The following is a 57,671-nucleotide window of genomic DNA, read 5'->3' as shown; positions in this document are numbered from 1 at the left end:
AATTTAGAAGCCTTAAAAGCCAATCCAGCAGCATTTAGCAAGTATTTAAACGATGCGTTGGCTGCACAGGATATGGTAACCGTCAAAGAATTATTGCCGCATTATAAAGCACTAGAAACCAATGACCCGATGCTTATTAATTTTGCTGATGCACTCGTATATCGTAGTGAAGCTAAAAACAAGCAAGCCATCGCCATCTATCGTAATATGCTAGCGGCAGACCCAGACTTCCACCCAGTACGCCTGAATATGGCATTGGCTCTGCAAGCAGACAAACAGTATGCCGCCGCGAAAGACCAATTCTTAAAGCTACAATCAGTCGACTTACCGGCACCTGTTATGGCTAGGGTTCAAGGCTCATTGGCTCAGATAAACAGTCTCGAAAACTGGCGTTTTGATGCCTCTGCCAGCTACGTCAAAGATGATAACATCAATGATGCGCCATCAAAGACTATCCAATCTCAATTAGGCAACTCAGTTGAGCAGAAGTCAGCCAATGGTATTCAAGTATCAGCCAGTGCAAACAAACGCTTTAATTTACCCGATAATTTTTATGCCACGGTGGGTGGTAATGCCTCACTAAAAGGCTATTGGGATGAGACTGACTATAACGACTATTTATTCACGGCTTCTGCTGGTGTCGGTTATGATGATGCCAAAAATGATATTTCCCTCACGCCATTTGTGACTAAACGATACTATGATGAAGAGCCATATAGTCTACGTAAAGGCGTCACTGTTAGTGGTTCTCGCTGGGTAAAACCTAAGCTGAAGCTATCAGCGACTGGCATTTTATCTAAAGAAACGTTTGAAGATGACGACAATAAAAATCGCGAGACTGATGGACAGTTTTTGGGTCTAAATGCATTCTATATTAAAGATGCCAAAGAATACTTTTATGGTGGTCTTGGTAATTATCAAAACGACGTACCCAAATCTAGCATTATCAGCTATGACCGCAACTCTGTAAACGTTGGTTGGGGTCGTGAGTGGAAGCGAGGTATTTCTACCCTAACGACAGTAGGCTACGCTGTAAAAGAGTATGATGATCCAGCGGATGCTTACCCAGCAGGTAGTGGTGCTTTAAATGGTTACTACAATGCTGTCGGTGGTAAAGTTGGCTCGACAAGAGAAGACAAGACCACCTCATTAGGCTTACAAGTCTGGAAGCGTGACTTGACTCTATATGGTCTGACACCGCGACTGGTATTTGATTATGACCAAACCTCAAGTAACTTTGATTATTATGATGATCGCGATGAGAAGTCGGCAACCATATTGTTAACCAAGACCTTTTAATACCTTATAGCTAGGGCGTGTATTTAGCTAGGGCATGTATTCATCTCCATTGCTATTCTTAAGGTGAGAACACACCCTAATATAATTGCTCATAATAAAAAACCTCGCCAATCATGGCGAGGTTTTTTTTGATAGTGATAAGATTATTTACTTATTTATTAAGGTTCAGTTCCATTTCTTCAAACTTAGCAGTTACTGAAGGTTTTGGACCGCCAGTCATAATACTAACCGCGAAGATAGCAATGGTACTTAAGATGAAGCCTGGAACGATAGCATATAACCAGCTATTTAATGCCATACCATTCATCTCGAAAGGACCATAGATCCACAGGATAACAGTTAAGGCACCAATTACCATACCAGCGACCGCACCGTTACGGTTCATACCGCGCCAGATTAGGCTGAAGATAACCAAGGGTCCGAATGCTGCACCAAATCCTGCCCAAGCGTTAGAAACTAAGCTCAATACTGAGCTATCGGGATCAGAGGCGAGCAAGATAGATACGATGGCTACCGCTACAACCGAGATACGACCCACTAGTACTTGGCGTGCTTCAGGAGCATCTTTATCGAAGAATAGCTTGTAGACATCTTTAGTCAGCGAGCTTGATACCACCAATAGCTGCGATGAAATGGTACTCATAATCGCAGCTAAAATAGCGGCTAATAAGAACCCTGAAACCAGCGGTGTGAATAAAAACTGTGTAAAGACTAAGAATATGGTCTCAGGATCATCCAAGGTCATTGCGGTTTTCTGTACATAAGCACGACCAGCAAAACCTGTCATTAAAGAACCAATTAAGCTGACAACCATCCAGCTCATACCGATATTACGGGCCATTGGTACGTCTTTGACCGAACGTATCGCCATAAAACGAACGATGATATGTGGTTGACCAAAGTAGCCAAGCCCCCATGCCATTAATGAGATAATACCAATAATAGTCATGCCACTGGTGACATCTAATAAACTTGGATCAATGTTTCGAACGGCTTCAGTCGTTGCTGATATACCGCCAAGATCTGTAAAGGCAACAACTGGTACGATCACCATTGCAAATAACATGATGACGCCCTGTACAAAGTCAGTCATCGATACCGCTAAGAAACCACCGAATAGGGTATAGGCAACGACGACACCAGCAGTTACCCACAGACCCGTGCTATATGATAAGTTGAGTGAGCTTTCGAAGAGTTTACCACCACCTACTAGACTTGCGGCGGTATAAACGGTGAAAAATAAGATGATAACGATTGCTGATATGACACGCAGCATGTGCGATTTATCTTCAAAGCGGTTGGCGAAATAGTCCGGCAAGGTAATCGCATTGTCAGCGACTTCGGTATAAACGCGAAGGCGCGGTGCCACAATGATATAGTTCAATAAGGCACCTAGTGTCAAACCAAGTGCGATCCACATACTTACGACACCATCGGCATACATATAGCCTGGTAGGCCAAGGAGCAACCAACCTGACATGTCCGACGCCCCTGCTGATAATGCAGTGACTGCGGGACCTAAATTACGTCCTCCTAACATGTAGCCTTCAGTATCATTGGCTTGCTTAAAATAAGCGTAAATGCCAATCCCAATCATCACTAAGAAGTAGGCGCCCAACGATATCAGCACGCCACTAGAAATCCCATTCATATAAACTGTCCTTAACCAACGTTGTTGGCTGTAATTATTTTTAACTATATAAAATTAAGTCATCACAAGATGATGTTTATAAACAATATTTAAAGACAAAAAAAGCCATTAAGTAGGACATAATGGCTTTTGACTTTTAGTCAGTATTTTCTGTTAGTTTTATATGATTGATACTGTTTTAAAAGTAATATTCATAAAATAGTGATTAGAGGACAACAAGCGTGGCTCAATCGCAATCTTGTCTATCGCCCTTATCTGCTAGTTTTTTACAAATGCTACTCACTTATATAATCAATCATTTAAAACCATTAAACCTACTGTTTACCATCATATATTACTCGAAGTCTTCAAAATATGACTATCAGTGTTATTCTGGTAAATTTATGTTATAGAAAACAAAGCCAAACGCATTATAACGTATGGCTGTTAAAAATGCGAACAACTGAGCTTGGCTTTGTAACGTAAGGTTTTATACAAAGCCAATAAAGGTTTCAAACAATCATTTGCTACTTACTAAAAGCCGTTTAATCAATTGGGGCAAGCAAGTCTAATAAGGCAGTCACGCTACTAGAGCGAGTCAGCTTTGGATTGATAACCACACCGAGGTAACGCTGTAGCTCAATATTATCTGCCATATTGATACGCTCTAAATCTTGACTGACTAGGGTTTGAGGCAATACTGACCATCCTAGGCCAACAGAAACCAACATCCGAATGGACTCAAGTGGGTTGGTACTCATGGTGGCGTAAGGTTTTAGATTATGCTTAGCAAACTCAGCTAAGGTAATTTGGCTGGTAAAAGTATTGGCAGAGGGCAAAATAGCAGGATAGCGGGCCAATTGCTCTAAAGTGACATTGGCTTTGGTCGCTAAAGGCGATAATGTGCCGGTCATAAAGTAGAGTGGGTCTGACCAAAGCGTGTGATACGTCAAACGCTTATCGTAGACAGGTGGCAACGTTAGGAATGCTAATGATAAGTCACCATCTAACACCGCCTTGTGCGCCGTTTCAGAGTCGACAAAATGAACTTCTAACTGCACCGCAGGATAGGCTTGAATAAAGTGCTTGAGCACAGGAGCCAAATGATGCAAGCCAATATGGTGGCTGGTACCAATGACCAATTTACCCGACACGATGTGCTGAGAGTGTTGTAAATTGATTTTGAAGTTCTCATAATCATCGAGCCAGCGCTTGGCGTGCGGCAGCATTTCACTAGCGGCTTGAGTCGGCACAATACCGCGACCGACCGTATCAAACAACGTAATGTTAAATTCATCTTCTAAATTTTTGATGCGCTTACTGACGGCAGGCTGAGTAATAAAGAGCTTTTCTGCTGCGCCTGAGATGCTGCCTGTGTGCATAACAGTGACGAATGTCGTCAAATTCGTGGTATTCAAACCGATGTCCTTAGCTGCGTAGCGAGCTATAAATAAAAGTTGGCTGACCTAGTCACAATGTATTAGAAATAAAAGTTTGCGACTACGTAAAAATCATCAATTATTATTATAGGATTAGCCTGCTATAATCACAAGGTATCAAGACGTATTTATTCTATTAACTTGGTAATTAGCCGTCTAACGCCTGTATTGATGGCCAGTTTTATCAATTTACCTGAAAACTCATCAATTGGTGTTGATATAGATGTTCAACAGACCCTAAGTTTATTATGAAAGGCGTCAGTAACATAACGCCACTTTATGAATAAAATGCGTGTCTTTAGATAAAAATATTCAATAATAACCTTGCTTGCTGTTGTGTGAGCGGGTAAATAGATTCAGTGATTAGCAACTAATAAAGGATAGCAACATGGCCGGTCAAACGTTATATGACAAACTTTGGAATGCTCATGAAGTCACCAAGCGTGATGATGGTTCGAGCCTGATTTATATCGACCGCCATCTACTGCATGAAGTAACGAGTCCACAAGCCTTTGAAGGTCTGGATTTGGCCAATAGAGCGCCATGGCGTCTGTCGGCTAACATCGCTAGCCCCGATCACAATGTGCCAACGGTGACCAAGGAGCGTTTAGAAGGCGTCGCGGGTATCAAGGATAAAGTGTCGCGTTTACAAGTACTCACCTTAGATGACAATTGTACTAAGTTTGATATTGCTGAATTTACCATCAATGATGCCCGTCAAGGTATCTTGCATGTGGTTGGCCCTGAGCAAGGTTTGGTTTTACCTGGTATGACCGTGGTTTGTGGTGATTCGCATACTGCAACCCACGGTGCACTTGGTTGTTTGGCGCATGGTATCGGCACATCAGAAGTCGAGCATGTGTTGGCAACGCAGTGTTTGATTCAAAAGAAATCAAAAAATATGCAAATCCGTGTCACGGGTAAGCTTGGCGCTGGCGTGACCTCAAAAGATGTGGTACTTGCTATTATTGCCAAAATTGGTACCGCTGGCGGGACAGGGCATGCCATCGAATTTGCAGGGCAAGTCTTTGAAGACATGAGTATGGAAGGTCGCATGACTGTCTGTAACATGGCAATCGAAGCGGGTGCTCGCGTTGGTATGGTCGCGGTCGATGGCACGACCATTGATTACGTCAAAGGCCGTCCTTATGCACCAACCACTGAGCAGTGGGAGCAAGCGGAAGCTTACTGGCGTACCTTGTATTCAGATGATGACGCAGTATTTGATACGGTGGTTGAGCTGGATGGTAGTCAAATAGCACCACAAGTCTCTTGGGGCACCTCTCCTGAAATGGTTGTTGATATCACACAGTCAGTACCGACGCCTGATCAAGCCGCTGATGAAGCGCAAGAAGAAGGCTGGTTACGTGCTTATACCTATATGGGTTTAGATGCTGGCCAAAAAATCACTGACATCCAGCTTGATCGTATCTTTATTGGTTCGTGTACCAATTCGCGTATCGAAGATTTGCGCGATGCCGCCGCCGTGATTAAAGGTCGTAAAGTCGCGGACAATATTAAAGAAGCCATCGTCGTGGCGGGTTCTGGTCAAGTTAAACTACAAGCCGAAGCAGAAGGCTTGGATGCTCTGTTTACTGAGGCTGGTTTTGAATGGCGCGAGCCGGGTTGCTCGATGTGCCTTGCCATGAATGCCGATAAACTTGAGCCACAAGAGCATTGCGCTTCAACCTCTAACCGTAACTTCGAAGGTCGTCAGGGCAATGGTGGTCGTACGCATTTGGTCAGTCCAGCAATGGCCGCCGCCGCCGCATTGGCAGGTCACTTTGTCGATGTGCGTACGTTTTAATTCTACATTTCTATAGAGCATAAAAATGAAAAGGCTGTTTGTTTTATTTTGCTTATTGAGTAGCGCTCAGTTAGCGATGGCTCTTGAATACTGTAATGCAAAATTCGCCTACTGTATCGATGTGCCTAACCAATTAAAATGGCTACCCGAGGCAGATAATGGAGATGGACGCCATTTTAAGTTGTCCAATTCCAATGCCGATATTTTAATCTTTGGCAGTTATACACCAAATGTCTTCTTTTATACAGATAGCGATTATCTGAAAGAGAAGCAACATCGATATAAGACAGATACCACAGTTACTTACGAGCTTTTAAAAGATAACACCTATACAGTAAGCGGCTACAGAGAAAACGGTCAAGTTTTCTATCATGTTATTAAGGTTGATGACGGTAAGGAAGCGGTCCTACACCTGAACTATTCCAAAAATGAAACGGGTAGGATGACTAAGATAGTCAAGCAAATGGCACGCTCTTTTGAGCTGTATTAAGCAGCCAGAAAATTTTACGTTAGTAATCGATATTTTAAGGAAAAACCATGCAAGCTTATAACACCCAAACAGGTATCGTTTGCCCACTCGATCGCGCAAACGTCGATACCGACCAAATCATTGCAAAGCAGTTTTTAAAGTCTATTAAACGTACTGGCTTTGGTGTCAATCTATTTGATGATTGGCGCTATCTAGACGAAGGCTATCCGGGTCAAGACAATAGCACGCGAGTGATTAACCCAGACTTTGTATTGAATAAGCCACGTTACCAAGGCGCGACTATCTTACTGGCACGCCGCAACTTTGGTTGTGGTTCTAGTCGTGAGCATGCACCGTGGGCATTGTCAGAATACGGCTTTCGTACGGTGATCGCGCCAAGCTTTGCCGATATTTTTTATAACAACTGTTTTAAAAATGGCATGCTACCAATTGTCTTGGACGAGGCAATTGTAGATACCCTAATGAAAGATACGCTTGCTAACGAAGGCTATGAGCTAACCGCCGATCTTGAGCGCCAAGTGGTCGTTACTTCAACTGGGGAAGAGTATCCTTTCGAAGTTGATGAATTTCGCAAACATTGCTTGCTAAATGGGTTGGATGATATCGGCTTAACGCTACAGCAAAGTGATGCTATCAAAGACTACGAGCATCAAATGATGCAAAAAACGCCTTGGATATTCAATCAAGTACGTGCGTAGAGAGTAACTCATAGACCAGTGGCTATAAAAAACCGATGAACAATAGTAACGCAGCGTTGAGTTATCGTGATGAACTGGCTAGAATGAAGGGTAATTTATCTTCCATATTAAATAGTAGCCGTCATTATGAATAAACAACGTTATGCTGTCTGGACAAGTATGGCTGTCGCTGTAAGCTTATTGTTAACAGGCTGTCAGTCATTGACGGGTTATAAACAAATAGACAAGGCAGATAGTGCCAAGGTACGAGTGGGAAATATTCAACCTATCACGGGTGAGGTGAATATTTCTTGCATAGGCACCTACCACTGCGAAATTGTGCAGATAGATAAAACCTTAGTGATTGCACCGGATACCCACGAGCCGGTGAGTCCTGACATGCTGGTTATTATGCCTATAAATAAAACCGATCAGCGGGCACGAGCACAGATGAACATCGACATGACGCTACTTGCTAATGAAAGTGCTGTTAAAATCGTTCCGTTGTCTGCTTCTGGTATGCCAGGACTGACCAATTACTACGCGCGGGTGAAACCTGCAAAACGCGAAGTACAGGTGAATTTCTATCCAGAAAATAACGTCGGCTATGTTGAACGTTTTGCGATTATTCATGATTTCGTCGAGCCAGGCACCTATCAGTTACATGCTTATCAAAAAAAATCTAGCGACAACTCAGGGAGCTTGTTAGACACGGCATCGCCTGAGCCTTTATGCATTGAGTTGTCGCAAGACAGTAATTTGCAGCGGCGCTTTTGTAAACAGCTGGGCGCTGAGCATCAAGGGGAATTTGTAGAGACCAGTATTATTGAGAAAAAGACCACTCCATTAAAAGCCGTGGCTTGATACCTAGACTCTCAATTGGATGCTTCTACAAAACCTAGCTTAATTAAAGACAACAACCTCTTCTGTGATGGCTATCATTATTGATGGTAGCTTATTATCGATAGTGGTGGTCTTATAGAAGACGGTAATACAGCGCTATCAGTACCTATTATAAAAACTTACTTACCCAAAAGGATCATTATGGCAACGATTTTAACATTAGCGGGCGATGGTATTGGCCCTGAGATCATGACTCAAGCTGTTGATGTGCTCGAAGCGATTAATAAGAAATTTTCGTTAGGTTTGACCCTTGAATCTGGGTTAATCGGTGGGGTGGCAGTCGATGCAACGGGTGAGCCTTTACCAGATGAGACACTAGCACGTGCGCGTGCTGCTGATGCCGTATTACTAGGTGCAGTTGGTGGACCTAAATGGGATGGTATCGAGCGTAGCAAACGCCCTGAGCGTGGTCTGCTTAAAATTCGTAGTGAGCTGGGTTTGTTTGCCAATCTACGTGTGGCAAAGCTGTATCCGCAGCTTGTCAATGCCTCTAGTATCAAGCCTGAGATTATCTCAGGTCTCGATTTACTGATTGTCCGTGAATTGACAGGCGGTATTTATTTTGGTGAGCCACGTGGTATCCGCACGTTGGAAAACGGCGAGCAACAAGGCTATAACACCATGGTGTATAGCACCAGTGAGATTCAGCGTATCGGTAAGGTCGCCTTTGAATTGGCGCAAACACGCGCACAGGCAGCAGGTACGCCAGCCAAAGTTTGCTCGGTAGATAAAGCCAATGTCCTAGAAGTCACTGAGCTGTGGAAGCAGACAATGATTGAGATGCAGCAAGCGGACTATAGCGATGTGGCGTTATCACACATGTATGCTGACAATGCTTGTATGCAGCTGATCAAAAATCCCAAACAGTTTGATGTCATGGTGACGGGCAACATGTTCGGCGATATCTTGTCTGATGAAGCCGCTATGTTGACAGGCTCTATCGGGATGCTACCGTCTGCCAGTCTTGATGCCGCTGGTAAAGGTATGTATGAGCCATGTCATGGTTCAGCCCCTGATATTGCTGGTCAAGACAAAGCCAATCCATTAGCTACGATTCTTTCAGTCGCGATGATGCTACGCTATACCTTTAAGCAAGAACAAGCTGCCCAAGCGATTGAGCAGGCCGTCAGTGATGTTCTTGATGATGGTTTGCGCACCCTTGATATTCTAGATGCCAGTGAAGCCGCCTTAAAACAAATAGGCTGCAAAGAAATGGGGCAAGCGGTGTTGGCTAAATTGGTATAAAAAACCACGCTAATAGCTGCTAAGGTTTCTACCATATTTTAGCTGTCTTATTTCGAGATCAACTCCCATAAATTGCTTAGCAGTTTATGGGTTTTTTATGCGCCAAGGATTTAACCACTTTTAGCCCATTTAGATCGCTATCGGTTGAATTGAGGACACGCCCTAATAATGTTAGTAAAATGGACGTCTTATTAACACAGACACCGCAGGATAAGGCGCTTAGTAACATAAAGATATTATATGCTCACAAGAGAATATGGCAATATGAGTAGCTTATCAGTAAGCAATAATAACTTTTATTCATGCAAAGACTGCTCATAAAGAATTAAAACGATAGAGATCAATAGTAGATTAGAGCAATAAAACTTGATAAAGAAATTTTGATAAGGCAAATAATAATTTTAGGAGCACCACATGTATCAATTGACAAAAATAAGCACTGCGTTATTGGCGATCGGTTTATCAACCACTATTTTCATAGGTCAAAGCGTGGCAGCAACCACTGAAAATATGACAGCGACCGATGAAAGCACGCAATCAAGTAGCAGTAATAATGTTGTTAACACTAGCGATAGCACTAACAGCACTATTGCTAATGAATCTGCTACTAATAAGTCTGCTACCAATACACCTGCCATGGAAGCGACTGATAGTACAGTGAAAGATAAGTCCACTGACATGAGTCCAGTGACCAATAGCGTTAGTCAAAAGCTGACAGGCAAGAGTAAAACTACCGTATCACTGAATAAATTTTTACCCACGATTAAATATAGCACAGAAAATTTACCAGAGATTGCTCAAAAAGTGAATAGCGCCAATTGGCAGGCGGGGATGAATATTAATCGCAATACTGGCACCAAGCTACAAGCATTATTAAATTGGCAGCACAGTGGCGTGGGTCCTGTTGACGGCTATTGGGGCAAAAATACCCGCAAAGCCATGCAAGCATTTCAAAAAGCCAATGGCTTGACGGTCACAGAAACGCTGAATACAGAAACGTGGCAAGCATTAACTAAAAACGACAAGCTGATGGCGCAACCAGTATTGGTGAGCTATCAGCTGACTGAGGCGGATATTAATATTAAAACCACCACTATCCCAGCAGCGGCAAAAGAAAAAGCCAAGCTCGAGGGGATGTATTACGAAAGTGTGACCGAAGGGCTGGCAGAAAAATTTCATATTAGTGAAAAGTATCTAAAATCGCTCAATCCCACTGCCAGTTTTAGCGCAGGCGAAACCATCACCGTCTACAATCCTGGCAAACCTAATACCAAGCCTGTCAGCCGTGTGGTCGCTGATAGAGTGACCGAAACCCTCTATGCTTATGATGCGCAAGACAATTTGGTTGCCAGCTATCCAACTACTGTAGGTAGCACGGCAACACCATCGCCAACAGGCACGCATACCGTAGAAGTAAAAGTGCATGAGCCCAATTATACTTATACTGCTGATGACGGCAGTAAGGCGATTATTCCACCTGGCCCTAATAATCCTGTGGGAATGGTATGGATTGGGCTAAGCAAGCCCTCGTATGGTATTCATGGTTCGCCCGATCCTGCTCGTATCAGTCGCCAAGCCTCGGCAGGTTGCGTACGTTTGACCAACTGGGATGCGTTAGCGCTGCTAGGCGTCATTCAAAATGGGGCGACAGTAGAGTTTAAATAACGGTTCAGTATTAGGGCGTGTCCTCAATTTAAGCGATTGTATCTAAATGGGCTAAAAATGGCTAAATTTTGCCAAACATCGTCAAATAGCTGATTAATATCCCGATATTATTTGCACTATTTTCCTCGTTTGACGGCAATTTATCTCATTTTTATGACCATTTTTAAAATGAGGACACGCCCTAGAAAATCTTAAAAGCCATACAAAAAAATACCGCTGTTAAATAGCGGTATTTTTTATGGCAAAACCAGCGACTAGAATATGATAGGCAATAATGAGTAGGTTAGCAATGTCATTATTATTATCAGTTAAACCACTCAAGAATTTATATTAGCCAAAACCGTTTATTAATGAAACGTCTTGATACAAATGCTGTTATAACCATTCTAGTTGATAATCGTATTAGTTTTTGCCGCGATAAGTAATGCGACCTTTGGACAAATCATAAGGCGTCATTTCGACCTTAACTTTATCACCAGTCAAGATACGAATGTAATGCTTACGCATCTTACCTGAGATGTGCGCAATGATCTCGTGTCCGTTTTCTAAACGAACTTTAAACAATGTATTTGGAAGGGTATCAATAACTTCGCCTTCAAATTCAATAATCTCGTCTTTTGCCATAATTTGTATCAATCAATTAAAAATAAGCCGACATTATACGTAAGTTTGCTGATTAAAGCAATACAGCTATAGGTTTTTACTTGACAGCTTGTAACCGTTATGTATACCAGCTTATATCAATCTAGTCAGGTAAATTCAACCAAATGGGCGTCAGAGGGGCATCCGGTAATAACTGCTGGAAGCGTTCAGGATAGTAGGCGTTAATAAAATATAAACCATCTCCAGAGGCGGTAGGCGGTGCAATCGTACGGTCTTTTTTGGCTAAAATACGTAAAAAATCTGCCGGTTCTAGGTGGTGCTTGCCGATGGCATATAAGGTGCCCATCAAGTTACGCACCATGTGGTGCAAAAATCCATCTGCTTGGATGTCAAAAACGATAAACTGGCCATGAGCAAATAACCTAGCATGACTGACGGTTCGTACTGGCTGATTAGACTGACAAGCGGCCGCGCGGTAGCTACTGAAATCATGAATACCAACGATTTCGGCAGCAGCCAATTGCATCGCTGCCAAATCAAGTGGCTCATAGATGTGCGTTACTTGATGATTCAAAATAGCGGGGCGCTGTGCTTGATTAAGAGTGATATAACGATAGCGGCGAGCAATGGCACCAAAGCGTGCATGGAAGTCCGCTGGCATCGGTTGAATCCAGCGCAGGGCGATGTCATCGGGCAGCAGGCTATTGACGCCGCGCAACCAATTGTTTGAAGGTCGATAAGCGCGGGTAGTAAAATGGGCAATCATATTGCTGGCATGCACGCTGGCATCGGTGCGACCAGCAGCGATTACTTCTACCGGTTCGTTGGCGACCTTACCGATGGCAGTCTCTAGCGCTTGTTGGACGCCGAGCACTTCTCGTTGCCGCTGCCAGCCATGATAATGAGTACCCAAAAACTCAACCGCAATCGCTAAGGTATAAATGGGTGAATCTTCAGACGCTATATGCTTAATCTCAGTCATGGTGTGTTCAGAATGTATACAGTTGAGTAGGAGGTAGTGGTCAGTTAGCGTTTTTTAATGGTCGTACCAGCTTGAGTGACGTTATTTAACCAGCGCTGTCGACGTCTGGCAGGACTGTCATAACGCAGTAATAGCCACAATAAGCGAGCGTAAATAGCGGGAATCGTTAAGCGCCCACCTGCTATCACATGATAGTCATACTGCCAACTACCAGCAGCATAACTGTCACTCACTCCGCCAAAAGGCGATTGGCTGGCACATATCACCATATGTCCATGCTCATAAGCAAGCTGTAGAGCTGCTGCTAATGCGTCTGAATAAGGAACATTGCCTGCACCAAACCCCAATAGCATAATGCCAGATGGCGGCTGCGACAATAACGCTTGTAGCTGATTGCTCATCACCTCAGTGTCATTAGGTAAACAATATAAAGCATGGATGCGTACTTGCTCAGCGCGACTTTGAATAGCATCAATTATATCGTACTGGTCATCCAGCCAATGCTGCCGTCGTGTATCTGGTAACGTTCTGATATAGCTATTGGCCGGATAAGCCGCTCGAGAATGTCCGGTAAATGCCATCAGATCGTGACTGTGTATCTTTTGCACCGTTTGTGCTGGCCATGACTCGCCACTAAAGCAGATCTTAACACCAGATTCACCAGCTGCTGCCAGTTTTAAGGCGTCCGTCAGATTGTCCCACGCGTCACTGTTCGCATCGACGCTATAGTTATGCAAAACCTCACTGTCTAGTAACGGACGCATGCTACCGGTTACGACAATACAAATATCGCTGCCCGCAAAAGCTTCCGCTAAAAACGCCCCTAAGTAACTTAAAGTGTCAGTACCAGTGATTAATACAAAGCGTCTGTCACCTTGTGCATAAGCGTTTAATAGGAGCGTGTAGAAATGTATAAAGTCGCTGGGCGTGAGCTGGCTGCTGTCTTTAATTAGGGTATTGTCGAGCCATGAAATTTGAGGTAGATTGCCCGAACTATCTTGCTCAACTAGCAGCTGTTGCAATGTGGGTAAAAATATTTCTGCTGACAAAGGCGCTAAGGGTCGTCCGTAGCTACCAAAAGTGCCACCAGCATAAATGAGTTGAATGGGGTCGGATAAGTTTTTTGTCATAGCAGGTGATGGCATAATATTGGCACAGTCAAGGGAGGCAAAAAAAGAGACGAGAGAGCTTGGTAATGATAGGTAGTATGATGATAGATAGTATAAGGGCTAAATGCAAAAAAAATCAGCAAGTATTTATTCTAAATGATTAGAGAATACTTGCTGATACGAGATGAGGTTATTGACTATGCAGTGCGGTCAAGTAGCATTTGAGCTTGTTGCTGCTGCTCGCTATTACCTTGAGTCATGACTTCGTTTAGCAAACGTTTGGCACTGTCATATTCACCCAACTGTAAATATTGACCAGCCAAGTCTAAAGTGACTTGATTGCTATCTAGTGTTTTGACAAAATCAAAGTCTGCGGCAAAACGTAAAGAGAAATCTTCTTTTGTTTCGACTTCATTGTAAGTAACAATCTCACTGTCCACTGTACTTACATCATACTCAGCATCGACTGGAGTCGTCGCCGTTGGTGCATCTGCTAGCGAGTTAAAATCAAAATCATCGTTTGCTAATGTGTCTTCATCAAACGTCAATGGCGTAGCTGGTGCCATGCTTGATGCTTCAATATGAGTGTTTTCTAAAGCATTATTATCAAGTGGCTGATCTTCAAGGCTACTGTCTTCAAAGCTACTGTCTTCAAAGTCATTGCTTTCGAAATTATTGTTTTCAAAGCTGTCGTTTTCAAGGTCGTTGTTTGCAAGATCATTGTCTTTAAAGTTGTTCTCTTCAAGGATAAAATCACCCAGATCATTATCTTCTGCAAGAGCAGGCTGTTCACTTTCTAAGACATTGTCTATAGCAACTGATTCATCGATATCGTCTAAAGACAATACAAAGTCGTCTTCACTATTCTGAGTCACATCTGTCGTAGTTTCGCCAGTCGCCTTGGCAGCATCTGTATCCACACCAGCCTCTAAGTCTGAAAAATCTAAGACAAAGTCTTCATCTTCTAACATGATGTCTTGAGGCGCACTGTCAGTAGTGGAGCTGACAGAAGGTTCAGTAATATTATCCGTCTGCTCAGGCAAATCAAGGCCAAAATCAAAGTCGCTGATATCGTTGTCTTGAATGATAGGCGTAGTATCGCTAGCATCTAGAGTCAGATTTTCCTCTTCGACGATGTCGACCTGACTGACAGGCATAACGCTAGTAGCGGTTGGCTCGTCGCCATCATTTTCTAGGTCATTAAGCGTCAGATCAAACGTGTCATCGACATTTTCAATGGTAGGATTGACATCATTAAAGTCATCAGACAGTCCTGATTTTTCGGTAGGTTCATCGATTAGAGGTGTAGCGCTATCTTCAGCAGTAACCGTATCTTGAACAGTCGGTGTATTGACGGCTTGGCTGGCAGGTAAGTCAAAATCCAAACTTTCAAAGTCAGTATTTTGAGTATCTTCTGCCGCTACCGCATACTGTGCTGCTTGGTTTTGCTCTTCAGTGAGTAATGATTTTAGTTCATCGGCTTGTGCGATGCTTTTTGGGTCACTGTGACTTTTAATGTCATCATAGACGCGATGAAAGTCATCCGTTTGATTGGTAGTTGCGTATATACCTAAGAGCTTCAGCAATAGCTGACTGTCATTGGGTTTTTCTATGAGACCACGACTGAGTGTTTCAATGGCTTTGTCATAGCGCTGTTGATTTATAAAGCGCTGCGCAACCGATAGGTTATCAAATTTGCCTTCGTTATCAGCACTTTGCTGCGTAGGACTGCGCTGCTTGGCTCCAGATGTAGTCGCTGGGTTGCTGGCTGCCAAATTCTTGTCGGCCTGCCCAGCCGTAGGTGCTGATGGCTTCTGCGCCTTGTTCTTGCGCATTACCAAGACGGCTATGATTAAAATAAGTACCAGTCCGGCGATGATATATAGCATATTGTCCATAGTTACTCCCACGCCTACGATCACTGTTGCAGCACACTGCGCTGATCAGTCAGGCAATTATTGATTGCGTAATTTTTTGAGACGAGCTTGAAGCTCCGCCAGTTTTTGGTTTTGTAATTGCAATTTACTAGTATAACTGTCAAGCATATTGTTGGTTTTTGACAGGCGCTGTGCTTGTGACGCAGCTTCTTGCCTAGAGGCTTTGAGCGTTGCTAAGGTCTCTGTACTGAGACCATTGCCCGTGGCCGTTGCTGCTTTAGCATTATTGCCGTCGGCGTTGCCATTTTTATCAGTATTAGAACTAGGTGCGAGCACAGAAAAACGCGCTTTTGATAATATCTGGGTTTTAGTGGCGGCTGGCTTCTTAGGGCTTTCAGAGTTTTGAGCTGCTTGAGTTGTCTCAGATGCTGTCTCAGTTGTCGTTTTAGCCGCTGGTTTTGGGGGCGCTGCTTTCTTGACGGTAGGGGTGTTTGCGCTCAGTCTATACTGTCTTTGAGCATTAATAGCCGCTTCCAAGTTTTGCTGTGATGGCACGACTTCATAATTGGGTAAGCTCAGTTTAGCATCCGCTTTTAGTTGATCTGCATCTTTATTGATAAAAGCATTCGGGTTTTGTGCCTGAATTTGTTTCATGACCGTTTGAACGTCTAGGTTGTTTTTTTGGGCAATTTGCTGAGCAATAACCCATAAGCTATCGTTGCGCTGTACTTGATAGTCAACGGACGTGCTAATAGCGCGATTAGTTGCTGTGTTAATTGTAGCGGCAGTATTGCTATTCACTGTAGGCGACACTGCGGCAACAGCGCTAGAGGGGATGTTGCTTGGTGCAGCAGTAGTAGCGCTATTAGAATCTGACTTTGCCATTGATGCAGTGCTGGCAGCATTGTTATTCGGCATTGGCGATGCAGGAGCGTTGGCCATGATGCCAGTACTGGTCTTATTGCTAGGCTGTATCTGTCTTGTGATTTGTATATTTAAAATATCGAACTGTTTGTCAGTGATTCCAGCAATTGTCTTATTATTATTTACCGTTGTACTGTCAGCCATGCTTTTATTGGTCATCACTTTGTTTTCGACAGGGTTGCTAGTTGCCTTGTCAACAGGACTGATATCTACAGCGCTAGCAGCCGTTGTCATGACGTTGTTGCTATCATTCAAACGCCCATTATCCAAGCGACTTGGGGCATAAATAGGACGATTGCTCTGCGGTGCAGAGGTAGCTATTACTGGCAAGTTTGAGGTAACTGTCGTCGCTCTAGGTGTTGATATCAATGGCGGCGGCGCACCTTTTCTAACCGTCAACGGTTTGGCGTTGGTAGCTGAAATGACAGGCAAATTGGGTTTCTTTGCACCGGTCACGATATTTTTAGAAGGTTTGTTAAATGGCTTAATAGGTATGCTGTCATCAAGAGGCATGAGCAATGTCTTAGGAATGACATTGCGTTGACCTCCGTCATTAATGGCTAAGACCACATCGGCAAAAGGCTTAGAAACGGGCTGCGTGGTGTTGATCAAAACTTGCCCGCTGCTGGCTGACGTGGGTCTAAAACTCACCGTCATTGAATCCGTTGGCGTAAGCCCCATTTGTTGATAAATAATAGGGTTCGCTAAGCTGGCTGAAAAGTCAGCGGCTTTAATGTCAGTCACTATTATACTGGCGGCTAAGGGTTCGTGCTGCGCAGAGGTTACGACAGTCTTACCGATCGTTGCTGCCTGCGCGCTAGACGATATAGCAATAGAGCCTATTGAATAAAGTAACGCCATCGACACCGCACAATTTACAGTAGTCAAGCGATGAGATAAATGACGAGACATGTGCAGCCCTTAGAGTGTGAGTTACTTGTGCTGTTATAACAAAATACGCTTTAGTTTACCAGTTTATTTCATAGACGTTACTTTTTAGTAGCTACTAAAAAGTAACGTTGACTAATAATGCCTAATAATGTTGCAACTTTAAAGGTATTACCTGATTTTTTTGTCAAGGAGCATCGCATCGCCATAACTAAAAAAGCGATATTCAGCTTGGATAGCATGTTGATACGCCTGTTCGATAGCGGCCTTGCCCGCAAATGCTGATACGAGCATCAATAGGGTAGACTTGGGTAAGTGAAAGTTAGTCAATAAACGATCTATGACTCCAAATTTAAATCCAGGATAGATAAAGATATCGGTGTCGCCTGACCAGCTAGCAAGTGCTTTGCCGTCAGCCGCTGTTTTTTGATACGCTGTTTCTAGTACGCGCGTCACCGTTGTGCCAATAGCGATGACTTGCTTGCCATTCGCATGGGTTTGATTGATAAGGTCGGCGGTCGGTTGCGGTAGATGCGCGTATTCGCTGTGCATGGTGTGGTTGAGCAAGTTATCTGTCTTTACAGGGGCAAAAGTACCAGCGCCAACGTGTAGTGTGACAAATGCTGTATTGATCCCTTTTGCTGCAAGCTTGCTTAATACACTCTCATCAAAATGCAGACTGGCTGTGGGTGCGGCAACGCTGGCAAGCTTGGCTGGATCATGAAAGACCGTTTGGTAACGGGTATTGTCCGTGGCATCGGCATGACGCTCAAAGTAGGGCGGAATGGGCAACTCACCATAAAGCTCTAAATGAGGCAAAATAGGCGCGTCAAATGCTAGGATAAATAAATTGTCTTGGCGACCAATCATTACGCAGCCCATATGACCATCCGCAAGCGCCAGTCGCTGACCAAGCTTGGGGGCTTTACTGGCTTTGACATGACAAAATGCTACATGCTCTTTAATAACTGGCTGCTCATCTGTCGTCACTAAGTGAAGAGTCGCTATATCCAAATCCGAGATATTAACCAAACGTTCAATCAATACTTCAACCTTGCCGCCAGTATCTTTTTGACCAAACAAGCGCGCTTTCATGACTTTGGTATCGTTAAATACGATCAAATCGCCTGCATTTAATAGATCAGGTAATTCAGCAAATAAACGATCTTCGGCTTGACTGATCTTATCACCATGATGGTCGGCAGGCAGATATAATAATTTTGAAGCGGAGCGTTCTGACAACGGGTAACGAGCAATCAGAGTATCTGGTAGCTCATAATCGTAATCGTCTACGCTTAAATAGTCTAATATATCAGCGTTTGTATCAGTATGAATGGCGGTATTACTATCGGCAGCTACAGGGCGAGAGTCGGTCATAATCAGTCTTTGAATAGATAGGAATTTTGGCGTAATTGTAGCAGAAATGAGCATATGAAGGGATAGTTTGCGAAAGGATAAACTGGTATAAAAGCTATTTTAATTATTCAAATAGCCTAAGCATTTACTGTAAACAGTAGATAGCAGCTTACTGCTTTAACACTAGAAATTCATTAGGTTATTCAAAAAGGTTTAACTGTGGCAGTAATTGCGTGGCAGGGGTTAATGAAGAATAAGTAACCCCAACCAACCTAATAGGAAGGTCACGTGGAATGTCTAAAAATAGCTTATCAAGCCAATAATGAGCAGAGTTAGCATTGGAGAATGCCGTCGACAAGGTGTGCGAGCGTGTAATTTGAGTAAAATCAGCGTATTTTATTTTTATGGTAATGGTATAAGCAATCAGCTGTTTTTTTTGCATTTGTCCAAACGCATCGTCATTTTGCTCGTAGATTTGGGCTCTTAGTGCGTCATTATCACTTAAATTGTCTCGGAATGTGGTCTCAGAACCCACAGATTTATGCGTGCGCTCAGATTTGACAGGGCGCTCATCACGACCATGAGCAATATCGTGATAAAACTGGCCGCGTTTGCCAAACTCCTGCACCAATACGGCGGCTGGTATGCGTCGAAGATCAGCACCATTGCTCACGCCCATCGCATGGAGGCGCGTAGCAGTTGCCTTACCAATACCGTGAAAACGCTCAATAGGTAGCGTACTGATAAACGCATCAGCATCGGCTGGGGTGATAATCGCTGTGCCATTCGGTTTGTTGATATCAGAAGCAATTTTTGCCAGCATCTTATTAAACGACACCCCAGCAGAGGCAGTTAATCCGGTCTGTTCTAAGATTTGCGCCCGTAGCCAATTAGCCATCAAAGTCGCAGAACCTTGCTGGACTTGCAAGCCAGTGACATCGAGATAAGCTTCATCTAGAGATAAGGGTTCAACATGCGGGGTCAAGCGGTGCATGATACTGCGGATATCACTGCTGACAGCACGGTAGACATCAAAGCGTGGTCGCACAAACACCACGTCTGGACAGCGTTTGCGTGCCTCATAACAGGACATTGCAGACCGCACACCAAATTTACGCACTTCATAGCTCGCCGCTGCCACCACACCGCGACCATTTGGGTCGCCGCCCACTACCAAGGGCTTGCCACGTAACTCAGGGAAGTCGCGCTGTTCAACACTGGCATAAAAGGCATCCATGTCGATGTGAATAATCTTACGCGGGCTAGGGTTGATAGAAGCGGTCATGACCACTATTTTACCTGATATTATGGTTATTTTGGTATTGATTGTTAGGTATATGAATGAGTTACAGCGATGTTTTTGAACCTATTCATGCAAAAGGAATAACGGCAATCAGCAACTTTTATTTGAAGGTTTTGAGCGTTAATATATCTATATTAATGCAGCTGTCTGTATCGACCATATATAAGTAAATAGCTGCTGCATGAGTTATTGTATAGGCATAAAAAAACCTCCGACTAGGGAGGGTTTTTTATTTTAAAAATGGTACCAGTGGTCGGACTCGAACCGACACGCTTTATAGGCAACGGATTTTGAATCCGTCATGTCTACCAATTCCATCACACTGGCATGTTAGATAATAAAGTTTATAATGCGAACTTTATTGAATTGGGCTACAGGGTTAACTCTGTATAGGCTGCGTATTATAGCAGCCTATTTTTGAGCGTCAAGAATTATTTATAATAATTGTGATTTTAATCAAATTAATCTTAACCGACAAACGCTCTTTCGACCGCATAGTCGGCTTGAACGCCCATGCGTGGTGACACAGTGAGACCGAAACCATCTAGAATCTCAGAGACTTCCGCATTAAACGGCATGCTGCCACATATCATGACACGGTCATCGTCTTTGTTAATTGGCGGTAAACCAATATCTTCAAAGAGTTTGCCTGATCTCATCAAATCGGTAACGCGGCCTTGGTTTCTAAATTCTTCGCGAGTAACCGTTGGGTAATAAATAAACTTCTCGCGGAACCATTCACCAAAGATTTCATCGTTGGGCAGCTCATTTTCGAACATATCACGATAAGCCAAGTCATCGACATGGCGTACACCATGCACCATGATGACTTTATCAAAGCGTTCATAGACCTCAGGATCACGTGCCAAGGCCAAAAATGGCGCAAGCCCAGTACCCGTTGACAGCATATAAAGGTGTTTGGCTGGTAGTAAATCATCTAAGACGAGCGTACCCGTGGGTTTTTTGCTGACCAACAGCTCATCGCCGACCTTGATGTGCTGTAGGCGTGACGTCAAAGGACCATCTGGAACCTTGATAGAGAAGAACTCTAAATGATCTTCGTAGTTGGGGCTAGCAATCGAATAAGCGCGTAAGAGTGGTCTGCCATCGACAACGATACCAATCATCGCAAACTCGCCATTGCGAAAGCGCAAACCATCGTCACGTGTGGTTTTGATGCTAAATAAGGCATCATTCCAATGATGAACCTCTGTGACCGTTTCGGTGCGAAGTTTTGACATAAAGTCCTCGTTAATAAATCACTATTTTTATCGTTAAGTGTAAATGAGTATTAAATTGAAATTTTCAATGATATGTTTTGGGGGCTAACAATATATAAATGGGTAATCATCAAAATTGCTAATAACGGCTCATACTTTGAAATATCTGTTATCTATAAACCAATAAGGTGATGAATTTATGAATCAAGTTATAGAGCGTTTTTCCACTTTCATACTAGGGCGTGTCCTCAATTCAACCGATAGCGATCTAAATGGGCTAAAAGTGGTTAAATCTTGCCAGACATCGTCAATTAGCTAGGTAATATCTCGATATTATCTGCGCTATTTTCCTTGTTTGACTGCCATTTACCTCACTTTTATCCTCATTTTTAAAATGAGGACACGCCCTAGGAATTGTAGAGTAATAGCGAGGGTTTTTATCCCCATGAGCAATACCGCTGTCGTATGAATGCAAGCCATTCTCAATAAATTTCTCGATCATAATACCAAACTTTAAAATAAAAATCTGTCTAGCAGCCGCTATGTAGCATGATAAAATGGAATATCGTTAGTGAGTAATTTTGTATGATTGAGCCAACTGTCTTAATAAGGGCCGTTTGCCATCATTGGAGTGGATATATGTCTGACCATAATGCATCTTTGGATGACCATCATCGAGCACCTATTATTGGCTATCATCGTGCGCCGCTTTCACAGAAGTTTGGTGCGCCAAGGCAACCGAATTTGGTGGCCTTGACCAGTGTGATTGAGATGCTAGCGCCTTATGATACGCCAGCGGCATTCATTGGTTTGGAAGCATTTAGTCATATTTGGATCAGTTGGCAGTTTCATCATAATTATGTGGATAAAACCAATCAAGCGAGTAAAGATAAGCAGGTAAATAAAGCAGACAGCCGCTTTCGCCCGCAAGTTCGACCACCAAGGCTTGGGGGTAATCAGAAAATAGGGGTATTTGCCAGTCGCAGTATGTATCGACCATCCGCTTTGGGATTGTCTGTGGTCAAGTTTGAGCGTATTGAAATAGTACAAGGTCGAGTGTTACTTATTATCAGCGGTGCTGATATGATAGATGGCACGCCCATTATCGATATCAAACCTTATGTGGCTTATAGTGATGCATTAGTGCATGCAAAAAGTGGCTTTGCGCCTTCTGCACCCATGTCATTGGATGTGACTATAACGGAGTTTGCTTACCATCAATTTACACAAATGGTGGTCAATAAACAGCCTCATAAAGAACCTAATGAACTATGTATAGTAGCGGCAGTCATTGACAAGGTAAGAACGCAACTCATACGATCTGACCTCGATGCTATCAAAGCATTGATTGCACAAGATCCGCGTCCTGCCTATCGCCGTGAGGAAGTAAATAAACAGTTTGTTATGCGCTATAAGTCTGTCGATGTCAGTTTTCAGTTGATAGAATCGGGACAGTTGCAGATAACGGACGTTGTAGCAGTGGTTTTGTAGCGTGAGAGAGTAGCGCGTTCTTTATGTCGTTTTTATTTATACCAATTTATCGACATCATAAAACAGTTGGTTTGCAAAAAATTCTAATAAAAGAAGAAAAATATGTCTGCTCAAAAGTATTCGATCGTGATTGATTTGCGTTGGTGCCTAGATGAATTATTGGCGGATAAGGTGATTGATCAGCGTGGCTACAATTTGGTGATTACCAGTCGCCGTGATAAGGCGCAGCATCCGCTCCTCACGATTAGTGAATTTGGCTTACCCAATGGACATGCTTTGGATAATGAGCAACAACAGAAATTGACACTGCCATGGCTCAATGAATGGCTGGCTGTCAAAGCAGATATGCCGCTCGTACGTATTGATCCTTTAAAAGTTGATGTGCCAGCCGTCACGCAGTTGATGTCTTTTGAGTATGCGCGCTCACAGCATATTTTGCCGATTGAGGTGACAATTGATGAAGTCGTCATCGGCACCGACCAGCCTTTTTATAGTGATTGGCATGGCAATATTGAAAAGCTCATTAAGTCTAAAAGCTTTCGTACGGTATTTATCAATCCTGAACAGATCAACCGTTATCGGCAAGAGTTCTATCAAGTCACGCAAGCGATTGCAGGAGCAAATAGCATCCACAAGCGGGCGGCGGCGGATGTCACCAATGTCGAGGCATTATTGCAATTGGGTGACAATACCAATCCTGATGCCAATGACCAACATATTGTCAAAGTCGTCGATTGGTTGTTGCAATATGCCTTTGAGCAGCGCGCCAGTGATATCCACTTAGAGCCTCGCCGTGAGACCGGAAAAGTGCGTTTTCGTATTGATGGCGTGCTGCATACCGTCTACGAGATGCCGCTGGCGATTATCGTCGCGGTGACGGCGCGGATTAAAATTTTAGGACGACTCAATGTCGCAGAAAAGCGCAAACCTCAAGATGGCCGCTTAAAAACCCGTACGCCAAAAGGTCTAGAAACTGAGCTGCGTCTATCGACGATGCCGACTGCCTTTGGTGAAAAGCTGGTCATGCGGGTATTTGACCCAGAAGTGCTGGTGCGCTCGTTTGCTCAGCTTGGTTTGTCAGGTAAGCAGCTTGATACTTGGCATGAGCTGACTGCGCATCCAAACGGCATTATCTTGGTCACGGGTCCGACTGGCTCAGGTAAAACCACAACGTTGTACAGTACGCTTAAGCAGCTCGCCACTGAGCAGGTCAACGTCTGCACGATTGAAGACCCGATCGAGATGATTGAGCCAGCCTTTAATCAAATGCAGGTGAATCCAGGGGTTGATCTGCACTTCGCTGATGGTATCCGCTCGTTAATGCGTCAGGATCCTGACATTATTATGGTTGGGGAGATTCGCGATGCTGAGACTGCCAATATGGCGGTGCAAGCATCGCTGACTGGGCATTTGGTGCTCTCGACGTTGCATACCAATGATGCGCCAAGTTCACTCACTCGCTTACATGATTTGGGTATTCAGCCGTTTTTAACTTCAGCGACTATATTAGGGGTCATGGCACAGCGTCTACTACGGACATTATGTCCGCACTGCAAAAAACCGCTGGATGTGACTGCAGATAGTGAAATTGCAATTCAATGGCAGGAATTGGTTCAGCCTTGGCGTGCGCCCGTGCCAGCACAAATTTATATAGCGCAGGGCTGCGGGCATTGCCGTCATACGGGCTATCAAGGTCGCATCGGTCTGTATGAAATTATGCCGCTATCGAATGAGCTCAAAAAAACTGGTTGCTGCTGATGCCAATTTGGACGTGCTAAAGCAGCAAGCGTATCGCGAAGGTGTGCAGCCGTTGCGCTTATCGGGCGCAAAGCGCATCAGTGAAGGCGTGACGACCTTAGAAGAGGTGATGCGTGTGGTGCCATTGCATTGACCTTAAATAGCCAATGCTCGCTATGGTAAAACGTCGCTTTATGACTTGATTATTTAACGCTCCCATCGTACATTTTGGCGAATAATTTTGGCTGGTGTACCAGCAATCATGCAGTTGGGCGTCTCGACTGGTTTATTGACAAATGCCCCTGCTGCAATGATACAACCGCTGGCGATAGAGACGTTTTTAGAGATGGTCACATTGGCGGCGATCCAAATATGGTCTCCTAAAATGACGTCTGTATGTGCCTTATTCACTCGCGCGTTAGTGTCTATATCATAGACCTTGTGGACGTCAGTCGCTCGAATTTCGATACCACGTGATATCATGCATGATTGACCAATGGTCACACTTTTATCGCGAGCCAAAATATAGCAATCGATGGCGGTGGTATGATTGCCGATATAAATATGCAGATGATTACCGACAACCAATAATTGCCCCGAAAACTTAACGTGCTCTCCAATCGTGACTTGATTATGATTACCATTGATGTCAATTTTTAACTGATTAAATTTGCCACCCTGACCGATAGTGATTTGATTGTCATGACCTTTGCGAATGGTAATGGTTGAATTACCAATGATGCGCGCGACTTTAGCAATACTAATATGATTATCATGCCCTTTATCTTGTAATAAAAACCGCTTTTTGTATAACCGTTTGGGTAACAATGCTTTTATGATCGGAGAAAGACTGATGGGTTTTTTGTGGTTCATAATAAAGGGCTTATGAGAAGTGAGTAGAAGGCGTAATGTTTTCGCTAGCGCATGGCTTTTATGGTTGGTTAGCTGTCTTTATATCAAGGCTCATGTCAAAACTCATGTCAAGAATATAGTCAGTTTTGATACCGTTTCAGACACGGTTAACCATACCTCTGATAGTGTACCGCTAAACTTTACTTGAAAACAGCTGCCTTTGGGGCAATCAATACGACTGTTACTAATATGATTGTTACCAATACGACTGTCACTTTGAAGACTTATTCCTAATATTTTTTATTTATTCATTTTTATTAACGAGAGTATTTATGTTTACTGATAGCCATTGCCATCTTAATTGTCTAGATTTAACCAAGTATGATGGTCAATTGTCTGGTGCGATTGACGCAATGAAAGCCGCCAATGTCACTCGGGCAATGGCGATTATGTGTGATTTTGCTGAATATGACGAGATTGCCCATATCGTTAGCTCCTATGGCGATGAGACGCTAAATCTTGGCATGAGCGTCGGTATCCATCCTTGTGAAGATATCAGTATCTTGCAATCAGCGACGGTCAAGCGTTTGATCGAAACGGCTGATGCCGACCATGTATGGGCGATTGGGGAAACGGGGCTGGATTATTATTGGTCAACTGAAAATAAAAAAGAGCAGCAAGCCAGCCTTGCACGTCACATTCATGCCAGTCAAAGTTTAAAAAAACCACTCGTCATACATATGCGCGATGCCAAAGAAGATACGATTGATATCTTAAAGGCGGAAGGCGCTGAGCACGGTATTATTCATTGCTTTACTGAAGATTGGGAGACGGCCAAGCGGGCGCTAGATTTAGGGTTCTATATCTCGTTCTCAGGTATTGTCAGTTTCAAAAGCGCACAAACCATCAAAGATGCCGCAAAAAACATGCCTAGAGACCGACTGCTTATCGAAACCGACAGTCCTTATCTAGCACCTGTACCTAAGCGTGGTAAACCCAATGAGCCAGCCTATGTACCCTACGTGGCAAGTTGTTTGGCAGATATGTATGGTTGTAGTAGTGATGAGGTTGGGGCATTGACCGCAAAAAACTTTGAAAATTTACTGGCACAGTACCATTAAAATCGTTATGCTATGACCACTCAGTCATTTATTAGATAGTCTTATTACTTTACGCTATTTTTACTTATTATCCCGAGCGTAAGCATATGATTATTAATGACTATTTAGCAAACATAAGCATATCTTCTTTGGTGGTTTTCGAGTAGACTTTGTATGACCTCATACGCTTGTCGCCGACGCACTAATCCATTCGAGGGTCATATGTTTAATCTTGTCAGGTTTTAGGAGAGATTATGAGTCGTCAGCATCAGTTCAAGGCACGAGAAGAAAATATCTTAGCGATGGCAGAGCAATTGCTACTTGAGTCAGGCGATGGTGATATCACTTTAGACAGTTTGGCGGATCAGCTGGACTTAGCTAAAGGGACGCTATATAAGCATTTCTCCAGTAAAGATGAGCTCTATTTGCGTATTATTATCCGCTATGAAGAGCAGTTGTTTGAGATTAATCGAATTGATGATTGTCCTTCGGCAGGCGTTGCTCGTATGATTTTTCAGCAACTGTTTAATCCACAAAAAGCCATGCTACTCAATCAAATTGAAGAGCGTTTGGCAGCCTATCCCCTGTGTGCCTTGGCAGTCTCAGATCGCTTATTTGGTGAGCTGTATGATATTCGCCGTCAGCGTATGAAGCGTCTGATTGATATCATCAGTGCTTATCTAAAGGATGAGCACAGTAACTTGAGTACGCGTGACTATTTGTCCTCTATTTGGGCGATGGGTCAAGGCGGTGCGGGACTATTAAACTCTAAGCTTTTATCTAGCGTTATTTGGGTTCGCCGTGATACCCTGCGTTATGCTTTTGTCCAGCAAATGCTTGAGTTGCCTAGTCATTATCCTGCCGACGATGAAGAAGTCATGGATGAAGATATGCAAGAGCTGGTAGAGCAAATTGATACTGAGTCAGAAGAACATCGCAATACCAATTACTAGGGCCTGTAGGCGTTTAGATAAATTTAAAAGCATCCGTGTTGTAATATTCTTATTGCAACACGACAAAGTTGCCAAGGTTTGAGTGATGAGAACTCTCAAGAAATTACGCTCTGTGTGAGCCTACTATATCTATCACTCTGCTATGTTTACCACTTTATATAACAAACCCTAATCATAGGCCAATAGGTGCAATATGCCGGTCACTGCTAAGACTCAGTCCAGTTCAGTGGTCGCTTGCCATTTAGGCTTAGCAAGTCAACACTTACTATATACTGAAAAGGCTAATAGTTCGGTCGCTCGTACCGGCTGCAATGTCGCTATAGTAAAAACTCCTCCCGTTTTATCCTCTAAAATATCAAAAAGCACCCATGCGCAAGCTGGTTTTACCCTCGTTGAAATCGTGGTAGTGGTGGTGATTCTATCTATCTTTGCTGGCATGATGAGCTTGTCAGTTGGTAGTAGTGAGTCCCGAAAAAACCGTGCCTTTTATGAACACCTTACCGATTCATTGAGTTACGTTCGGCTGTTATCAGCTGAGCGTATGCAGCCGATGGGCTTAAGCTTACAAGCAAATAAACAAAGTCAAGTAAATCCGGTTATCGTCACCTTATCGAATCCTTATATTGCCTATCAAACCGCTGATATCATCTCAGACGGTACGGACAGCCGTCCCAAAAATGCTATGGAATTGTCTACAGATTTGTCGGGTACGAATGGCGAAACACCAACGCCAAGTTGGGAGATTGAACCAGAAGTCACGTTGCCTGAAATGCCTGGATGGGGTTAGTTTGAGTGTGCAAAGCTTAGATGCTGGCAACGCTGTAAATGCAGGACAGAATCAGACGACTACAGCCTTGGTTTACCGATCAGACGGTACCTCAAATACTCTGGTTTGGGCACCGGGCAAGCAACGCTGTAACGATCGAAGTACGTCATAATTCGCGTTTGGTGGGTGAGGTAATTACCATCATGCCGGACGGTAGTATGTCGTTAGGACAAGGACTGTAGCTGATGGTTAAGTTATCAAAATTGCCTATCAATTCGGCTACTAGGCCTAGCGAAGATACCTTTTTAAAGTCGACACGCGAAAGCGGTTTTACCTTGATTGAAGTGATGGTCGCATTAGCGATTTTAGCTGTCGTCGCCGTCGCTGCTAGCCGTGCCAGCAGTGCGTATCTCAGCTCGGTTGATGTGTTGCGTACCCGTACGCTGGCTCATTTCGTTGCCCAAAATGCGGCGGCTGATCTACAGATTCAAGATACATGGCTGACCGCCAATCGCAGCCAAACGCTTAATGCGCAAGGTCGGGATTGGCAAGTAGTGATGACAGTCGGTGACACCATTACCCCAGCGTTGAAACAAGTTACTATCGCTGTCGCGCCTATTATCGATGGACAGACAGGCAACACAGTGACGGATATTAAGGTGGTTTTGAGTAATCCAGAACAAGATGTGGGTAGTTTGGATTTAGCGAACCCAAATTCAAGTGGAGGTAACCCGTGAGACAGCAACGCGGCTTTACCTTACTTGAGCTGATGGTCGCTATGGCAATATTTGCGATGTTGGCAGTGGCTGGTTGGCAAGTGTTTGATAGTGTGAACCGCGCCCGTGAGCGCGCACAATTTCATGCTGATAATCTGGCTGTCTTGCAATATGCCTATTTGCAGCTACAACAAGATATGGGGCAAATCATTCCTTATCAGTTACCCACGACGCAAGATGCCCGTACTCAAGATATTAGTGTCGCAAATAGTGGCAACGAAAGCAGCCAAGACAATGCGATAGAGCCTGAGCCTTTTATGAGCCTAGATGGCGAGCGTGTCAGCTTCGTACGCTTTGCAGATCCTGACCCACGCTACCAAAGCAGTACCAGTATGCAGCACGTCGAATATATTTTTGCCGATGAGCGCTTGATTCGCCGTCAATATACCAGCCTCGCAACGGGGCCTGATAGCGTTAGTTTGGATAGTGTATTGTTGGAAGGGGTGACAGCAGCACGCTGGCAGGCCTATTTACCAGAGATAGCGACGAAGTTCCCTGACGAAAACAGTGGCAATAACAGCAATGTAGATAGAGCGTCTGGGCAAGCGCTAAATACAGCGAGTAGCCAAGCTGAGGCTGAGTTATTCCAAAAGGTATTGCCGTCAGCTTCACTTATCAAGATATGCCTATCACTTGGCAATGGGCACTTGCGCCGCAGCCATTCCCTCGTAGTAGTATGCAACATACACCTAATAGTAAAAATGATAACAGCAACGATAATGGCAGTAATGACGGTAACAACAGTAATAACGATAATACTAATGGTAGCAATACTGCTAACGCTGGTGTGGGCAATGCTAATTTATAAGGTATTGAAAATGTGCCCTTGGACCAATCAGAGAGGTCGCTTATGTCAATGACAGCGCATTCTCAGCGCGGGGTAGCGCTGCTGACTATATTGCTACTGGTGGTTAGTATTACGGTGGTCGCAGGGGCGATGCTTGCCAGTCAAAAAATTGCTATCAGGCGTAGTGGCTTATTGTTTGATCAGAATCAGTTATTACAAGATATTAACGCCGGTCAGCAGTTGGCAGTGACCTTGATTCGTGCGGATAATAAGCTCAATGATACGGATAGCGAGCAAGATATTTGGGCGCAGCCAATACCGCCTTATGCCTTAGATAATCATAGCATTAGCATCGAACTGCGTGACGAGGCCAGTCGTTTTAATATCAATAACTTATATCAGAATGGTGCGGTTAATACGGCAGCCTTGGCTGTCTTTCAAAGACTCTTAACACAATTAAACCTAGAGCCCGATATCGCTATTGCAGTACTGGATTATCAAGATGCAGATGGTGAGGTCTATCAAGATGGGGGTGATGAGAGCGTGGTATATTCGCAGCAGCGCAGCGGGGCAGTAGATGGGACCTTACCGAACCAGCCATTTCTTAGCATCGATCAGCTACCAGACGTTCGAGGAGTAGGCGCTGAAGTACTGGCGGCGCTACGCCCTTACATTACTGCCGTCCCTTATTATGTGCCTATCAATGTCAATACCGCCAGCCCTGAATTGCTGGCGTCTTTGGTGGACGGTGTGACTAGCGAGCAGATGCGTGGGTTGACCGAGATGAGGCGCAAGCAGGTCTTGCCATCTATTGATGAATTATGGCAATTGCCACAATTGGGAGGCATTAATGCAGAGCAGCGGGCAGCATTAACGCCATTATTAGCCGTTGACAGTCAAGCCTTTAAGGCGCTTATCACAGCGACAGATAGTGCGAATACAGGTCAAACACGGCAACGTTTTGCTACTGTCTTGATTAGCAAAGCTGCCACTGATGATGGTGAGACCGAGAATAGTAGTGCTGCTAATAACAACGATGCTAATAGCAATGATAAAAATGGCAATGATGCCAACAGTACGGGTAATAACGATAAGAGAAAAACAGCGAAGTCAATTAAGGTTGTTACACAGCGTCTATGGGTATTTCGGCCGAGTTTTTAATCCGCACTCAAAGGTTTTGGAGATTACTTAGTCATCGCTAAGGCGAGTCTCTTCAGTAGACTTCCAGTTGTATGCGCCATAAAACAACATTTGTGCTTGACGAGTACAGTTATGCAGCATCAGCTGTTTCTTTTTTTCAATTTCAGACAAATCAGCTTCGTCATCATGATCTTCAGTATACGTCAGCTCTAACCAGTCGATAATCCAAGAAAAAAACATATTAACCCCTGCTTCAGCCAGTAAGCGTAAATCATAGGCATCAATATGAGTAAAGGCGGGCTGTAAGGCCAAATCTTCTGCTAAGCTTTGTCCATGCTTTTTGATCAATTCATTAATGGCCTTGCGCACGGCCTCTGAACCACCATAGCGTTCGCTGACCAAAAACTGCCAATAACAAGGCTGCTCGCTGACCATATATAAAAACAGCTGAATACTCTTGGCGATTTGGCGATCAAAGCTGCGCCTACGGCCAATTTGTAAACTGTCGCTTAATATGGCGAGTGTCCCGCCCAATTCTTCAACCACCAGCGCCCGCCCAAGCGATTCCATATCATCGAAATGGCGATAAAATGCCGTTGGCACGACACCAACCTCACGTGTCACCTGCCTGAGACTGATGGAGCTAAAAGACTGTCCTGTCATACAGAGATCGAGCACGGCATTAAAGAAGGCGTGCCGGGTTTGAAGTTTCTTTTGTTCGCGACTGCTCATAATATTTCAAAATTATCCGATAGAGGTTTATCATACTCACTTCAGCGTAGAAATACGACTGAAATACGCAACTTGTGTTAATTTATAGTCAAAGCCATTTATAGTGAGTATCGGGCAATTAAGCACAAATATTACACTGAGTACATTGGGTGAGATGGACGCTGTGACCGTTTCTAAAATGAGGACGCGCCCTAGACCATCGTACCCCAATGACCTTGTAGCTCCTGCGCCAATCTATATGCCTCATGATCATTCATCCCAGTAATAAAGTCCAATATATTTAAAATATTGTGATAGATATTATCGGATAGTACCCGTCGATGCTCATCGAGGTGCGGTTGGAGGAGTTTTTGCAGTCGCTGCTGCTCAAATGACATCGGGGCAGTTTTTGCGTTTGTCCAAGCCAATGGTATAAAGGCATCTAAGAGGCGATGCAAGCATTGGTTCGCCATCAATTCCATCCGCACTTTGCTTGGGTGATTGAATATTTGCTCATGCGCCAATTGTTTGGCTTGATTAATACCATTTTGCACATTTGCATCACAATGTGCAAATAGACTGCCTTGCAGTGTACCAGCCAGCAAGGGCTCGCTATTAGCGACAAAAGCGTCGGTGACGGTGTTGACCAAGCGCATCATAGCACGTGCTCGCAATGATGCTAGGCTTTGCCTGACAGACATATGCGCTGGCAAGCTCACGCTACTAGGACGCTCACCAATCAACTCATAAAATATCGTGGCGACCTCGCTATAGGTTAGCATATTCAGATTGATACCATCTTCTAAATCTATCAGCGCGTAGCAGATATCATCTGCGGCCTCCAATAGATAGGCGAGGGGATGGCGCGCAAAACCATCATGTTGCGGCGAGCGCGGTAGACTCAAGCACGCTGCCAATTCTTCTAACTGAGAGGCTTCACTATAAAAGCAGCCAAATTTTTGTACATTGGTGAGCGAATTACTTGGAGAAGTGCTTTCAGAAACATGATTGCTATGCGTCGCTAGCCAAGGGTATTTCATAAAGGCACCCAACGTCGCGCAAGTGAGGCGCATACCGCCCTTATCAGGATGATGCTCATTACGGGCGAGTAGCCGAAATCCTTGCGCATTGCCTTCGTATGCCAGTAAGTCTAATTGCTCATTATTACTCAGATTTTGCAAAATAGCCTGACGATCAGGATGCATAAACCAATCGCGAATGGCGTATTCTCCTGCATGACCAAAAGGCGGATTACCAATATCGTGAGCGAGGCAAGCTGCTTGAACAATCACACCGACATCGGCTGGCGAGACGCCTGCTGGTAGACCGCTGGCTAATTTATCATGCAGTTTTTCTGCCGCCATTATCCCTAATGAGCGTCCAATACAAGAGACCTCAAGCGAATGCGTCAAGCGCGTATGAATGCCCAATTGGTTGGTCAATGGATGGACTTGGGTTTTTTGATTGAGCTGCCGAAAAGAGTGCGAAAACACCAGTCTGTCGTAATCTTTATGAAAGGATGAGCGCGCGCTGTCTTGCGCTGGAGCTTTTTTGTGGCTGCCCAAGCGCTGCGCACTAAATAGTTGTGCCCAATGTGCACTGCTGTTAAGCGATTGATAAATATGAGCCGTCATAGTTTATAACCCGTTATTTTTATCATTATTTTAATAATTATTTTCAGCGGATTTGCTGTTTTTGAAAATAACAGACGTTATTATAATAAAAAAAGCCAGCACAAAGGCTGACTTTTGGTTGTTCTCTACTAAGACTGTGTAAACACGCAATTCGCTTTATTAAACTTTGAACGTTAAACGTTAAAGCGGAAATGCATCACATCGCCATCTTGCACGATGTAAGTTTTGCCTTCCAAACGTGATTTACCAGCGGCCGCTGCGCCTTTTTCACCGTTGTGCTCGATGAAGTCATCATAAGCAATGACTTCGGCACGAATGAAACCGCGCTCAAAATCGGTATGAATTACACCAGCAGCTTGCGGTGCGGTTGCGCCAATAGCGACAGTCCAAGCACGAACTTCTTTGACACCAGCAGTGAAGTAAGTCTGCATATCCAGTAAGTCATAACCACCACGGATTACTTGATCAAGACCGGCTTCTTCCATGTCCATCTCAGCTAGGAAGTCTTTTTTGTCGTCTTCATCAAGCTGAGCGATTTCAGATTCGATTTGGTTGCATAGCGCGATGACGATAGAATCTTCACCAGTCGCATAATTGCGTACCGCATCTAGATAAGGGTTGTTTTCAAAGCCGTCCTCAGAGACGTTAGCGATATACATGGTTGGCTTTAGGGTAATCAAACCATAGCTTCTGATGAGTTTTTTCTCATCGCTATCAAGGTTTGCCGCGCGAGCTGCTTGACCGTCTGCTAACAATGGTTCGATTTTTTTGAACACATCAAGCATGGCACTAGCGTCTTTATCGCCGCCTTTGGCTTTTTTGGTTAAGTTAAACACAGCGCGCTCAACCGCTTCTAAATCGGCCAATGCCAATTCAGTATTGATGGTTTCGATGTCATCAATAGGGCTAACGCGACCATCGACGTGGACGACGTTGTCATCATCGAAGCAGCGTACCACGTGGGCAATCGCATCAGTCTCACGGATGTTGGCTAGGAACTGGTTGCCCATACCTTCGCCTTTTGACGCGCCTGCGACTAGACCTGCGATATCCACAAACTCCATCGTCGTCGGTAGTACACGTTCAGGATTGACGATATCAGCCAGTTTCTTTAGGCGTAGGTCTGGTACTGGTACAATACCCGTGTTGGGATCTTTGGTACAAAACGGAAAGTTTTCAGCGGCGATACCCGCTTTGGTCAAGGCGTTAAACAAGGTAGATTTACCCACGTTTGGTAGGCCGACGATGCCGCAATTAAAACCCATAACATGCTCTCAATATATGAATAAAATCAGTTGGTACTTAGTCAATATAAGACTTGCTACTTAGTCCCCATAGAACTCAGTAATTAGTCATTATAAAACTTAGTTAAATGGTAAATCAAAATTGGGCATATTGTAGCAAATTTACCGGAATAGGGGTGAGGTTGTTGTGCGGTATACTAAGATTTTGTCCGAGTCTGTCCTAGTCATCGCTGGCAATTTTGCTGTTTTATCAATTATGGTAAGCTGTACTATAAAATAATAATTTGGCTGACAAGCGCATTAAAGGTGAGTACCTATAACTCGCTAAACTTTACTAACAATCTTAATCATTAACAGCAAAAATCATTAACATCAAAACCTCTTAGCTAAATCTCTGAACTGCTACGTATTAGGTGCTTTATACAGATAAAGGCGGCTAAAATAAAATGAAAGGCAATATCCTATAATGACATCCACTATTTTTGACACGCACCGCTATCACTATCCGCAGAACTTTATGGAGATTAAACCCAAGCTTGCGCGTCTTGAAAAAGCAATTAAAAAGCTAGAGGCAAATCTAATCGACGCCGATGATGCTGCCAATGTTGCGCTGCTGAAGCAAAGGTTGAATAGTGATTTAGGCTTAAAAGTAGACTACGCTAGTGAGCTCAATCCGGATCAATTGTTAGCAGCCACTACTATCGATGGCAAGGTATTGGTCATCGCTGGTGCTGGCTCTGGTAAGACCAAAACCTTGACGTATCGCACCAGTTATCTATTAGAGAATGGTGTGCCTCCTAAGCAAATATTGCTACTGACCTTTACTCGAAAAGCCGCCAATGAGATTAAGAGTCGCGCGAAAACCTTGCTCACTAACACCCTATCTGACGAGCAGTTATCCGAGGATATTTTGCCGACCAGTAAAGCGCTAAATGATATCACCAGTGGCACCTTTCACTCGTTTTGCAATAGGCTGCTGCGTCAATATTCAGGGCTACTGGGTATCAATCCGCGCTTCACGATTCTAGATACGGGGGATGCTGAGGACGCGATTGACTTGATTTATAAAGAAAAGAAGTACCCAGCGCAAACTAAGAAACAAGCATTTCCACGCAAGAAAACCTTACAGAATATTTTCTCAACCTCTAGAAATCGGCGCATTCCTATTCGTAACTTGATCGAAGATAATTATCCTGATATTGCTATTCATATTCCTATCATTGAGCAATTGGCTGTCGACTTTCATGAGTATAAACGCGCCAATCATTTGTATGATTTTGACGATATTATCAGCCAAGTGGTGCGTCATCTAAAGTCTAACGACAAATTCCGTCAGCTGCTACAAGAAAACTACCGCTATATTATGGTTGATGAATATCAAGATACGAATATTCCGCAAAAGCAGCTGATTGATCTTATCTGTGCACCAGTCTCGGTCTCGCTGATGGTGGTCGGTGATGACAATCAAAGTATTTATGCGTTTCGCGGTGCTAATTACGAGAATATCTTGCTCTTCGGTGAGACCTATCCTGAGGCGAGTCTCATTAAGCTTGAGCAAAACTATCGTAGTACGCCTGCTGTTTTAAATTATATCAATGCTTTGTCCGCGCAAATCACGCTAGGGTATCAAAAGCAGCTCTATTCAAACGCGAGCATAACGGGCAACAAACCAACCTTTAGCCGTTTAAGCGATGAAACAAAAGAGGCCAAATATATAGCCGATAAGATTATCGAGCACAAGACAGACTACGATTACAACGATTTTGCAGTACTGTGCCGCACGTCTTTTCAGTCTAATTATGTACAGTTAGAATTTATGGAGCGCCATATTCCATTTATCGTGGTAGGGGGTATTAAGTTCGTTGAGCGCCGCCATATCAAGGATGTCTTAGCCTTTATAAAAATTCTTTATAATCCTAATGACACCATCGCTTGGCATCGAATTTTGACCTTGTTCCAAGGCGTTGGGACAGTTACCGCGACGCGTTTGACTCAAGCGATTAATGCTGATAACAATTCCTTTGAGCCATTATTACTACCGAAATTTAGCAAAAAAAGTCCGCAGTTAGAATCGCTTCATACGACTTTGACCAAAGCGCAACAAGCGGAGTCGGTTGAGGCTATCATTGAGCTGGTACTTGATTTTTACATTCCTATCCTAAAGATGATTGAAGAGAATTGGCGTGAGCGTAGTGAGGATTTTCGGGTGCTCAAAAATTTGGCAACAGAGCACAGTAGCCTTGATGATTTCTTAGAAAATTTGGCACTCGATCCGCCCAATGATTCGGTAGCGACAACCAGTCAGCCGGATGAAAATGGCAGTGACAAAGTCACTATCTCGACTATTCATAGTGCCAAAGGGTTGGAGTGGCCAGTGGTGTTTGTCAATTCATTGGTCGATGGCATCACGCCACATCATCGCTCGTTGGATGACTTTGAAGAGTTGGAAGAGGAGCGAAAATTATTTTATGTCGCCTGTAGTCGAGCCAAGACCAGATTGTATCTAACCGCACCTGATTACTTCGCCAGTTATTCAGGGTATTTCGATAAGCCCTCACGCTTTATCGCGGAGCTCTCTGCCGATGAAGTTGAGGTTAAAAGCTCTAAAAAACTGTTAGAGACGCTGGCGAGTGATGATCCAGTGTGGTGGTGATGTTTGAAGTGTATTAACGCTACAGGGCGTGCCATCAATTAGCACATTGATACATTGCCTGTTCCCTTACTGATACGCATAATGGCAGAGCGATATTTCTCTAAATATGCTCTAACGTTTGGCGTTACATTTTCGGCGACTTTTAGTCATGCTCTTTTGATACTTATCGTATAGATGAGCTTTTGTCTCAGCCTAAAAGGTGGTTTTAATAAATGACAGCATGAGCTGCTTTTGGGAGCAGTTGATGTCCTCAAAGCGATTCATATTACTGGAAATTTTCTCAGCAGTTCATTGATATAATATTGGTTATCCATTGCTTGTTATTGAAGTATAAGCAAATACATAGAATTTAAGTAAGCTCCAGATCTACTTCAAATTTCCCATAAACTGTACCTTGCTAATCAGCATCTCTGTTTTCAGCCAGTTTTTGAATATCACCTTTCTTTCATCTTCGTAAAAAGGGTAATAGGATAATAAATTATATGAAGAACTGTCCGCTACGGGAGGATGTACCAATGCTAAAAATTCATGTGAGATTTCTTTTTCCACCATAAATATTGAAACAATAGCTGTTCCTAAACCAGCTAAACATCCCTCAATACACAAATAGAAATGTTCTAACACCATGTGTTCGTACGATAAAATGTCACTACTCACTAACTTAGACTTGTTTATGTGTTGCCATAAATTTGGTCGAGAAGAAGTAAGTAAAAGCGTATTTGTCTGTTCGGTTCTAGTGTTGCGAACAGCAACTATGTATTCTTCAATAATTTTCTCATGAAATATATTCTTGTCCCATTCAAAATCGTTTCTGCGCAAAGCAATATCGATAGATTTCCCTTGAAAGTCTACGATTCCACCGCCCGTCAGTAACACAATTTCAAAGCCATAGTTTAGTGAGTTAAATTCAGCTAAACGCGGTATCAACCATTTCATAGAAATTGTAGGTTCGCAGGATAGTACCAATTGTTTCTTTTCATATTGCTGATTTTTTAAATCGACAAGGCAATCGTCTAATTTTGCAAAAACTTGCTGGCAGCAGGCGAAAAGTAAGCTGCCATTTGGGGTAAGTACAAGCTTCTTGTTCACTCTATCAAATAAAATAAGACCTAAAGCATCTTCTAGATTTTTAATCTGTTTGCTCACTGCGCTCTGTGTCACAAACAATTTTTGAGATGCTAACGTCACGCTACCATGCTGTGCAACGTAATAAAAAAACTTCAGCGAATTTAATGATATCTTTTCTATCATGCCAAAAACTCATAAATACTCATGTAAATAAATCAATTTTAGTTTACTAATAAATATAGGAAGATACAACTGAATTGAATAACTACACGAGGTAAGTGTGAAAAATACAGGAAATATAGCTAATAGAAGCATAGAGATAGACAAATGACAGAATTTTTAGCCGTTATTATGATTACTATTCTTGCTGTCATCAGTCCAGGCGCTGATTTTGCTATTGTGACCAAAAATAGCTACTTATATGGGCGCTCTATTGGTGTATTAACTTCTATTGGTATAGCGTTAGGAGTATTAGTACATGTCGCCTATACCTTATTGGCCGTTGCCATTGTAATGGAGTTTGCGCCCAATTTTTTGACTATCATAAAATATCTTGGTGCGTTTTATCTCATTTATATTGGGTATAAAACATTTATACAAAAACCTGTAAAGGACGTGGGTTCTTCTACCTGCATCAGTTCTGCACAAGCGTTACGATATGGTTTCTTTACGAACGCCCTGAATCCTAAGACTACATTGTTTGTTATTAGCACTTATACACAAATTGTTAGCGCTATCACCCCAAAATCCATTTTAATCGGTTACGGACTGTTCATGTCGGTAGCTCATTTCATATGGTTTGCTCTAGTGGCTTTATTGTTCTCTCAGCGTACTTTAAGAGAAAAAATGTTGAATAGACAAGTAGCAATCAATCGAGTGATTGGTTTCATATTAGCCTTATTAGGTATGTTCTTGCTCTTTACAAACTTAAACTAAGGATAGTCAAAATGAATAAAATAGCCTTTATCGATATGGAAGGTGTCTTAGTCCCAGAAATATGGAAATTTTTGGCTATACGCCTAGATATATCTGAGCTTAGCATCACAACAAGGGAAGTAGAGGATTATGAAAAACTGATGCTATATCGCATAGCTGTTCTAGAAAAATATCAGATCACGCTACCAAAAATACAAAGTATTATCGGGCAACTTAATCCAATTGAAGGAGCAAAAGAGTTTCTACAAGCATTAAAGATGAAAGGTTTTGAGATTAAAATCGTGTCAGACTGCTTTCATGAATTACTTGAAGGATTCTTGCAGCAGCTCGAAGTTCCAATGGATACCGTATATTGTCATCGTTTGCAGATTGATAGTGCAGGCTATGTTAATAAAGCACTATACAGTCGCCAACATGGTAAACATGAGATTATAGAAAAATATCCTTTATCATTGGGAAATAGTATAGCGATTGGCGACGCGTTTAATGATTTTACGATGCTAAGCGCAGCCACTCATGGATACTTATTCTCACCTTCAAAAGAAGTTGTAGAGAAAGCCTTACCTATGTTTAATATCGTAAATAGCTATCAGGAGATTATTGATTCTATTAAGGTGTGTCCTCAATCTGAACGAAAGAGCCTAAAAATGGCTAGATCTTGCCAAACTGCGTCAGACAGCTAGTCAAGATCTCGATATCATCTGAGCTACTTTCCTTGTTTGGCTGCAATTTATCTAATTTTAAGCCTTACAGTTTAAATGGTGACACGCCATAGTATTGACCGACTCTTATATATTTAAGCGTCAGTCTCCGTTTCACTATCTATATTGGCATCAATGTTAGCTTCAATATCGATCTGTGGTGCATCAACAGTCGTGACGACTCTAGATTCAACATACGGGCTGCTATATGCTGTGTCGATAGTGATTGGATAAATCTCTAAACGTTCCAATTCTGCTAATAAACCTTGGATAACTTCTTTTTTACGAGTGACAAATGTGGACGCAAAGCAGCGCCAGAATTTCCAGCCAGCACGCTCCAAAATACGCTGACGTTGCATATCGCTGTCCCATTTGTCAGGCCCATGATATCTATCACCGTCACATTCAATGGCTAGGCTGTTGTCGTTTTCACCTTCGACTACCATATCGATTCGGTAGGCACCTGCTTTAACCTGTGGAACCACTCGATAGCCTCTCTCCACCAGAAGATCAAAGACTTCCGTTTCAAAGGGAGACTCACATTTTTGACGCAAATCAGAGACTTCTTCTTCGTCTTGCATGAATGGTCCTTGAAAGTGTTTGATGAGTTCTGCTCGATAATGGTCAGCTTGGCTAAGCTCGTCTAGCTCAATACTACGTACTAAATACATTCTATCGCGCGCTCTTGAAGCAGCGACATTCATACGCTGGGCGAAAGTGTCTCTCGTTTGTGCATGAGCCGCTCCGGGTACTACTACCAATGACAAAAACATGATATCGCGCTCTTTACCTTGAAAGGTTCGGGCATCACCGCAAGCAATATCGAAAGCAGTCATTACCGCCTCATCTAGTTCTTTGTTGAGTATCTCCATAATGCTATGCGCTTGCTTATTACCTAGCAATGAGACAACACCGATGGTTTTACCTTTGTAGACTGGGTCAGAAACGATGAACTTGATTTCATCGACAATAAATCTGACTTCTGACGGGTTAATATCAGAGCCTTTTAACCGATAGCCATCGGTGATATAAATATCAATCAATGGAGGGTCTAAGCGCTCTGAAGGCTTGGCTTTACGCAAAGGTATCAGCTCATGGTTGTAAAACTCACGTTTTGAGAATTCAATGATAGGTGCCACACTACGGAAATGTTCTTTTAGCATGACGCTGCTATCGGCAAAAACGACTTTGAATAAGTCATATATTGAACGATCAGGTGACATCTGTGAGCGATAGACAGGGACTTGATTACTCAAGTATTGAGCCATCAAATTGCGAATTTTTTCGATATCGAGACCAACGCCTTCTGGTGACACTTGCTTATCGTCACCAACGATTAAAACCTTCTTTGCTCTCATGATTGCTGGCAACGCCGTTAAATCAGATTGAGATGCTTCATCGATGATAACCAAGTCAAAACTGCCAAACTCTGCTGGCAAGGATTCAGAAATACGATAATGCGGCATAATCCAACACGGGATAGCAGCACTTGCTCCCGCAGAGGCTTCGCGCGCTTCTCGGCGATAATAATGCGCGCCTTTACCTGTTCCTTTACCGATACGCATAATGGCAGAGCGGTATTTTTCTAAAGACGCTCTAACGTTTGGTGTCGCATTTTCTGCAACTTTTAGCCATGCTCTTTTGGTGATGGCTTCTTGATAGAGTCGTGCCAGATTTACTTCTAAATTGCCACGAGTTTTTGCCAGTTGAACTAACTCCTTGCGACCATCGATACTGTCGATAAAGCTTGTCAGTCTACCAATTCGCCAAATCTGCTGCCAGTTATCAGGCAGTAAGTCGTCAGGTTGCAAGTTATCTGATGCCAAGGTGTCTTGAGAATTATTATGAAGTTCAAAACGTAATTTTTTTGCCCAAAGTGGTGCACCGTTATCTTCAATGAGTTGGGTAACGTCAGCGACTGTCTGTAAGTCTGTTGCAAGGTTATTCACGCGTTGCAGCTCATTTAACAGCTCTTGATAGTCTGTTTGTAATTGTTCATCAGATAAATGCGGGTCACCAATATTTTGAGTGAAAAAGGCGATTATTTTTTCACTAATATTGCCTTCACCGTCAGCGAGGTTATTAAGTAATGTCTCTTTTAGTGTGAGACTTTCAGCCAGATTATGTCTCTTTAAATGTTGTTTAAGAACACTTTCAATCTCAGCCAAAATATCCGTGTCATACGATGCTGCAGAAATAACATCCCAATCTATGAATATAGTGCTTAACGCTTGCTTGATACTGTGCTGCAAGTTTTTACTAGCAATGATCTCATCATATAGATGAACGGCTGAATGTAACGCAGCCAGATTATTAGACGACACTTCAAATATTGGTAAGGACAGCTCATTTGATAAGGCATTCCAGCGAAGGATAAGCGCTTGAGCTTTTTTTCTAAACGCTATAAAGCTGGATATATATTGCCAGTCTTCTGTACTTGATGGTGCTGACGAGACTATCGTAATAGACTCAAGGCTTTTCTTTTCAGCAGACTTACCAAAAATACCAGCGAGACCAAATGGTTTTTTGCCTTCAGATAAATTTTTCACCGCGTCAACGAGCTCTGGATTTTTATCAAAATCATCAGTCATCGTAATAGGTTTGGTTAAATAAATAGTTCTCTCGTCAAAAAGCGCTTTGATTTCATCGTTTAGTATAGTGAGATGGCCGATAATATCTTGCTTAGTCTCATTAGCTAAATGCTGCTGAATATCTGTGGTCCAATTCTGACTAGCCGCTCCAATTTTTTGCAGTAAATCAATTAAACGAGATGTATTAGCAGTGGTTTCCTGAGCAATATCTAGCGTGCTAGCACTGTCATTGATTAAGCTTGGCAATTCTCCTTGTTGCTCAGCTGTTTGCGATTCATTGAGGTAACTTAAATCCTTATGAAGTTGCTTTATAACATTGGTAGGCGGTATGTCTGCAATAGCAGGAATCTTTTTATTAAAATAACTCAAGTCATTGCCGAGGTTTACTCTTGCGTCTTTTAGCGCTGTGATATCAGCATGAGTAAATCGAGGCTTAAAGTTCTCTTCTATACCCAACTTATCGGGAAAACTTTCGATAATCTGCCGGTTTTGAGCAACCTCAGTCGCGGCATCTATGGGCTTAATAGTTTCATTATCGATGGTGATATCATCAAGGTTTAACCGTGCCCAAGCCGTAATTTTATGATCAGTGCTGGCCAACTGTGCATGGATGGTATCGATTTGATTATCAAACATGAGGATGTCTTTTTTGTAGGCCTCGCGATTGATACTAGATACTTCGCTCGATATTTTTTTGATGGTATGTTCAAACTGCTTTAGACCTTCGTTTTCACTGGTCAGCAGGCTAACGGCGAGCGGGCGAATAGATTCAGGCAGTTGTCCTTGTAGTACCTTTAGCGCTGGGTCTTTCATCGACGTGACCAGTACCCGCTTGCCAAGTGCTAAGTAATGACAAATGACATTGGTAATAGTATGGGTTTTGCCTGTACCAGGTGGGCCTTGAACGACCACACCATCGTGAACATCCAACTGCTGTATGATTTGTACTTGTTCATCATTGAATGCTTTAGGGAAATATAGCTCAGCTGGCATGTCTGTATAATTTTCACTGCCGCTGACCATAGATAAACCACGATAAGCGGGTAGTATGATTTCTTTATTTTCTGTAGCAGGCTCGGTCAGCATTGCTATAAGCGCACTTGGTAAATGAAGGTCATCGCTATTTTCAAGCTGAATAGCGAACTTGTCTAAATCTTGCAAAAATATATTATTGCTTCTAGGACGCGCCATAATGACCCAAGTATCAGTGACGATTAGGTTGTTCTTCGCTTTAGGTATTTTTCGATCATCTGCACCAGTATGGTCTGGCTGATAAACGCCAGACGAGTCAAGCAAAGTAACGGCTGATTTTAAGATAGGCTCATAGCTACTTGGTAAAAAAGGACTTAATGACACATCCTCTGAATCATAAAACGCTTTGCTGTTTTTCAATAACTTGGCTAAACCTTGATTCTCATCCATGGAGAAAGGCTCAGTTTCAAGCGTAGGCACAGATAGGGTAGGCTTGATGAGTAACGCCATCGTTTTCTGATCTAAGGTGATTTCAACAGATTGTGTCAATAGGGGATACTTTATTTGTTTGCTACTTTGCTCATTGTCAGTGCTTTTTCGTAGGGCAATACCAACACCCCATACTAGCTCTAGCTGTGCATCAGCGAGATTGCCCTGAAGCTGTTGATTCAGCATGAATAGGCTGGAATACAGAGCAATACTTTGGCGAACGAGTTTCTCTTTTGCTAGCCAAGGTTGCCAAATATCTTTGAGGTACGTATTGAATTCATCTCGTACAGCGTCCCTTGCAGGAAAATCTCTTAAATAAATATTTGCCTGTAATGGTTCATCTAACTCTAATGTCTCATCCTGATGGTTATCCTCGACTTCAAATGGTGTGAATGCTTCTTCATGAGCGATAGCACCATCGTCTATTAAATTTTGTACATTGATTTTTTCTTGCAATAAAGGCTGATCGCCGCATTTTATTGGAAATATTAACCAATTTGCTAACAGTGAGCTGCTAGGTTTAGGTGCTGAGTTTTCACGTAAACGTTCTAGACGTAGCCAAACCTCTTCAGAGCTACCATCTATGATATTTAGGCTGATACCAGGCAGATTTAATACTTGCTCTTCTGTACAAGTGAAGTCACTGTGCTTCGTAAAGTCTTGAGTAGGCGCTTTTTTCATCAAAGCACACTGTTTAATGAATTCAATTTGAGAGGCCAATCTTTGTGCGTAAATACTCATTTATTAAATCTTCCAAATCATCAAAAATATTAGCGATTACTTCACTGAAAACACAAAGACCAAACTATAGCACAGAAATTAATGTCACTACTTAGAAGGTATTCATAGAAAAGTTGTCCAAAAAGATAGTTAAAAAGTTGATTAAAGTTGATTAAGGAAAGTGACGAGCCGGTGTGGTAATGATAGATTAATAATAGATGCAATTTCCACTGACTAAACTTTCTAAGCAACTTGCTACTCATGACTTTAAAGATGCCTTAATTCATTAGATATATTTTCGTATAACCCGTCAATGACCACTTAATTGCCACATTATTCCATTTAAAAATACTTATCTAGCGAATATATAACTAAAAGTATTAGATAACAAAAAAGTCCGTCAGATAAGGGTTTAAAATTTGTTCTAATGCGTTACTATTACCACCTAATTCTGTTAGACCCTCATATTTGATACTCTGTATTAACACCCTAAGAAAAGGATAGGTTATGCGCTATGAAGTGATCGTTATCGGTGCAGGTATGGTTGGCACCTCAGTTGCGTGGCATCTACAAAAAAATAGTTCACAAGTACTGATGTTAGATAAGAAATTACCAGGTTCAGAGACCTCGTATGGTAATGCTGGATTGATTCAGCGTGAAGCCATTCATACCCATCCTTTTCCTCGTCAATTGACTGAAATGATCAGAGTATTACCGAACCAAGGTACTGACATTCGCTATCGCATACCAGCGATTCTGCGTTACCATCAAGCGCTATTACAGTACTGGAAATATTCTGTACCTGCGACTGTCAAACAAATCGAATCAGAGTGGCAGACGCTGATCGCGCATTGTACCAGTGAGCATCAGACAATGATTTCAGCATCTGGTGCTGACGAGCTTATCACGCGTGATGGCTGGTTACAGTTGCATCGTTCTGAAGAGACGTTTAAAGAAGCACAAGCGTCAGCCATTGATGCTCGCAACCAAGGTGTTGAACATAATGTCCTAAACCTTGAAGAGCTAAAAGCAATGGAACCTAGCGCCAATTTTGAAGGTTTCGTTGGGGCGATTCATTGGAAAAACTCTTGGCAAGTATCGAACCCAAGCTCGCTGGTCAAAGCGTATGCGAAAAATTTCCAAGAGATGGGCGGCACGATCAAAGAAAGCGATGTCAAAGAAATCGTACAAGACGGCGAAGGTTGGAAAGTTATCACTGATAACGATACGTATTATAGTGATAAATTGGTCATCGCCGCGGGTCCTTGGTCGAACGACTTGATTAAACCGCTTGGTTATAATCTGCCATTGTTCCCAATGCGTGGTTATCATCAGCATTTCAAAGTGACGGAAAAAAACACCATCAATCACAGCATGTTCGATATGGACAAAGGCTTTGTGATGGGTCCAATGCAGCAAGGTATCCGTATCACGACTGGTGCTGAGATGACCACTATGGATGCGCCAAAGAATTTTGGCCAATTAAAAACCGTATTGAAGCTAGCTCGCAAAATCTTACCATTAGAAGACGCGGTAGAATCTGAAGCTTGGGCAGGATCACGTCCTTGTATGCCAGATATGAAGCCAGTTATTGGTCCTGCGGATAAGCATGACAAATTATGGTTTGCGTTTGGTCACAGTCATCAAGGTTTTACTTTAGGGCCTATGACAGGGCGTCTCGTTGAAGAGATGATTCATGACAAGCCATTATTGGTAGATGTTGCGCCATTTAGCGCCCAGCGTTTTTCGAAATAAAAGTGCATTTGATAGATTTAGCACAGACTTAAATCAATAATTTGAAGGGATATAAAATGATCAAAAAACTACACAGCACTCAACGCATGAGCAGAATTGTCGTCCACAACCAGACCGTATATTTATGTGGTCAAGTGGGCAATACAGAAGACGATATCAAAGCACAAACTTTGACGTGTTTAGAAAAGATCCAAACGCTGCTAGAAGAAGTCGGTAGCGATAAATCAAAATTACTATCAGTGACGGTTTGGATCAAAGACATGGCAGATTTTGCTGCTATGAATGAAGTCTATGATAAATGGTTTGAAGGCATTCAGCCTCCAGCCCGTGCTTGTGGCGAGTCAGCACTAGCACGTCCTGAGCTATTAGTTGAGATGATCGCTATCGCTGCTGAGTAGTAGACTGAACGTAATATTTGTATTAAACGAAAAGGACATGATAGCGATATCATGTCCTTTTTTATGTTGTGCTCAATATATGCACAGGCTTTAATGCTATGGTCGATAACCAGCATCCAAGACTATAGTCAATCCACTATAGTCAGTGAAAAGTAATATCGATACATCACGCAATGCTGATATCAATTTTTTTGCTTGCTTGCTTGCTTGCTTGCTGTGCCTGTGCAGGCAGAAGCTACAAAAAATTAATATCAGCAGTATCGCAGCGTTTTTGGGGTATTTTGACTATATAAAAGAGTGATAGTATTAACCTCGCTTGAAGTAATTACATCTACACTCGGTCGCCTTGTATTTCTTTTAAATTGAATGGACTGCATGCTTAACTATTCAGGGTTAATAAAAAACCCAAGCCTACAATTAGGCTTGGGTTTAATGTCTAATGATCTTTAAGCCTGCCATAAAGCATAATTGCTATGCTTTAAGTGTTTAAAAAGACTTATTTAGCGACTTTATCATCTTGGTTCAATTGTACGTATTTATCAAAGTTTTGTGCATAATCGGTTAAGTTGTCGCTTAGCATTTGGCGATACTGTTTGACGTAGAACTCAACGATATCGTCTTTTTCTTTGGCAAAATCATCACCCTTTACAAAGCCAATAGAAGCAACTGACGCGCTATAACGTGCGGCAGCATACAACAAAGACGCGCCTACTTGACCTGAATGAGCATCAGAACCCAACTGACTGTTGGCGATACCAATGATGGCATCGGCACGTTGATAAAACGCCTGCATTTCAGGGGTGATTTCAACGCTAGCATCAACATTGTTGTCTTGAATGTTGCTGTCTTGAGTGTTGCTGTCTTGAATATTGTCTTGAGACATAAGCGATTCCTAATAAGTATCGGTAATTTTGGATTTATAGAGACGGTCTGTTTGTAAGAGACTAAGGGACATAACGTGGTATTTTTACAAGCCTGCGTCTGCTTTTAAGATTTCAGCTTTGTCCGTTTTTTCCCACGTAAAGGCAGTTTCAGAGCCAGGACGACCAAAATGCCCAAACGTCGCAGTCTGCTGATACATAGGTTGCAATAAGTTCAGCATACGGGTAATGCCATAAGGGCGCAGATCAAAATGGGTACGAATCAGGCGAATGATCTCGTCATGGCTGATGTTGCTGGTACCAAAGGTGTTGACCGAGATAGATGTCGGTTCAGCGACCCCAATGGCATAGCTCACTTGCACTTCACAGCGGTCAGCCAGCCCAGCAGCGACGATGTTTTTGGCAACATAACGCACAGCATAAGCAGCGCTGCGATCTACTTTTGAAGGGTCTTTGCCACTAAAGGCACCGCCGCCATGACGTGCCATGCCGCCATAAGTATCAACGATGATTTTACGACCCGTCAATCCAGCGTCACCAACCGGCCCACCAATGACAAATTTGCCCGTGGGATTGATGTGGTAGCGTGTGCCAGCATGCAGTAGGTCTGCTGGCAATACTTGCTTGATGATAGATTCCATAATCGCTTCTTGCAAATCTGCTTGCGAGATACTGGGATCATGCTGGGTCGATAGGACGACAGCATCGATAGCAACGGGACGAGTGCCATCATATTTTAGGGTAACTTGCGCCTTGGCATCGGGACGCAACCATGGCAGATCGCCAGCGCGGCGTAGCTCAGACTGACGCTCCATCAAGCGATGAGCATATTCAATAGCGGCTGGCATCAATACTTCAGTCTCGTTGCTGGCGTAGCCAAACATCAAGCCTTGATCGCCTGCACCTTGCTCTTCAGGATCGCTACGATCGACACCTTGGGCAATTTCTGGAGATTGCTTACCCAGCATGTTAATAACCGCACACGTCTCGCCATCAAAACCCAAGTCAGAATGATGATAACCGATACCGTTGACAGTATCACGCACGATACGTTCGACGTCGATATTTGCCGTTGTGGTCACTTCACCAGCCAATATCACGGCACCTGTTTTAACCAAGGTTTCGCAGGCAACGCGGGCATGGAGATCTTCACGTAAGATGGCATCAAGAATAGCATCTGAGATTTGGTCAGCCATTTTATCAGGATGGCCTTCGCTCACAGATTCTGAGGTAAATAAGTTGTATTCACGCATAGTTGGATCGCTTAATGGCAAGGACTGTAATCTATAAACTCAGTCAGGATTAAATGTTAACGGAAAAATAAGGCAAAATTGAATCAAAAAATTATGACATTTTACCGTGAATCGAGTTAAAACTCTAGCGATGGATAGTATTATGAAGTAACTGGGCATGGATTGGATTAACCATGGTAAAAGTCATCAATATCGCTATTTTCTTGCCAGCGATATTCAGTATAGTTAGCGATCTGACGAGCCGTCTCTATGTCATGTCTGTCAGCGATAAAGCCAAGCGCCATATCCATGCCAGCACTAACCCCTGAAGAAGTATAAAACTTGCCATCGATGACCCAGCGCGCTTGCTCTACCCAATCAACTTTATCAGACTGCGTTATTACCCATTGCCATGAGAGCTTATTAGACGTTGCACGCTTACCATCCAAAACACCAGCTTTAGCCAATAATGCACTACCCGTACAAACGCTAAGCGCCCAATCAGCGTGTTCAACCAGTGTGGTAAGCGCCTGCAAAAACGGTCTATGATTGATCTGCTGGCGAGTACCCATTCCGCCAACCATCAATACAATATCAGTCTGATACGCCAATTCTGTGACAGCGACCGTTTGCATCGCAACGCCATGTTTACTGTGAATGATACCACCACTCAGCGAGGCAAATTGCAGACGATAATGCTCAGGCAAGCAGCCAAACATCTCGATAGGTCCAAACAGATCCAAGGTCTCAAAATCGTCAAATAGTAGGGCGGTTAGCGTATGCATTGGGCTTCCTCAATTCTAAATAAAGAGTGCTTGTAATTCTGAAAGCTGTAATTCTGAAAGCTACAGTCCTTAAAACTATAATCCTTAAAACTACAATTCCAAAAACTTGGCTTTGTCCTTAAACATACATTCGTCATAGACAGGACAAGCACCGCATTTGGGTGTACGAGCTTGGCAGGTATAGCGGCCATGCAAAATCAGATAATGATGCGCATCTACGATAAAGTCGTCTGGGATACGTTCGACCAGCTTTTTTTCAACGATTAACACGTTTTTGCCCGTGGCAAGGCCAGTACGATTGCCCACGCGAAAGATATGCGTATCGACTGCCATAGTTGGCTGCCCAAAAGCAGTATTTAAGACCACATTGGCGGTTTTGCGTCCAACGCCAGCGAGCGATTCTAAGTCCTTACGATTATCAGGGACGGTACTATCAAACTTCTCAATCAAATCTTGGCAGGTTTTAATGACGTTTTTAGCTTTGGCATTATATAAGCCAATATTTTTTATATAGGACTTTAAACCCTCTTCACCCAATGCCAAGATTGCTTCAGGGGTATTCGCCACTGGATATAATTTCTGGGTGGCAATATTGACACTCACATCCGTCGCTTGCGCAGATAAGATGACTGCAATCAATAGCTCAAAATTACTTTTATAATGTAATTCCGTCACTGGCTCATCAATCGTCGCTGCCAACTTTTCAAAGAATGGACGGACGTCACGATTGGGCATGCGCCGCGATGGTGGGGTATCGGCAGTTTTGTGCTTGACGGTTTTACTCATGGTATTTTTACCATTAATTAGTCTAGGGTCTGTTGAACATTTTTAACGTGAAGCCACTATATAACGCACGTATTTATAAAATGGTCATAGCTGCGCAAGTTCGGCTTGCAATGCGTCAAGATCCGTTTGTTTGCTCTCATTTGGACGAGCACTTAATTGTTTTTCTAGCTTTTTGATTTTACTGCGTAGCTTGGCTGCTGCAATGGTGTTTTTTGCTTGTGCTTCGCTGATATTCAGCGATTGACTGGCGGCATTATTCAGCTTTGCTTCTACCATGCTGACCACCGGTCTACTATTGCTGCTATCAGCAAGCTGCTCGGTGACGCGTCTAAGATGAGTATGATAGCGCTGCCTTAAGTCTTCTTGTTCTGCCTCGCGCTCAGAGATAGACAGCTCGCGCTCAATCGTGACCAAATCAATGCAATCAACTGGGCAAGGTGCGATACAAAGCTCACAGCCCGTGCACAAGTCCGTAAAGATAGTGTGCATGTGCTTGCCAGTACCAACGATAGCATCGACGGGGCAGGCGGGTATACATTTAGTACAGCCGATACAGTCATCTTCACGGATGACGGCGCGTACCTCGGTCGGTCGCGTCGATGTGGCGTCTATCGGCCACTGAGATGGCGCGGCTTTGAAGGTTGTTTCATCACTGTCAAGAGTCACGATTTGCGCAATAGCATCGGTAACAGGTTGACCGCCCGGCACACATTTATTATACGGCTCGTTATCTACTACAATAGCGGTAGCATAAGGCAGGCAACCGTCTGGATGTTCACACAGACCGCACTGCGTCTGCGGCAGACAGGCATCAATAAGGGCAATTTTTGCTTGCATATCAGCAGGCAATGTTTCGATATTCAAGGTATCGAACAGTATGGGTAGATTGATTAGACGAATATTACTACTGCTTTGCATTTAATTAAAAACCTTAACATCGGTCATCAAGACTGGCGTTATTAACATGGATAGAGACATTAAAGTGAGGCGCTTGTATTATAGTAGATAACCAATCTACTATAGTGCGATGCCTTGTTCATGGGCAATCTGGGCGATCAGCTCGTAGGCAATGCTGCCCTTAAACGGTATTTTGGGCAGATTAGAGAGGTCAAAAAAATCGGCGTGTGACAGCTCATCTTCTTGTATTACAATATCGCCAGCCGCATAAGAAGCGCGAAAGCCAAGCATTAAATTAGAAGGAAATGGCCATGGCTGACTGCTGACATAGCGAATATCTGATAGGCTAATATTCACCTCTTCTGCTACTTCTCGCACTACCGCATGCTCTAGACTTTCACCCACTTCTACAAAACCTGCAATCAAGCCGTACATTAGGGGGCGCTTTTGTTCTCCATAGCGGTGATGATGGGCGAGCAGAATTTGCATTTCACCGGTTTGAGGGTTCGGTCGAGTGATAGCCGTGATGACGCAAGGCTGGACACGGGGGTATTGGCGTAATCGGCATACTGGACAGACCATGGCGCGCTCATCTGCTGTGGCATGAACGACTGGGGATGCGCAGCGACTACAAAACTGCGTATCTGTCTGCCAGCGTAACAGCTGTATGGCTTGGCTAATCTGAGCTGATAAGGCGGCAGGTAACTGCGTGATAAGCTGTCGATACGGCACAAAAGCGTTCCCGCTGCCCTCTGCAATAATAGGCAATGCGATATCATGCGCTACTGCATAATCATACGTGATGGCATTGGCTGCTTGCGCAGTGAAAGTGGCAGCGTCCTCGGTAGTTCTAGAATTAGACTCAGTCGCAACCAAACTCTCTGTACCATCATTGATACTATCATTAGCCTCAGACTGCCAGTGACTTGGTGCTAGGCTTTCGAGTAGTGCTACGTTGCCTATCTGATAGGTAGGCTGTAGCTCTTTGTCACTGTTACTGTCACTGTTATTTTTACTGATATTGAACGGTGGTAGTTGGATGTGCAATGGCCACCAGCCATTGATCGTTTGATGGCAGAGTAAGGTATCATCACTAAATACAAAAGCGCGAGTCATAAGCAGGTTTCCAAACGGTCTAAATCAAGTACGTAGCAAATGAGATACGAACTTGTTTAAAATAAAAGTTTTAAATCACTCGTCAGCACAGATACCGCTAAAATCATTAAGCGGCAAGTAATTGGCTTAAGCTTCTTTGACCGACATTAAGCGCTTGTTTACTCACTGGACGGTTGTGCTCAAAACCATCTAAATGATGATCAACAGCCATAATAACGTCAGCGATATAAGCTAAGGTGCTGTCATCGATGCGATTGCCACTTTCGATACGTTGCTGTATATAGTTGGCCAATTGACTCAGCATACTGGCCGGTGTTAGCAGTTGTAAAAAGCGTACCGCGCCTGCTACTTGACGTAGCATTTCAGGTATGTTTTGAATGTTGAGCATATCGCGCTCAGGCTCAGATAAGTAATCGTTAATCGCTTGCTCGGCACTAGCAATGGCAGTACGACTTTCTTGTATTAAAGTATCATAAGCTGTATTGAGCTGATGCAACGAGATATGGGGGTTATTGAGTGGCAAGTAGATCGCCCCTGGGGTATGCATCTCAGCCATGGCGATAGTAGCGTTTTCAGCATGCATTAATGCCAATAGTAGATAATCAAAATCTTCAGGTGAGGGTGTGCGCCATTTGCTTACTGCATCTGCTGCTGCATTCAGGCTGGTCGCCGCATTTGACAGTCCCAACAAGCGTAATGCTGAACCCAGTACCGTCAACTGCTCGATAATTTGTGCTGTTTGCATATCAGCAGGATTGAGTGAATCACCGCGTGCATAGCTATCGACATCTTCTTTAATCGTATTGATTTGCGTTTGAATAATAGCGTTCAACGTATCCGTTAGCGCACGATTAGGACCGAATAAAAAGCGCTTCATTTGCTCGCGCTGTGGGCCTTCTAATTGATTGGACGCATATTGTTCACGCAGCAGTTTTGCTGCTTCGTTATCGCGCTGACAAGCAAAACTGACTAAATCAGCAAAACGCGTGTCCATGATGGGTAGATAGCTTTGGAACTGCTGCTCTAGATAAATGAGCGTATGCTTCTGGCTGAGGTTAAGTGGCAAAATGGTCGCAAGATCAGTGACCGCAGCAGTAGCGGCTTGCCAGAATAGACTGTTGCTATGAGCGGCTATCAACGCACATGCAGCACTCATGGCATCTAGATTTTGTTGAGCATCTTGGCTCACTACGCCATCTTGATTGAGCAGTGCAATCCCAAGACCACTACGATAGGCATAGGTCAGCAGCTCACTGTCGAGGTTAAGCTCGTGCAAGGGCTGAAAGTTTTTTTCAGGGTTGGCAATAATGACACTGCTACTACCAAATGTCGCAAAATAGTCTGCTTCGATAGGCGCGAGCTGTCCATGAGCATTAAGCTTATTAATGATAGGTAATAGCAAAGTTGGCTCTACTGACTCAGTCAATAGCACAAATTCCACATAACGATCCAGAGTCATGATGGCTTCTGACAGATCCATAATCAACGCAGTATCGTTATTATCACCACTGTTATAAAGGCGCTGTAAGCCATTGACGATGGCGGTATTTAACACTTCTGCACCAACCAAAGAAATCAATTCAAAAATACAAGACAGCTGCTTTAGCACAGTAATAGAGTCTAATAATAAAGGAGATTGACTATTGTCATCGTTAAATTCGCTCAGATGAATCTCAGTGTCTTTAAGGGTGACGATAATTTCATCATGCAACAGATGTAGCGATGGCAGGTTAAAGTCAGTAACACTAAGCGTTGGGGCAGTTAATTTCATTTGTGTAGACTGGTTCATAGTTATTTTTCCATAACGTACTGATGAAAATAGCGATCATTTAGACGATGATTTAACAGGCGTTTATGAGTAACCGATAACGCTCATGATGATAATCAAAACTATACAGTATCCAAATGTCAGTATAAAAGGTTATTTTAATCACATGCTATATGTTGGCTTTTAATTCAGAATATTCTTCGGCTAACTCGCTATACCAACTCTGATTGGCCGTCTCATCAGTGGGTGATGCTAGTAATAAAGAGGCCAAATTGGCAAAGTGAGCATGCGCTGTCTGTCCACCGTCTGCTTGAGAGTCTTCTTCGATAGCGAGGGTGACTTGTCCACCAGTCATCGCCAGATAGACTTCGGCTAAAATCTCGGAGTCCAATAATGCTCCATGGAATGTACGGTCTTGTTTACCGACATCTAAGCGGCGCACGAGGGCATCTAGGGTGTTTTTTTGCCCTGGATATTGTTGCTTGGCCATGACTAGCGAGTCAGTGACTTTTACCCGTTGTGCAAAGTCATTCATCCCAACTTTAGCAAACTCCATATTTAAGAAGTTCATATCAAAGGTGGCATTATGAGCGATGATTTCGGCACCATCCATAAAGTCGTACAAGGACTGAGCAACTTGATCAAAGGTCGGTTTATCAGCCAAAAACGCTTCTGAGATACCATGAATACGAATAACTTCCTCATCCATACCGCGCTGCGGATTGATATAGACGTGTAGCTTTTCACCGGTAAATTTACGCCCAACCATCTCAACGATACCGACTTCGACGATACGATCGCCTTTTAGGGCATCAAGTCCTGTGGTCTCGGTATCCATAATCAGCTGACGATCAGATTGGTGACGGTTTACTGGCTTGGGTAGCAATGGCTTAAAATATGGATTGGCACGGCTGGTGTCACCGTCAAATTTTGGCTCATCAGTCGGCGTATCTGGATTGTCATTATTCATTATGGTGTCAGTCGTCATCGTCTGGGCTTCTGGCATGTCTGTGGTACTCATTGGTTTGCTAGCATTGTCATGGCTTTGTTCGTCTAATAGAGGGTTGTCGAATGCTTCATCATCGAGGGCCTCATAATCGAGCACTTCTTCGTCAAGCTCGTCATCCATATCAAGACCTAACGGATCATATTTTAGCCAGTCATCATTATTAGAGGCGCTTTGATTAGAGGTGTTTTGCGATTCATTAGGCATTATTGGCTCTTTTTTTTTAGCCATTTCTTGCGCATCTCTTGTCGATAAACCTTCACTGCTGGACGTCACGCCTAAGTTTGCCAGCTCGTCCGCTTTTTCATTACCTGCATGTCCAGCGTGACCCTTCACCCAATGCCAGTCAACGTCGCGCTGTTGGCATAACGCGTCTAATTGTTGCCAAAGGTCTTGATTGGCAACGGGTTTTTTACTGGCTGTTTTCCAGCCTCGTTTTTTCCAGCCTTCAATCCATTCAGTAATGCCTTTTTTGACATAGCTGGAGTCTGTCCAAATCTCGAGATTGTGCTCATGCGGGCTATGGGTCAATGCTTGTATCGCACCCATTAACTCCATGCGATTATTGGTGGTTTCTTTCGTGCCGCCATATAAATCCTGCGTGTGCCCATCACTAAATATCAAGTGTGCGCCCCAACCACCAGCACCCGGATTGCCTTTACAGGCGCCATCAGTGTAGGCCACCGTGGTATTTGTTTTGGCGGCCAACGGATCAATCGCGTGGTCTTTATGGCTATGTGGCGTAGAAGTGCGATTGTCTGACATAAAAAATGTATGACCTAATAAGTGATTAACGTAGAATAGAATTAAGCGGTTTTTCGAGCGCCATCAAAACAGTGGTGGCGCATCATTCAAATGCGTTTGAGTATAACAAATCTATCGTTGATATGGGCAATCGTAATGCACAAAATCGCAAAACCACATATCATAATAGTACGCCTTCCGTTTTCTGTTAAAATAGGCAGAATTGTTATAAGGAAACGAGCCCCTGACGGCATGAGTATCAGACTACTAACATCCTAAAGTAGCGTGAATAGTCATTTAAAGGGCAGTTTCAGTGGCTACTTTTTCCTCATAACTCACGAACGGCACTGATTAACGACAGCTTTCTTCTTATCTTCCTAAAAGTTTTAATGCACGAATGCAGGATAACCCTATTATGTCCTTACGCTCAAACGTTTTTTATAAAAGATTGACGCTGTTGATGGTCAGTATCACTGCGAGTAGCGCGTTACTGTTGAGCGCTTGCAATGATACTAGCACCCAAGCCGATACCGACGTAGTTGAAGCGGCAGCAGATCTGTCTGTCTTTGAAGGCTGCTATACGGTCAGTCATGATGAGCCTGCGCAAATAAAAGTCAGTCAGCAGGGTGGCACATGGATGATGCAAATGAAAGAGCCGGCAAGTAGCGGGCGCGTCTGGGATGACGCCGAGCCGTTAGAAGTGCTCGAAAGTAGCGAGATACCCACGTTTTTCTCTATAGATCCTGATAATGTTGACGCTGTCATTGGCCGTCCCGATAGAGTGCTGGTACTGGCTCATGTGAAGCCTGTCTATGCCAATATCGATCCGCTACTGGACAGTGAGTATTTGTCGTATATTTATCGCGGTGCCAATACTATCTATCGCGTAGAGTGTGATGACGTTAATACTGATATTTTAGCCAATCCGCATGCCAATATTATTATTGATAATGTCGGTACAGGCAGCTAAGCATAGGTCATCGATTATAAACAATCTTTTGTTATAAGCAGTCTATTCTTATAAGTAGTCTTTTCTCATAAGTAGTTAAGTCATTAGAGTCAGGTAATATGAATTTTTTTAGTTATGTGGTGTTGGGTGGATTTTCTTATGCGGCTGGTTGGGCGATAAGAACCTATGTATTAAACAAAAAACCTGAACCTGAGCAGCCTTACAATCTTAAGCATCCAGCTATCTTGGCGTATTTGGGCGGGTTCTTTATTGTTATGCTGATTGTCTCATGGCTCATCGGTCGCTACGTGCTTGGACATACCGCTATCGATTTCCCGTTCATCATTATAAACAGCCTCGTTGCGACCTTTGTGTATTCATTCGGTCTTAATCCCGAAAAAGCCCGTTATGATGTGCCGGATTGATAAAATTTTGAAAAAGTAAAATAGATAAAAATGTCGTTAATCTAGGGCGTGTTCTCATTTTAAAAATGGTCATAAAAATGAGATAAATTGCAGTCAAACGAGGAAAATAGCGCAAATAATATCGTGATATTAATCAGCTATTTGACGATGTTTGACAAAATTTAGCCATTTTTAGCCCATTTAGATACAAT

General features: G+C 43.3%; 45 protein-coding genes, 1 tRNA gene and 1 pseudogene (1 of these 47 running past the window's edge). 22 read left to right on the top strand and 25 right to left on the bottom strand.

Features of this window, described 5'->3' with window-relative positions; all coding sequences use genetic code 11:
* A protein-coding gene (locus tag RH96_RS08635) for a surface lipoprotein assembly modifier (RefSeq protein WP_010199858.1) crosses the window boundary here: on the top strand, positions 1-1,299 show its 3' portion. 255 nt of this gene lie to the left of the window's left edge; 1,299 of the gene's 1,554 nt are visible here — the last part of the coding sequence; its start codon lies off the left edge, out of view; it ends in the stop codon at positions 1,297-1,299.
* 151 nt (positions 1,300-1,450) lie between these two features.
* Here the strand turns inward: RH96_RS08635 and putP are convergent, their stop codons facing one another.
* The gene (gene putP, locus RH96_RS08630) at positions 1,451-2,950 is read right to left on the bottom strand and encodes a sodium/proline symporter PutP (RefSeq protein WP_010199855.1); all 1,500 of its coding nucleotides are present in this window, start codon (positions 2,948-2,950) and stop codon (positions 1,451-1,453) included.
* Positions 2,951-3,474: 524 nt separating this feature from the next.
* On the bottom strand, positions 3,475-4,347 hold the full coding sequence (locus RH96_RS08625; protein ID WP_010199853.1) for a LysR family transcriptional regulator: 873 nt from the start codon (positions 4,345-4,347) through the stop codon (positions 3,475-3,477).
* Between the two features lie 409 nt (positions 4,348-4,756).
* Between RH96_RS08625 and leuC the strand changes: the two genes are divergently transcribed.
* The 6 genes from leuC (at position 4,757) to RH96_RS08595 (ending at position 11,155) form a co-directional block, all read left to right on the top strand.
* Positions 4,757-6,175: a 3-isopropylmalate dehydratase large subunit gene (gene leuC, locus RH96_RS08620; protein WP_010199851.1), complete on the top strand. Its 1,419-nt coding sequence runs from the start codon at positions 4,757-4,759 to the stop codon at positions 6,173-6,175.
* A 25-nt stretch (positions 6,176-6,200) separates the two neighbouring features.
* Positions 6,201-6,665, top strand: a complete 465-nt coding sequence (locus RH96_RS08615; protein WP_010199848.1) for a hypothetical protein — start codon at positions 6,201-6,203, stop codon at positions 6,663-6,665.
* A 47-nt stretch (positions 6,666-6,712) separates the two neighbouring features.
* Positions 6,713-7,363 (top strand): 3-isopropylmalate dehydratase small subunit, encoded by a 651-nt coding sequence (gene leuD, locus RH96_RS08610; RefSeq protein ID WP_010199844.1) that lies wholly within the window; start codon positions 6,713-6,715, stop codon positions 7,361-7,363.
* 126 nt (positions 7,364-7,489) lie between these two features.
* A complete protein-coding gene (locus tag RH96_RS08605; RefSeq protein ID WP_010199842.1) occupies positions 7,490-8,206 on the top strand; it encodes a hypothetical protein in 717 nt (238 codons plus the stop codon).
* Positions 8,207-8,386: 180 nt separating this feature from the next.
* Positions 8,387-9,490, top strand: coding sequence for a 3-isopropylmalate dehydrogenase (gene leuB, locus RH96_RS08600; RefSeq protein WP_010199828.1), 1,104 nt, complete (start codon positions 8,387-8,389; stop codon positions 9,488-9,490).
* Between the two features lie 414 nt (positions 9,491-9,904).
* Positions 9,905-11,155 (top strand): L,D-transpeptidase family protein, encoded by a 1,251-nt coding sequence (locus tag RH96_RS08595; RefSeq protein WP_010199825.1) that lies wholly within the window; start codon positions 9,905-9,907, stop codon positions 11,153-11,155.
* A 402-nt stretch (positions 11,156-11,557) separates the two neighbouring features.
* Here RH96_RS08595 and infA read toward each other — a convergent pair whose 3' ends face one another.
* The 9 genes from infA to RH96_RS08550 form a co-directional block, all read right to left on the bottom strand.
* Positions 11,558-11,779, bottom strand: a complete 222-nt coding sequence (gene infA, locus RH96_RS08590) for a translation initiation factor IF-1 (RefSeq protein WP_010199824.1) — start codon at positions 11,777-11,779, stop codon at positions 11,558-11,560.
* Between the two features lie 121 nt (positions 11,780-11,900).
* Positions 11,901-12,740: a tRNA pseudouridine(38-40) synthase TruA gene (gene truA, locus RH96_RS08585; RefSeq protein WP_010199821.1), complete on the bottom strand. Its 840-nt coding sequence runs from the start codon at positions 12,738-12,740 to the stop codon at positions 11,901-11,903.
* A 44-nt stretch (positions 12,741-12,784) separates the two neighbouring features.
* On the bottom strand, positions 12,785-13,885 hold the full coding sequence (locus RH96_RS08580) for an asparaginase (protein ID WP_010199819.1): 1,101 nt from the start codon (positions 13,883-13,885) through the stop codon (positions 12,785-12,787).
* Positions 13,886-14,046: 161 nt separating this feature from the next.
* On the bottom strand, positions 14,047-15,747 hold the full coding sequence (locus RH96_RS08575; protein ID WP_010199816.1) for a FimV/HubP family polar landmark protein: 1,701 nt from the start codon (positions 15,745-15,747) through the stop codon (positions 14,047-14,049).
* Positions 15,748-15,804: 57 nt separating this feature from the next.
* Entirely contained in the window at positions 15,805-17,562 is a 1,758-nt protein-coding gene (locus RH96_RS08570) for a FimV family protein (protein WP_010199813.1), read from the bottom strand.
* Positions 17,563-17,709: 147 nt separating this feature from the next.
* Complete coding sequence (gene queA / locus RH96_RS08565; protein WP_010199811.1) at positions 17,710-18,915, bottom strand: tRNA preQ1(34) S-adenosylmethionine ribosyltransferase-isomerase QueA; 1,206 nt, start codon at positions 18,913-18,915, stop codon at positions 17,710-17,712.
* Between the two features lie 178 nt (positions 18,916-19,093).
* Positions 19,094-20,179 carry a DNA polymerase IV gene (dinB, locus tag RH96_RS08560; RefSeq protein ID WP_010199808.1) on the bottom strand — a complete coding sequence of 362 codons (1,086 nt, stop codon included), beginning with the start codon at positions 20,177-20,179 and terminating at the stop codon, positions 19,094-19,096.
* Positions 20,180-20,438: 259 nt separating this feature from the next.
* Positions 20,439-20,524, bottom strand: a tRNA-Leu gene (locus RH96_RS08555).
* A gap of 140 nt (positions 20,525-20,664) precedes the next feature.
* Positions 20,665-21,438, bottom strand: a complete 774-nt coding sequence (locus RH96_RS08550) for a ferredoxin--NADP reductase (RefSeq protein ID WP_010199805.1) — start codon at positions 21,436-21,438, stop codon at positions 20,665-20,667.
* 618 nt (positions 21,439-22,056) lie between these two features.
* On the opposite strand from RH96_RS08550, the gene tsaA reads away from it, so the two are divergent.
* Together tsaA and RH96_RS08535 are read left to right on the top strand one after the other, a co-directional pair.
* On the top strand, positions 22,057-22,908 hold the full coding sequence (gene tsaA / locus RH96_RS08540; RefSeq protein WP_010196202.1) for a tRNA (N6-threonylcarbamoyladenosine(37)-N6)-methyltransferase TrmO: 852 nt from the start codon (positions 22,057-22,059) through the stop codon (positions 22,906-22,908).
* A gap of 102 nt (positions 22,909-23,010) precedes the next feature.
* Positions 23,011-24,799, top strand: a pseudogene (locus RH96_RS08535) (GspE/PulE family protein).
* Between the two features lie 53 nt (positions 24,800-24,852).
* Here RH96_RS08535 and RH96_RS08530 read toward each other — a convergent pair.
* Positions 24,853-25,518, bottom strand: coding sequence for an acyltransferase (locus RH96_RS08530; RefSeq protein WP_010199796.1), 666 nt, complete (start codon positions 25,516-25,518; stop codon positions 24,853-24,855).
* A gap of 311 nt (positions 25,519-25,829) precedes the next feature.
* Here RH96_RS08530 and RH96_RS08525 point away from each other — a divergent pair, with 311 nt between their 5' ends.
* From RH96_RS08525 to gspK, 6 genes are all read left to right on the top strand, one after another.
* Complete coding sequence (locus RH96_RS08525) at positions 25,830-26,618, top strand: TatD family hydrolase (RefSeq protein ID WP_010199794.1); 789 nt, start codon at positions 25,830-25,832, stop codon at positions 26,616-26,618.
* A 1,125-nt stretch (positions 26,619-27,743) separates the two neighbouring features.
* Positions 27,744-28,337 (top strand): prepilin-type N-terminal cleavage/methylation domain-containing protein, encoded by a 594-nt coding sequence (locus tag RH96_RS15220; RefSeq protein ID WP_010199789.1) that lies wholly within the window; start codon positions 27,744-27,746, stop codon positions 28,335-28,337.
* A 38-nt stretch (positions 28,338-28,375) separates the two neighbouring features.
* Entirely contained in the window at positions 28,376-28,558 is a 183-nt protein-coding gene (locus tag RH96_RS15215) for a hypothetical protein (RefSeq protein WP_227500955.1), read from the top strand.
* A 3-nt stretch (positions 28,559-28,561) separates the two neighbouring features.
* Complete coding sequence (gene gspI, locus RH96_RS08510) at positions 28,562-29,053, top strand: type II secretion system minor pseudopilin GspI (RefSeq protein ID WP_010196190.1); 492 nt, start codon at positions 28,562-28,564, stop codon at positions 29,051-29,053.
* Positions 29,050-29,952 carry a type II secretion system minor pseudopilin GspJ gene (gene gspJ / locus RH96_RS14570; protein ID WP_010199786.1) on the top strand — a complete coding sequence of 301 codons (903 nt, stop codon included), beginning with the start codon at positions 29,050-29,052 and terminating at the stop codon, positions 29,950-29,952. The genes gspI and gspJ overlap by 4 nt, the downstream gene beginning before the upstream one ends.
* On the top strand, positions 29,943-31,040 hold the full coding sequence (gene gspK / locus RH96_RS08500) for a type II secretion system minor pseudopilin GspK (protein WP_141629672.1): 1,098 nt from the start codon (positions 29,943-29,945) through the stop codon (positions 31,038-31,040). The genes gspJ and gspK overlap by 10 nt, the downstream gene beginning before the upstream one ends.
* Before the next feature lie 27 nt (positions 31,041-31,067).
* Here gspK and RH96_RS08495 read toward each other — a convergent pair whose 3' ends face one another.
* The 3 genes from RH96_RS08495 to ychF form a co-directional block, all read right to left on the bottom strand.
* Positions 31,068-31,751, bottom strand: a complete 684-nt coding sequence (locus tag RH96_RS08495; protein WP_026037055.1) for a TetR family transcriptional regulator — start codon at positions 31,749-31,751, stop codon at positions 31,068-31,070.
* 191 nt (positions 31,752-31,942) lie between these two features.
* Entirely contained in the window at positions 31,943-33,364 is a 1,422-nt protein-coding gene (locus tag RH96_RS08490; protein WP_010196179.1) for a deoxyguanosinetriphosphate triphosphohydrolase, read from the bottom strand.
* Positions 33,365-33,537: 173 nt separating this feature from the next.
* Positions 33,538-34,629, bottom strand: coding sequence for a redox-regulated ATPase YchF (gene ychF / locus RH96_RS08485; RefSeq protein WP_010196176.1), 1,092 nt, complete (start codon positions 34,627-34,629; stop codon positions 33,538-33,540).
* A 445-nt stretch (positions 34,630-35,074) separates the two neighbouring features.
* Here ychF and RH96_RS08480 point away from each other — a divergent pair, with 445 nt between their 5' ends.
* Positions 35,075-37,261, top strand: coding sequence for an ATP-dependent helicase (locus RH96_RS08480; RefSeq protein WP_010196174.1), 2,187 nt, complete (start codon positions 35,075-35,077; stop codon positions 37,259-37,261).
* Between the two features lie 366 nt (positions 37,262-37,627).
* Here RH96_RS08480 and RH96_RS08475 read toward each other — a convergent pair whose 3' ends face one another.
* Positions 37,628-38,512 carry a LysR family transcriptional regulator gene (locus RH96_RS08475; protein ID WP_010196172.1) on the bottom strand — a complete coding sequence of 295 codons (885 nt, stop codon included), beginning with the start codon at positions 38,510-38,512 and terminating at the stop codon, positions 37,628-37,630.
* Between the two features lie 144 nt (positions 38,513-38,656).
* Here RH96_RS08475 and RH96_RS08470 point away from each other — a divergent pair, with 144 nt between their 5' ends.
* On the top strand, positions 38,657-39,265 hold the full coding sequence (locus RH96_RS08470) for a LysE family translocator (RefSeq protein WP_010196169.1): 609 nt from the start codon (positions 38,657-38,659) through the stop codon (positions 39,263-39,265).
* 11 nt (positions 39,266-39,276) lie between these two features.
* Entirely contained in the window at positions 39,277-39,948 is a 672-nt protein-coding gene (gene thrH, locus RH96_RS08465) for a bifunctional phosphoserine phosphatase/homoserine phosphotransferase ThrH (protein ID WP_010196166.1), read from the top strand.
* A 113-nt stretch (positions 39,949-40,061) separates the two neighbouring features.
* Here thrH and RH96_RS08460 read toward each other — a convergent pair whose 3' ends face one another.
* On the bottom strand, positions 40,062-44,759 hold the full coding sequence (locus tag RH96_RS08460; RefSeq protein WP_010196164.1) for an AAA domain-containing protein: 4,698 nt from the start codon (positions 44,757-44,759) through the stop codon (positions 40,062-40,064).
* Positions 44,760-45,245: 486 nt separating this feature from the next.
* Between RH96_RS08460 and RH96_RS08455 the strand changes: the two genes are divergently transcribed.
* Together RH96_RS08455 and RH96_RS08450 are read left to right on the top strand one after the other, a co-directional pair.
* Positions 45,246-46,493, top strand: a complete 1,248-nt coding sequence (locus tag RH96_RS08455) for an NAD(P)/FAD-dependent oxidoreductase (protein WP_010196161.1) — start codon at positions 45,246-45,248, stop codon at positions 46,491-46,493.
* Positions 46,494-46,552: 59 nt separating this feature from the next.
* Positions 46,553-46,891, top strand: a complete 339-nt coding sequence (locus RH96_RS08450; RefSeq protein WP_026037053.1) for a RidA family protein — start codon at positions 46,553-46,555, stop codon at positions 46,889-46,891.
* Between the two features lie 496 nt (positions 46,892-47,387).
* Here the strand turns inward: RH96_RS08450 and RH96_RS08445 are convergent, their stop codons facing one another.
* From RH96_RS08445 to dnaQ, 8 genes are all read right to left on the bottom strand, one after another.
* Positions 47,388-47,774: a DUF3144 domain-containing protein gene (locus RH96_RS08445; RefSeq protein WP_010196153.1), complete on the bottom strand. Its 387-nt coding sequence runs from the start codon at positions 47,772-47,774 to the stop codon at positions 47,388-47,390.
* 84 nt (positions 47,775-47,858) lie between these two features.
* Positions 47,859-49,025 carry a methionine adenosyltransferase gene (metK, locus tag RH96_RS08440; protein ID WP_010196152.1) on the bottom strand — a complete coding sequence of 389 codons (1,167 nt, stop codon included), beginning with the start codon at positions 49,023-49,025 and terminating at the stop codon, positions 47,859-47,861.
* 167 nt (positions 49,026-49,192) lie between these two features.
* On the bottom strand, positions 49,193-49,789 hold the full coding sequence (locus RH96_RS08435; protein ID WP_010196150.1) for a DJ-1/PfpI family protein: 597 nt from the start codon (positions 49,787-49,789) through the stop codon (positions 49,193-49,195).
* 90 nt (positions 49,790-49,879) lie between these two features.
* A complete protein-coding gene (nth, locus tag RH96_RS08430; protein ID WP_010196146.1) occupies positions 49,880-50,575 on the bottom strand; it encodes an endonuclease III in 696 nt (231 codons plus the stop codon).
* 84 nt (positions 50,576-50,659) lie between these two features.
* Positions 50,660-51,493: an RnfABCDGE type electron transport complex subunit B gene (locus RH96_RS08425; protein ID WP_010196144.1), complete on the bottom strand. Its 834-nt coding sequence runs from the start codon at positions 51,491-51,493 to the stop codon at positions 50,660-50,662.
* Positions 51,494-51,592: 99 nt separating this feature from the next.
* Positions 51,593-52,588: an NAD(+) diphosphatase gene (gene nudC, locus RH96_RS08420; RefSeq protein ID WP_010196142.1), complete on the bottom strand. Its 996-nt coding sequence runs from the start codon at positions 52,586-52,588 to the stop codon at positions 51,593-51,595.
* A gap of 106 nt (positions 52,589-52,694) precedes the next feature.
* On the bottom strand, positions 52,695-54,377 hold the full coding sequence (locus RH96_RS08415; RefSeq protein ID WP_010196139.1) for a hypothetical protein: 1,683 nt from the start codon (positions 54,375-54,377) through the stop codon (positions 52,695-52,697).
* A gap of 148 nt (positions 54,378-54,525) precedes the next feature.
* On the bottom strand, positions 54,526-56,127 hold the full coding sequence (dnaQ, locus tag RH96_RS08410; RefSeq protein WP_010196136.1) for a DNA polymerase III subunit epsilon: 1,602 nt from the start codon (positions 56,125-56,127) through the stop codon (positions 54,526-54,528).
* Between the two features lie 394 nt (positions 56,128-56,521).
* Between dnaQ and RH96_RS08405 the strand changes: the two genes are divergently transcribed.
* Positions 56,522-57,076 (top strand): hypothetical protein, encoded by a 555-nt coding sequence (locus RH96_RS08405; RefSeq protein WP_010196135.1) that lies wholly within the window; start codon positions 56,522-56,524, stop codon positions 57,074-57,076.
* Between the two features lie 98 nt (positions 57,077-57,174).
* Positions 57,175-57,480, top strand: a complete 306-nt coding sequence (locus RH96_RS08400; RefSeq protein WP_010196130.1) for a hypothetical protein — start codon at positions 57,175-57,177, stop codon at positions 57,478-57,480.
* Positions 57,481-57,671: the final 191 nt, after the last annotated feature.

Origin of the sequence: Psychrobacter sp. PAMC 21119, from assembly GCF_000247495.1 — a bacterium.
Classification (GTDB): domain Bacteria; phylum Pseudomonadota; class Gammaproteobacteria; order Pseudomonadales; family Moraxellaceae; genus Psychrobacter; species Psychrobacter glaciei.
This window is presented reverse-complemented; position numbering and strand designations above follow the sequence as displayed.

Bases quoted from the DNA above. Each gene is read 5' to 3' on its own strand.
- leuB (WP_010199828.1), top strand. From the start codon at position 8,387: ATGGCAACGATTTTAACATTAGCGGGCGATGGTATTGGCCCTGAGATC.
- RH96_RS08475 (WP_010196172.1), bottom strand. From the start codon at position 38,512: ATGATAGAAAAGATATCATTAAATTCGCTGAAGTTTTTTTATTACGTT.
- gspI (WP_010196190.1), top strand. From the start codon at position 28,562: ATGGTTAAGTTATCAAAATTGCCTATCAATTCGGCTACTAGGCCTAGC.
- RH96_RS08435 (WP_010196150.1), bottom strand. From the start codon at position 49,789: ATGCATACGCTAACCGCCCTACTATTTGACGATTTTGAGACCTTGGAT.
- RH96_RS08470 (WP_010196169.1), top strand. From the start codon at position 38,657: ATGACAGAATTTTTAGCCGTTATTATGATTACTATTCTTGCTGTCATC.
- RH96_RS08525 (WP_010199794.1), top strand. From the start codon at position 25,830: ATGTTTACTGATAGCCATTGCCATCTTAATTGTCTAGATTTAACCAAG.
- dnaQ (WP_010196136.1), bottom strand. From the start codon at position 56,127: ATGTCAGACAATCGCACTTCTACGCCACATAGCCATAAAGACCACGCG.
- tsaA (WP_010196202.1), top strand. From the start codon at position 22,057: ATGTCTGACCATAATGCATCTTTGGATGACCATCATCGAGCACCTATT.
- thrH (WP_010196166.1), top strand. From the start codon at position 39,277: ATGAATAAAATAGCCTTTATCGATATGGAAGGTGTCTTAGTCCCAGAA.
- RH96_RS08400 (WP_010196130.1), top strand. From the start codon at position 57,175: ATGAATTTTTTTAGTTATGTGGTGTTGGGTGGATTTTCTTATGCGGCT.
- RH96_RS08425 (WP_010196144.1), bottom strand. From the start codon at position 51,493: ATGCAAAGCAGTAGTAATATTCGTCTAATCAATCTACCCATACTGTTC.
- queA (WP_010199811.1), bottom strand. From the start codon at position 18,915: ATGACCGACTCTCGCCCTGTAGCTGCCGATAGTAATACCGCCATTCAT.
- gspK (WP_141629672.1), top strand. From the start codon at position 29,943: ATGTCAATGACAGCGCATTCTCAGCGCGGGGTAGCGCTGCTGACTATA.
- leuD (WP_010199844.1), top strand. From the start codon at position 6,713: ATGCAAGCTTATAACACCCAAACAGGTATCGTTTGCCCACTCGATCGC.
- RH96_RS08530 (WP_010199796.1), bottom strand. From the start codon at position 25,518: ATGAACCACAAAAAACCCATCAGTCTTTCTCCGATCATAAAAGCATTG.
- RH96_RS08550 (WP_010199805.1), bottom strand. From the start codon at position 21,438: ATGTCAAAACTTCGCACCGAAACGGTCACAGAGGTTCATCATTGGAAT.
- RH96_RS08455 (WP_010196161.1), top strand. From the start codon at position 45,246: ATGCGCTATGAAGTGATCGTTATCGGTGCAGGTATGGTTGGCACCTCA.
- truA (WP_010199821.1), bottom strand. From the start codon at position 12,740: ATGACTGAGATTAAGCATATAGCGTCTGAAGATTCACCCATTTATACC.
- RH96_RS08480 (WP_010196174.1), top strand. From the start codon at position 35,075: ATGACATCCACTATTTTTGACACGCACCGCTATCACTATCCGCAGAAC.
- nudC (WP_010196142.1), bottom strand. From the start codon at position 52,588: ATGACTCGCGCTTTTGTATTTAGTGATGATACCTTACTCTGCCATCAA.
- dinB (WP_010199808.1), bottom strand. From the start codon at position 20,179: ATGACCGCTTCTATCAACCCTAGCCCGCGTAAGATTATTCACATCGAC.
- RH96_RS08415 (WP_010196139.1), bottom strand. From the start codon at position 54,377: ATGAACCAGTCTACACAAATGAAATTAACTGCCCCAACGCTTAGTGTT.
- RH96_RS08570 (WP_010199813.1), bottom strand. From the start codon at position 17,562: ATGTCTCGTCATTTATCTCATCGCTTGACTACTGTAAATTGTGCGGTG.
- RH96_RS15215 (WP_227500955.1), top strand. From the start codon at position 28,376: ATGCAGGACAGAATCAGACGACTACAGCCTTGGTTTACCGATCAGACG.
- RH96_RS08605 (WP_010199842.1), top strand. From the start codon at position 7,490: ATGAATAAACAACGTTATGCTGTCTGGACAAGTATGGCTGTCGCTGTA.
- RH96_RS08595 (WP_010199825.1), top strand. From the start codon at position 9,905: ATGTATCAATTGACAAAAATAAGCACTGCGTTATTGGCGATCGGTTTA.
- infA (WP_010199824.1), bottom strand. From the start codon at position 11,779: ATGGCAAAAGACGAGATTATTGAATTTGAAGGCGAAGTTATTGATACC.
- RH96_RS08490 (WP_010196179.1), bottom strand. From the start codon at position 33,364: ATGACGGCTCATATTTATCAATCGCTTAACAGCAGTGCACATTGGGCA.
- RH96_RS08580 (WP_010199819.1), bottom strand. From the start codon at position 13,885: ATGCCATCACCTGCTATGACAAAAAACTTATCCGACCCCATTCAACTC.
- RH96_RS08575 (WP_010199816.1), bottom strand. From the start codon at position 15,747: ATGGACAATATGCTATATATCATCGCCGGACTGGTACTTATTTTAATC.
- RH96_RS08615 (WP_010199848.1), top strand. From the start codon at position 6,201: ATGAAAAGGCTGTTTGTTTTATTTTGCTTATTGAGTAGCGCTCAGTTA.
- putP (WP_010199855.1), bottom strand. From the start codon at position 2,950: ATGAATGGGATTTCTAGTGGCGTGCTGATATCGTTGGGCGCCTACTTC.
- RH96_RS15220 (WP_010199789.1), top strand. From the start codon at position 27,744: ATGCCGGTCACTGCTAAGACTCAGTCCAGTTCAGTGGTCGCTTGCCAT.
- metK (WP_010196152.1), bottom strand. From the start codon at position 49,025: ATGCGTGAATACAACTTATTTACCTCAGAATCTGTGAGCGAAGGCCAT.
- RH96_RS08405 (WP_010196135.1), top strand. From the start codon at position 56,522: ATGTCCTTACGCTCAAACGTTTTTTATAAAAGATTGACGCTGTTGATG.
- RH96_RS08495 (WP_026037055.1), bottom strand. From the start codon at position 31,751: ATGAGCAGTCGCGAACAAAAGAAACTTCAAACCCGGCACGCCTTCTTT.
- leuC (WP_010199851.1), top strand. From the start codon at position 4,757: ATGGCCGGTCAAACGTTATATGACAAACTTTGGAATGCTCATGAAGTC.
- nth (WP_010196146.1), bottom strand. From the start codon at position 50,575: ATGAGTAAAACCGTCAAGCACAAAACTGCCGATACCCCACCATCGCGG.
- RH96_RS08445 (WP_010196153.1), bottom strand. From the start codon at position 47,774: ATGTCTCAAGACAATATTCAAGACAGCAACACTCAAGACAGCAACATT.
- RH96_RS08460 (WP_010196164.1), bottom strand. From the start codon at position 44,759: ATGAGTATTTACGCACAAAGATTGGCCTCTCAAATTGAATTCATTAAA.
- ychF (WP_010196176.1), bottom strand. From the start codon at position 34,629: ATGGGTTTTAATTGCGGCATCGTCGGCCTACCAAACGTGGGTAAATCT.